This window comes from Streptomyces sp. NPDC004752, assembly GCF_053601275.1.
Map to the genome: position 1 here is coordinate 1 of NZ_JBSGBN010000046.1, position 57,671 is coordinate 57,671.

Consider the following 57,671-nt stretch of genomic DNA (forward strand, 5'->3'; position numbering starts at 1 on the left):
CCTTCCTGGTGCTCGGCCTGGGCGACGACGACAACAGCCGCACGGTCAACACGGCACCCATCGGCGGGACAACACTCGACCCCGGCATGTCCGACGACAAACCGACCGCCGACTACACGGCAGAATCCCCGTCGCCCTCCGCGTCGCCCACGGCCTCGTCGCGCCCGTCCAAGTCCGCCTCGCCGAGCGCGTCGGCCGCCGAGACGAAGACCGCGCCCGCGCCCGTCGCCAAGGAGACGGCCGCCGCGAAGCCCACGGCCCAGCCGAAGATCGAGGTGAAGGCGAAGAAGGCCCCCGCGCCCACCACCCGGCAACTGGTCAACGCCCTCTCCAACCGAGCCAACGTGCTGGTGCGGAACGTCGCGACCGACATGTGCGCAGACATCCCCGGCTGGGGGGAGGGCAGGAAGGCCGGCCCGGTGAACCAGGAGCACTGCCAGCACGACTACACGGACAACATGCTCTGGGACCTGAAGGTGACGTACCCCGGCAGCGGGCCCGAGGGATCGAGCCTGTTCGTCATCAAGAACCGTACGGACGGGCTGTGCATGGACCTGCCCTACTACGGCAGCGTCTCACCTGGAACGAAGGTCGCCGAGTACTACTGCGACGGCACGAACGCCGACAACCAGCTCTGGTGGCTGGACCCACGGCCGGAGGGGTACTGGATCCGCAACGTCGCGAGCAACCTGTGCCTGAGCGTGACCGGCGGCAGTGCCGCCGGATCAGACGCCAGGCTCCTGGCGATGAGGTGCGGCGACACGTCGACCAGTGCGCAGCGTTGGATGATCGCCCAGTTCGTCAAACCCTGAGCAGGACCCCGTGAAACGGGTACGCAGCCGACGGCAATCACAGTGGCCGACTCGCCCTTCAACCGTCGGCTGCGTCCCCGTCGGCTGCGTGCCGCCGACCGATATGGACCCCAACGCCCCGGCACGGCTTGGAAACGATCCGGCCATAATGTCATGGCCATGCAGAATTCACGGAATCTCCACCGCGTCGCCCACCCTGTTTCGTGAGCGTGCCGCGCGAGTGAATCCACCGGGTACCTTGGCGGGCCTGTCGCGTGGTCCGTCCTGTGGGCGAGACCCGAGTCGCACAGCAACTCACGGTGAATCGCTCGATATTTCGGCTTCTGGGCCTGGGGCCGGGAGCTGACCGGATCGAAGCGATGGGATACGGCCGTCCCCCTGCCGCGTTGACCCGTGAGTAACCGGGGCGCTAGCTTCCCGGTGGTTTCGCGCAAACAGTTCGCGGCGGCATTCGAGGCGACAGCCTGCCCACACATCGACGGGTCGTGCCTGCCGTGTTCCCCCCACCGTGCAATCTCCCTGATGAGGCGGAGAACCATGACGCATGCCGTGCGCGACGTGGATGTGTTCACCGGAGCAACCCCGTGCGGCGAACCCGCCCCCGCACCCACCGCCGCGGTCAGTCGCGCCGACGGCGCCCCCGCAGCCGATTCCCCCCTCGACCAACCGGCCGTCGGCCCGCCCACGGAGGAGCCCCGATGAGCGACCATCCCCAGCCGCACCCCCACCCCCAGCCTCCGGCGTCCCCGCGCAGCCACCAGGTTGCCTCAGCGCGCCTTCGCTACCGCGCCGACCTCGAGCACGGCGTGGACCGGTTCTTCGAACCCCGCCGCACCACCTGCCCCTGGTGTGGCTCAGACCGGCTGACGACCCGGCTGCGCACCACCGACCTGATCCAGCACAAGCCGGGCCGCTTCGTCCTCGACCGTTGCCGGGACTGCCGGCACATCTTCCAGAACCCGCGACTGAACGAGGCGGGCCTGGAGTTCTACTACAGCGACTTCTACGACGGTCTGGGCGAGAAGGACCGCGGCACACTCTTCGCCGGGCGCATGGGGATGTACCGGCGGCGCGCCCAGTCCTTGCTGCCGTACGCCCCGGACCCCAAGAACTGGCTGGACGTCGGCACCGGCCACGGTCACTTCTGCGAGGCGGCGCGCACCGTTATGCCCCGTACGACCTTCGACGGGCTGGACTTCACGGACGGCGCCGAACTCGCCGAGCGGGCCGGGCGGGTGGAGCGCGGCTACCGGGGCAGCTTCCCCGACCTCGCCCCGGAACTCCCCGGCCACTACGACGTCGTCAGCATGTTCCACTACCTGGAGCACAGCACGGAACCTGACCGCGAACTCGCCGCCGCACACCAGGCGTTGCGCCCCGGCGGTCATCTGCTGATCGAGGTTCCCGACCCCGACAGCCGCTTTGCCCGCCTCCTCGGCCGCTGGTGGCTGCCCTGGCTCCAGCCGCAGCACCTCCACTTCGTCCCGGTCGTGAACCTGCGGCGGCGACTGACGGAGCGTGGCTTCACGGTGGTGGCGGAACAGCACGCCGATCCCCACGACCCGATCGACCTGCTCGCCGCCGTCTGGCTGGCGTTCGACGCCGCGGCCCCGCGCGAAGACCTCCCCTGGCTGCCCCGGCCCCCGGGCGCCTTCCGCCGCGGGCTCCGCTCGGCGCTTGTGCTGGCCGGTATCCCGTTCTTCCTGCTGACCACCCTGCTGGACCGGCTGGCGATCAAGCCGCTCGCCCACCGACTGGGCCTGTCCAACGCCTACCGCATCGTGGCCCGCCGCAACTGACGTACCCGGCCGCGCTGTTCGTGACGGGTAGAGGCAGCACCTTCAACCGGCGTCGCGACCGTTGCGAGGAGCCTTGCCCGGCGCGGGACCCCGTGCCGCTTCCGACGCCTGATTCTCAGGCCTGGCCATGACGACCAGACCCGGCCCGCTCTGCTCATCTGCGGGGAGCCGAAGTTCGGCGACCGGGCGTAGTCCAGCCTGCTCGATCAGGTCCACGAGTTGTTCCGGCCGCCACCTGTCCGTTGTCCGCGCCGCGGAAAGCGAACGGGCGAGTGCCACTGGCCAGCGACAGCACCTGGCCGATGACACCGCCATGGGTGAACACCGCCAGGCGCTGGCCGGGATGCTCGTCGGCGAGCGTTGGATCGCCTTGCGGACGAGATCCTGCGACGGGGGCTGGGTCCCGACCGTCGCCCGATCACTGACGGGGGATCGTCCTCCCCTCGTCCTGTGGGCCGCGAACCCGGGTCAGCAGGTGATCGATGGCGGGGCGAAGGGGCGCCGGTTGCCCGGTCGACGCCCAGGTCGCGATGCCCACCGGCCGGCCGCCGTCCCGCTGAATGCCCTCGGCGAGGCGCCCAAGGCTCTCCTGGTGGAGCGTGCCGTTGACGAAGAGGTAAGCGGCGCAGTCCACCTCCCGTGCCCGCCGGACAAAGCTGTTCGAGGCCGCCGTCTCGATGCGGCCGGACTCGGTCAGGGCATACGCGGCGAAAACACCGATCCTGATGCCGCCCGGCTGCGCCACCAGCACGGCGAGCGGCTCACCCAGGTCGGCGCTGGGCTTGCGTTCCACCTGCTCGCCATCCGCGCATGCAGCCTCGACAGCCTCCACGACCCGGTTCTCGAAGACCGCCATCTCCACGGCATGGACCTCTGGATCCCGGTCTGCCGCCGGGTTGAGTTTCTTGAGGACGTTCAGCGTGGCCTGAGCCTCCTCCGTCAGCCCGGAACGGGCTTGTTCGTCGGCCTGCCTGCGCAATTCCGCCATCGTGAACTCCCAGTCGCCGATTCGTACGCTCTCGATGGTGCGGCCGCTCAAAGCCATCAGCAGAAACAGCCCACCGATCACTACCAGGGTGGAGCTGCCCGCTTGGTTCGCCGAGACAAAGACCGCTACCACCCCGGCCCCAGCGAGCACGCTCCCGGCCACCCCGGCCGCCGGCCGCTCCCACCTCTCCAACCGTCCCAAGCGAACGAATGGTGACCCGCCCTGCGCCCCCGTCATCCTTCCGATCCCTCCCGACATGCGTGAATCCTATGATCAGGCGACCTGAATCGGCCCCAAGTTCCAACGCATTCAGCGGAGTTACCACCCGCCATGAGGTCGTGAGAACGCCGTGGGCGAAGCCGGCCGCATGGCGTTCCGGTCATGTTGTTGTGGTCAGACGCCAGAGGGACGTGGTCTCGGCGCTTCGTGCGGCGTGGAGCGGGTCGGTGGTGTCCTTGGACCGTGGGTGCCGGGGCCTGGTGTCGATCTTGTCCGCGACCTGGAGGTGTGCTGCCCGGACGGCGGCCAGCAACTGTCGGCGACTCCTAAGACCGAGGTGTTCTGCCAGGTCCGACAGGATGAGCCAGCCCTCTCCGCCGGGACGGAGGTGGGCGGACAGTCCGGCGAGGAAGCCGTGGAGCATGGTGCTGTCCGGGTCGTAGACGCCCTGCTCGATGGGGCCGGTCGGATGAGCGGGAAGCCAGGGTGGGTTGCATACGACGAGGTCGGCGCGGCCTTCGGGGAACAGACAGGGGCCCGACACGTCGATACGGTCGGTCAGTGCGAGCCGGTGGACGTTCTCCTTGGCACAGGCCAGAGCGCGTGAGCTGATGTCGGTGGCCACGACGCGGTTGATTCCTCGGCGGGCCAGGACCGCGGCGAGGACGCCGGTTCCCGTGCCCAGATCGAATGCGGTGCTGGTGGCCGGGCTGTGCCAGGTCACCGGTGGCAGCGGCGTGTGGGCGACCAGGTTGACGTATTCGCCTCTGACGGGTGCGAACACGCCGTAGTGCGGGTGGACGCGAGTGCCGAGCGTCGGCACTTTCACCCCCTTCAAACGCCACTGGTGAGCGCCGATGACTCCCAGAAGCTCCCTGAGAGAGACCGCCATGGGCCCCTTCGGCGGGCCATAGGCTTCCCGACACGCCTGGCGAACGTCGGGGGCCCGGCGCAACGCCAGGGTGTAGTCGTCGTCCAGCAGTACCAGGAGCTTGCCGAGGACACGGGCGCGATGGCTGGCGGCGCGTCGGTGCTGGTGGAAGGACTCGCTGCAGGAGGCGCCGGACCTGGGCGGCTTGCGATCGAGGCGGCGGCTCATTGCCTGCAGCAGCTGCCGGGCGCCCTGGAAGTCGCCTCTCCAGAGCAACGCCGTTCCTTCGCATGCCTGACGGTAGCCGTCGTCGGCCTTCATCCGGTCGTCGGCGACGACGGCTCGTCGCGGGCAAGGGGTGCTGTTCTCGGAATGCCAGCGGGCGGACTGGCGGGTGGGGCCTTCTGCCCAGTGGAGCGTGGACACGCATACTCCTCGTGATCGAACGTGCAGGACACGAAGAGCGCTTCGAGGAGGGCAGAGTGGACCGACGCCTGTCCACCGGACAGGCGTGCGTTGAGGCAGGTGGCCGCTACCGCCCTCGCGTCGAAGCGCGAGAGCGGACGTCCCAGAGAACCATGCCAAGCGTCACGGTCAGCCCCTTCGGTGTGAGAGGTAGAGCAGGTTCGCACAGGTGTCGCTCGGCTGCCAAAACACGCCGGCGACCGGGAGTCGACGACCAGCGTCACGGGGTGGGGGCGGCGGCCCCTGCCGGTACGGATCCGGCGGTGGAGCCGTTCGCGTGGGTCGTTCGCAGCTCAGGGTGTGGCGGGGTCCGGCTTCGGTTCGTGTGGTTTGTCGCGTCTGAGTTGGGCCTGTAGTACCAGGGTCATGGCCAGTCGCTGCTCGGGGTCCGACAGGTCCACTCTGTGGAGGGACTCGATCCGGCGCATGCGTTGCCGGACCGTATTGGGGTGGAGCCGCAGGACTCGCGCGGCGCGGTTGTAGTCGCCCCAGTTCATCAGCCAGGTCAGCAAGGTGTCGGCGAGTGCGTCCCGGTCGCGGCGCTTGCCGTCTGGTTCGCCGAGGCCCTGGAGCATGTCAGCGGAGACGAGGGAGTGCGTACGGCGGATGACGACTTGGGCCCATACCTCTTCATAGCTGACGGCCACGCGGTCCAGAGCTACGCCGGTTCGCAGCACCTCAAGGGCCTCCCGCTTCCTGGCCGGCAGGACGGTCACCGAGGAGGCAGGGCGACTTGCGCCCACCGGTCCGATGCGCCCGTTCAAGCTCAAGGAGCGAGCCCAGTTCCAGCTCCCGGGTCCGTCGCCGTCCGTGAGGATCGCGAACACCAGCCCCTCCACGTCGGCGAGGATCGGATCGGCCCAGGCATGGCGTCGAAAGACGGTGCGCAGCAGCCCGAGGTCATCCTGTGCGGTCGCGTCACCGAGGCGGCCCATGGCCGCCACCCGGACCTGTCGCGCCGGCAGGACCAGGGTCTCGCTCAAGGAGCGGTCAACGGGGCTGCGCAGCACCTCACGAACCCGGCCCGCCGTGTAGCGGCCGGACAGATCATCGTGCGCACGCAGCCGAACGAGCAGCAATCCCAAGGAACGGGAAAGGTCATGCAGGTGCTGCCGCGTCTGCGGTGTCAACTCCCCGGTGTGGATCGCCCAGATGGAGCCTACGAGTTCCGGGCCGACTCTCAGCGGAACGACCAAGCGGGTCAGGAAGCTCGGATCCTCGATGCTCACGGTGAACGGTTCGCGGCTCGTCGCAAGGCGGCGGAAGGTGCCCGCCGCGCGCAGCTGCGTCACGATCTTGTCGGGTACCGCGCGCCCCAGGATGCTGTCCATCCGCGCGTCGTCGGCGGTCTCCCCGAAGGCCGAGTAGGCCAGGACCTGATGACGGACGTCTTCGACGGTGACCGGAGCCGCCAGCCGCTCGGCGACGGCGTCGGCGAGCCGGAAGATCCGTTGATGTGTGTCGTTGACGTTCTCCAGTGGCATGTGGACTTGTTGGAGCACGGCATCGGCCATCGAGATGAACTGGACCCAGCCGACCTCATCGGCCAACTCCCCCAGGGTGACCCGGGCATCGCCCGCCAACTGCTCCGCCTGATCATCGACAGGGCCGCGGAGCACCACGCCCGCCGCCCGCCGTTCGACGGCGTCGGCGATCACTTCGCGCTGGGACTTCGCCCCAAGGGCCCCGGTGGCGAGAACGATCACACCATCAGGTGCCGTGTCGGTCAGGTCGCCGTGCACATGGAGCCCGGTCACCTCTTCCGGTCGGCCGACGACCAGCGTCGTAGCCACACCCGGGCCAAGAGTCTCCAGGATGCGATGCGCGGTTGCCATACGTCGGGAGTGTACTCATCGGACAGTTCAGAACCGCGGAAATGTCGAACCGTGACATTCTCGTGTGATGGGTTTCACTTCACCATGGGGCCCATGACAAATCTGGTGCGTGGCCGAACTCCTCGACGTGTCGCCGTCGTTGGGGCAGGCATGGTGGGGCTGTCCACTGCTTGGTATCTCCAGGAGTACGGCGTGGAGGTCACAGTCCTCGACCGTGAGCGAGTGGCAGCGGGATCCAGTTGGGGCAACGCCGGTTGGCTGACCCCCAGCATCGCGACCCCGCTGCCCGGACCCGCGGTGCTCAAGTACGGTTTGCGCGCCGTGCTCAAGCCCTCTTCGCCGGTCTATGTGCCACCGTCGGCACGTCCGCGTCTGCTCGCATTCCTGGCCGGTTTCGTCGGCAACAGCACGCAGCGGCGTTGGGATCGCGCGATGGCGGCGCTCGCCCCGCTGAACAGTACGGCGCTGGATGCCTTCGCGGAGATGGAGGCCACGGGTCTCAAGGTGACGTCGAGGTCGGCCGGGCCCTTCACCGTCGCCTATCGCGAAAAGCGGGGGCGACAGGCTCTCCTGGACGAGTTCGAGCACATTCAAAGACTCGGGCAGGCCGTGGACTTCGATCTGCTCGACGCCGACGAAGCGGTGGCGGCGGTGCCCGCCCTTTCGCGCAACATCAGCTGCGCTCTGGCGCTCAAAGGCCAGCGCTTCATCGACTCGGCGGCCTTCGTGGGGACCCTTGCAGAAGCGGTGGTGTCGCGCGGCGGAGTGCTGCGCGAGGGCTCCGGGGTTGCGCGAGTCGCCGCGGACGGAGCCGGGGCCTGGGTCGGCGGGGCGAGGTATGACGCCGTCATCCTGGCGACGGGTACGCACTTGAACGAGCTGGCCCGGCCGTTCGGTGTGAAGCGAATCGTCCAGCCCGGCCGCGGATACAGCTTCTCGGTCAAGGCCGAGGCGCTTCCCGACGGCCCGGTCTACTTTCCGGCCGAGCGACTCGCGTGCACTCCCCTCGGGGGTCGACTCCGCGTCGCCGGAATGATGGAGTTCCGGCCGGCCGAAGCGCCATTGGACCGACGGCGCATCGCCGTCATGACCTCGGCGGTCGGGCAGCTTCTCGACGGGCTTCAGCTCGACGACCGAAGCGATGAGTGGGTGGGCTCGCGACCGTGCACCACGGATGGGCTTCCGCTCATCGGGCGGACCCACAGCCCGCGTGTGTTCGTGGCAGGGGGCCACGGCATGTGGGGAGTCACGCTCGGCCCCGTCACCGGCAAGCTCCTGGCGCAGCAGATCGTCGCCGGTGGAACCCCCGGTGCGCTGCGCGCCGTGGACCATGGAGTTCTGGTTCTCGATGGTCAAGGTCACCGCGATCATCGGCATGATCGTCATCGGCGTCGGCGTGCTCACACTCGGCTTCTCCGACGCCGGCGACACCGCCACCGTCACCAACCTCTGGAGCCACGGCGGCTTCTTCCCCAACGGTGTCGGGGACAGCCTGATGACCTTGCAGGGCGTGATGTTCGCCTACCTCGCCGTGGAACTCGTCGGCGTCACCGCGGGTGAGAGCGCCGACCCGGAGAAGACCCTGCCCAAGGCGATCAACACGCTGCCCTGGCGCATCGTCATCTTCTACGTCGGCTCCCTCATCGTCATCCTGTCCGTGGTCAAGTGGACCGAGTTCAGTGACGGCGTGAGCCCGTTCGTGGCCGCCTTCGGCAAGATCGGCATCCCGCTGGCCGCCGGCATCGTCAACTTCGTCGTCCTCACCGCGGCGCTGTCCTCGTGCAACTCCGGCGTGTACTCCACCGGCCGCATGCTGCGCGACCTGGCCACCAACTCCGAGGCGCCGGACTTCTTCGGCAGGCTGAGCACCCGGCGGGTGCCGGCCGCGGGCATCGCGATCTCCGTCGTCGTCATGTCCATCGGCGTGGTGCTCAACTACCTCGTTCCGGACAAGGCGTTCGGCTACGTCATGTCCGTCGCCACCGCGGCCGCCATCTGGACCTGGGCGATGATCCTCGTCAGTCACATCCGCTACCGCGCCAAGGTGGTCAAGGGCCTGCTGCCCGTGTCCTCCTTCCCGGCCCCGGGCGGCACGGTGTGCAGCTGGATCGCGTTGGCCTTCCTCGTCTTCGTCACCGTGCTCACCGCCCTGGACCCCGACACCCGTGTCTCGCTCTACGTCGGTCTCGGCTGGGCCGCGCTGCTCACCGTCGGCTGGGCAGCCGCCAAGCGCGCCACGGAACATACCGACGAACTGGAGCCGGAGTACGCCGACTAGGCGCTCCGCTGGAAGCGCCGCGATGTGCCGTCGGTCGTCTGCGACACCATCGTGGCCGGTCGCGCAGTTCCCCGCGCCCCTTCAGGGCGCTGTCGAACCGCAACGGACTTCGCCGAGCCGCAGGCCCCGACGAGGACGCGGACGGCGGCACCACCGGACGAACCTGGTGGTGCCGCCTTGTTCCGGCCGGACGGCCCGCGTCAAAGACCCTTGCCTCCCCGCGCGTCCGCCGTTTCGGGAACGCGCCCTACCAGATGGGCCATGGACCCGTAGGTGTCGACGAAGCGGAGGTACTCGGCTTCGTCGTGGAACTGGAGGGCGCCCCGGCCGAACCGGCGAGCCGCCTCGACCGCGAATCGCGCTGCGTGCTCCAGGTTCTCGGGCCGGTTCGCACCCGTGGTGGAGCCATGGATCGGATGACGGGAGACCGATGCGAGGCCGATGACAGGGCCGTCGAAGTAGTTGCCGGGCTGCATGATGCTGTTGATCCGGAAGAGTCCGGAGGACAGGGGCGTGATGTCCTGCATGGTGATCGGCAGCGCGACGGGTGGCTCGCTCGTCACCTCGCCGAGCAGCTTCATGACATCGGGGCTGATGCGGAGGAGCACACCGTTCTTCAGCGTCGCGGTCGCCGCGATTCCGGTGTGGTTGATGAGGTAGTGGCTCCGGGTGGTGTCGATGGAGATCAGCGCGTCGGCTTCGGCCGGGCTTTCATGCAGCCGCAGCAGCTCGTCGATGGGAACGGGGCTGTCCATCTGTCCCGGCACGGGATGGTCCCTCGTGGGTGCCGCGGGACATATGTGGGTCACGACGATGACGTCGCCCTTGGTCGGCTCTCCGCGCTGATGGGCTCGCGCGAGCTTCAGCGCGACGGCGGTGGCGACGATCGCCCCGTCGGCGTCGGAAACCGTCCCCTCCTTGCCCGGGCGTACTCCGATGCCGCCGAGACGTCCGATGACGGCGAGGGTCGGAGCGGCGTTGCCCGCCGAGCCGGGGATGGTCCAGCGCAGGACGTCCGTGCCCGCGTGTTCGCCGTCGATCCGGGTGACGGTCGGCCACAGGGACGCGTCGGCGAACTCGTCGGCGAAGTGGTTTCGGATGCTTGCCCCGCCGGCGCTCGGGAGGTCGATGAGGTCCCAGGCGTCGAGGATCTCGCGTGTCAGCACGGGTGGTCCTTATGTGTGCTCGGTTGCGGAGTTGATGGGTGAAGCAGTGTGGAGAGGTCGGCACCGTCCCCCAGTTCGCGCGTTCCTGACGTGTGGAAGAGGGCGCCGCCGCGTCCGTGGACGGTGAGCCGGTCGTCCGTGCGCTGAACCCAGGAGCCCTCGTGCAGTGCGAGGACGGGACGGTGGTGCAGGTCGATGTATTCGCGGATGCGGTCGTGGCGGCTTTCGCCGGCGTGGGTCGGATCCGGAGTCCGGGTGGGGAGATGCACGTTCAACTGGAACGGCAGGAGGCCGAGGGCGTGCGGTGAGGCGATATGCACGATGGGCATCGAGTTGGTCGTTGCGATCGTGGGGCTGAGAACGTTGGTGCCGGCGCTGATACCGATGTAGGTCATCCCGTCCGCGACGCGGCTGCGGATCAGTTCGGTCAGCCCGTGGGACTGCAGGGTCCGCAGGAGCAGGAAGGTGTTTCCGCCCGAGACGAGAACCACATCCGCCCGGCTGATCGCCGAGGCTGCTTGCTCGGGATCGGTGAGGGTGTGTGTCGTGGCGCCGATCGTGCCGAGTGCGCCGCGGAGGGCGCTGTGGTCGTGGTCGCCGTGTACTTGCGCGTAGGGCAGGTGCGCGATGCGGCTACCGCCCACGAACGGTTCGAGCGCGTCGAGGGCGTAGGCCAAGGGGGGTTCTCCGACCAGCGCGGCGTTCGACAGGCCGAAGACGGGGCCGGGCACGGGACACCTCACTGGTGGGGGATCGTGGTGAGCAGACGCGTGAACTCCCCTACGTCGGCGAGCAGATGGGTCGGGTGCGCGGTGGCGAGACGGGCGGCATCGTGCGCACCTGTCGTGACGGCGGCGCGGATACCGGCACCTGCCCTGCGGGCGGCGAGAACATCGTTCACGGTGTCGCCGACGACGGCGATCGCGCTCATGCTCGACGCGTGTGTGCGCAGAGCCGCTTCGAGGACGAGGTCGGGGTGGGGCCGCCCGCGCAGTCGCGCGTCAGGGGTGAGCGCCGCATCGATGACGTTGTTCCACCCGAGGTGCGTGAGCAGCGCGCTTTGCACGGTTGCGGAGAAACCGGTGATGAGGACCACCTGGATACCGGCGTCGCGGAGGGCAGCGAAGTGTTCTTCGACCCGTGGCATCGCGGTGACCCGGTCGGCGCGGACACCGGCGATGAGCGCGTCGTCGAACCGCTCCAGTGCGGCGTCGGCGCGGTCCTCGCCGAGCATGCCGACGAGCATGTCACGCTTGGAGCCGCCTCGGGACCGTGCGAAGAGCGCTGCGTCGAAGTGGTCGCCGGTGACCGAACGGACCGCGGTTTCCACGAGCCCGTCCTCTCGGACGGTGGTGCCGGCGAGGTCGAAGACCGCGGTTTCGATGGGGCTGTCAGACATGTATCGGGTTGCTCCATGCGCGTTGTCCGGAACTGTTCCGGACGGTGATTCGGACATAGCCGCCCCGGAAAGGGGCGAGGGGGATCTCGGCTTCGGCGAGGTCCTCGCCGAAGACGTTGGTGACGGTCTGGCCCCGACCGGCCGCGAAGACGGCCTCGACGGGTGTGCAGCGCAGCCGGAGCGTGTCCGCGGTGAGGGAGAGCGCCTCGATGCGCGGGCCCTGGCTCGCGTAGTAACGACCGTCCTTCAGCGCGCCGATGACGGCGTCGACGCTGCGGTCCGTGGCTTCGACCATGACCCAGCCGTGTCCATGGTCGGGGCGACCGTCGAAGTGTGCGTCGTCGACCGCGACACCGCCGATGCGATGGCCGCGGGCGGCGAGGGCGTCGGCAAGGTACCAGCCGTCGACGCGCTCGTCCCACCAGCGGCTTCGCTCGTTGTAGATCTCGACGGCGTGCACCGGCCCGAGTTGTTCGGCATCAGTGGCATCGATGCCCTGCCCGCTGGGGTGAGCGAGGGACACCCAGGCATCGGCGGCGCGCAGCTGAGCGACGAGGCCGGCCGGATCGTCGTCGAACGCGCCCGCGTCAAAGCCCGCCGGGACACCGGCTGCGATGATGTGCCACCGGTCGCCGTGGCGCGTGGACTGCGGATGGAACTCACCGCCCGGTAGGAGCAGGATGCCCTCGACCGGGCTGCTGGTGGTGATGGTGGGCCGCGGCCCGAGCTGGTGATCGGTGATCGCCAGGAAGTCATACCCTGCGTCCCGGTACCAGGTGAGGAGATCGTCCGGGCAGAGGCGGCCGTCGGAGCGGGTGGAGTGCGTGTGCAGGTTGCCGCGGAGCGGGGGGTGCACACCGAGCAGGTGGCGGGTCATCGTATGGCTCCTTCGAGGGTGACGGCCAGGAGTCGGCGCCGGAAGATCAGGAACAGGATGACTGTGGGGAGGGCGGTCATCGTCGCCGAAGCCATCAAAGGGCCGTAGCTCACTCCGCCTTCGAGGGAGGCGAACTGCGCGAGGCCCGCGGCCAGCACCTGCGATCCAGGTTTGTTCGCCACCAGTTGGGGCCAGACGAGTTCGTTCCAGGTCGAGATGAAGACGGACAGCGATATCGCGAGGATCGGTGCCCGCACGGCGGGGAGCACGATCTTGGTCAGGGTCGTCCATGAGCCGGCGCCGTCCAGCTGGGCCGCCTCGATGACCGAGGTGGGAAACGCACGGAAGTGCTGCATCAGCAGAAGTACCCCGAACGCGTTGGCGATGTGCGGGACGATGAGCCCGGGGTAGGTGTTGAGCAGGTGGAGGCGCGACAGAAGCAGGAAGTTCGGAATGTAGGTGACCACGAAGGGTACGGACATTCCGACGAGCATCGCGGCGACGAAGGCGCCCTGTCCGCGGAACCGCCATCGGGACAGTGCGTAGGCCGCGGGGATCGACACACAGAGCAGTCCGAGCGTGACACCTCCGGCGAAGATGACGCTGTTGCCCAGCTGGAGCGGGATGTCGCTGTCGGAGAGCGCGGTCCGGTAGTTCTCCAGTGTGGGGCTGCCCGGGATGGGCCGCAGTGCGGCGCCGCCGATGTCGCGTGGCGTGGTGAGACTGATGCCGAGCATCCACACCAAGGGGGCGAGGGTGAGCGCAGTGGCGAGCGCGAGCGCGAGGTGTGCCGGGAGTGTGCGGAGTCGCCGCAGGCGTTCAGACGAGGTCATAGGTGGTCCGGCGGTCCATGAGGCGGTACTGGAGGATTGCTGCTGCCGAGAGCAGTGCGATGAGTACGACGGAGCCCGCGGCGCTCTGTCCGACCTGGAAGAACTGGAATGCCGTCCGGTACACGTCGAAGAAGAGGTTGTTGCTGGCATTGTCCGGGCCGCCGCCGGTCATGATCTGGAGCGGGACAAAGGCGTGCGGGAGCGCCTGTAGGAGGGCGGCGGTCGCAACGAAGATCAGCGTCGGACGAGCCATGGGGAGGGTGATGCGGGTGAGCATCACCCAGCCCCGGGCGCCGTCGAGGCGTGCGGCCTCCCGGACACTGGCCGGGATCCCGCTGAGCCCGCCGAGGGCGACGATGTAGTTGAAGCCGAAGCTGTTCCAGCTGGCGGCGGCGCCGACCGCGGGAATGACCGTGCTGGGATCGTTGAGCCAGTTCGCGCCGTGCCATCCGAGTACGTCGAGCGCGGCATTGATCGGTCCGCCGGTGGGAAGGTAGAGGTACTGCCAGACAATGGCGCCTACAGCTGATGAGACGACCGCGGGAAGGAACAGCGCGGTTCGGTAGAACCCGAGGAGCTTCGGGCCGACACCGAGGGTGAGCACGGCGAGGACGACCGGCACCAGGAAGTTGCCGATGAACGCCAGTCCCAGGTAATAGGCCGTCTGCAGGAGTGTCTGTCCGAAGTCCGCGGACGTCAGCAGCTCCGCGTAGTTGTTCAGACCCACGAAGCGCGGCAGTGGACTGATCAGGTTCCAGTCGGTGAAGCTCAGCGCTATCACGGCCAGGAGCGGGAAGAACAGGAACACTCCGAAGACGACCGCCGTGGGAAGGACATACGGCAGCGCCCGCCGCCCGTCCTGGGTGTGACGCGCTCTGGGGGTAGGCTCAGCCACATGTGCTCCCGGCGAGGTCGGAGTCGATCCGGCCGGCGGCGTCATCGAGCGCCTTCTGCGTCGACTGCGTGCCACCCATGATCGCCTGGGTCGCGTCATACATCACCTGCGACGCCTGCAGACCCTTCGGACCCGGGAAGGACACCCAAGGAACGATGGCGGGCAGGGTCTTGGAGGCTTCCTGCTGCAGCACGTTCGACTTCGTGTACGTTGCCGCGGCACCCTTCAGCGCCGGGAGGTATCCGGTGCCCTTGACATAGGTGGTGACACTGGAGTCCTTCGTCGCGAGGTAGTCGATGAACTCGCGTGCGGCGATCTTCTCGTCGTCGCTCTGGGCGAAGGAGAACAGCGCGTTTCCGCCCGCCGGTATCTTCAGGGACTGGTTGCCGAAGGTGGGGAACTGAGTGGCCCCGAGAGTGAACTTGGACTGTGCCTCAAGGTTGGCACGCGAGGAACTCGCCGTGATGAGCGTCGCGGTCTTTCCGCCGAGGAACGCCTGGAGCGCCTGGTCGGAGCTGAGGTTGGTGGCGAGACCGTTCTTCGCCAGGTTCCCCATGAGGCCGATCGCCTGCACGCCCTTCTCGCTGTTGAACGTGGCCTTCGGTGATCCGTTGACGCAGCTCAGCACGGTTCCGCCATTGCCCCCGACCATCGCCATCGGGATGTAGTTGTCGCCCGTGAACTGTTGGAAGTTGACCAGCGGCACATTCAGCTCGGACTTCATCTGCTTGGCCGCCGCCTGCCAGCCGTCCCAGGTCGTGGGGAGCTTGGCCGGGTCGAGGCCCGCCTTCTTGAGGAGGTCCGCGTTGTAGTAGACCTCAAGGGCGGACAGTCCGTAGGGCATTCCGGCCTGCTTGCCGTCGACCTGGCCGAGCTGGAGGGTCGGCTTGCCGTAGCCGGAGGTGTCGATGCCGAGGTCGGTCATCGACACATAGGGGAACGTGGATGCCACGTACTTGATACGCGAGTAGCCGATCTGTGCCACGGCCGGTGCGTCTCCTGCCGCGACGGACGTCTGCAGCGCGGTGAGCAGGTTCGAGTAACCGTCGTAGAACCTGCCTTCAACGGTGATGTCCTTGTGGGTCTTGTTGAAGTCGGAGATCAGCTTGTTGACCGCGTCCGCGCCGAATGCCTTGGTGTTGATGTGCCAGTACTGGATCGTGGTCGGCTTTGAGGGGGAGGTCGCGGACGGGGTGCTGGAATGGCTGGATGACGACGCCACACAGGCGCCGGCGCCGAGGGCGATGGCCAGCGCGAGCGCGGCGGCGACGGTACCGCGAACACGGATGTGCTTCACGAGGGCTCCTTCTGCGGCAAGAGTTCAGTGACGAGGAGGTGTCGGCAAGTTGGTGGGGAGATGGCGAGGGGATTGCGGGGGAGGGGGTGGCAATGAACTGCGGGAACAGCGGGTCAGAGAAAGAGGTCGGAGGTCGCCGCGCTCGTGGCGTCCAGGGCCGCATCGGCGCGGTCCCGGTCTTGCAGTGCGACGGCCACATAGATGGCGTCGAGCACGGTGAGATGAGCTATCCGGGACGAGAGCGCTTCGAGGCGGAAGCTCAGTTCCGGCCCCCCGGCGACCAGTTCGACCGTCGCGCATTCGGTCAGCGGCGACTTGGCGAAGCAGGTGACGGCGATGACCGGGACGTCACGGCCGATGGCCTGGCGGGCGAGGGCGATCGTCTCGGTGGTGCTGCCGCTGTAACTCAGGGCGATCACCACATCGGCCGACCCGAGCCGCGTGATGGCGAGCCGCCGGGCCGTCTGCTCTACGGGGGCTGCCGCGTCCAGGCCGATCGTCAGGAAGCGGTGCGCGGCATCCTGTGCGGGCGCGGCCGAGGTCCCGGTGCCCAGGACAACGATCCGGCGGGCGCCTTGGACGAGGTCGACGGCCGCCCGGAACCGCTGGGAGTCGATGGTGGTGAGCACCGCGCGGATCGACCGGATGTGCAGCTCGCTGATGCGCTGCAACACCTCACCGGGTTCCGTGATCGGAGCCGTGAGCGCCTCGTCTCCGGAGCGCAGTTGTGCGCCGAGAGCGGCGTCCTTCGCGGCGGCGACCTTGAGTTCCTGGTAGCTGCTGAATCCAAGGTTCCGGCACGCGCGCGAGACCGTCGAGGGGCTGGTACCGGACTCGCGCGCGAGGTCGGAGATCGACCACGTCGCGAGGACCGCGCCGGCTTCGAGGATGGTGTTCGCGACGCGTCGGTCGCTCGGGCTGAGTGAGGGCAGCGCCACATGGACACGTGCCGCCACTTCGGAGTCGTTTCTGATCTCGTCCACGGCGTCAGGCTAGGTCGGGCGAGACTGGTGCGAGTGACGCCCCCATGAATCATTGGTAAACAATTTCATGAACTGAACTGTGGTTTGGAAATCCTTTCCAGCGCCGGTATAACGACTGCGTGCCTACTCTTCCCCTTCCCCTTCCCCTTCGCCGAGTCCCGCCGTCCATGACCAGCGGGATCCGCGACCAGATCAAACAGTTCGTCCAGCAGGGCCGCTCGATCCACCGGCTGGACGCCGGCGAGGTCGCGTTCCCGCCGCCGGCCATCGACGACGTCTTCCTGCGACGTGATCCTCAAGCCCAGGACCCCTACGGCCCTCCGCTCGGGCTGGCCGCACTGCGCTCCCGCATTGCCGACCAGCGTGGCAGCGCGTTCCCGCGGGGACTGTCCGCCGACGACATCCTCATCACCAGCGGCGCCAAGCAGGCCGTCTTCCTCGCCGCCAGCGTCCTCGGCGGCCCCGGCTGCGATGTGCTGGTGCCGGCGCCCTACTGGGTGAGCTACCCGCCCATGCTCCAGCTGACCGGCGGCAAAGCCATCGTCGTACCGACGAGACGGGATGACGGCTTCAAAGTCAACCCCGACCTCCTCGACCGCCATGTCACAGACAGCACCACCGCGATCCTCCTGAACTCGCCGGCGAACCCCACGGGGGCGCTCTACACACTCGATGAACTCGAAGCCATCGCCATGTGGGCGCACCAACGGCACATCTGGATCATCAGCGACGAGATCTACCGACAGATCACGTTCAACGACGGGGGCCCGGCGCCCTCCCTCGCGGACGTGAGCACCGATGTGAACTACGTCATCGTCGACGGCCTGTCCAAGGCGTACGCACTGGCAGGATGGCGCGTCGGATGGCTGATCGCGCCGAGCGAGGTCCTGAGCGCCGCGAAGTCCGTCATGTCCCACACGACGTCGCACGCGTCCAACTTTCCGCAACACATAGCCGAGCATGCGCTCGCAGACGACGCATACGTTTCCGATGTCCGGCGGGAGCTACGACGTCGCCGCGACATCCTGCTTCCGGCGATTCACCGCGCGGGGCTCCCGGTACTCCAGCCGGAAGGATCGATCTACGCGTTCCCCTCGATCGAACCGCTTCTGGGCCGGACCATCGGCGGTATCGAGGTCCTCGACGACACGAGCGCGGCCGCCGCTCTGCTCGCAGGGGCGGACATCGCGAGCGTCCCGGGTTCCGCCTTCGGCATCGCGAACCACCTTCGGCTCGGATTCGGCCGGCCCGCCGAAGAACTTGAGGCGGCGGGTGAGGCGCTTGCCTGGATAGCGTGACGGTTGCGCTCCGCTGGGTGCGCCGTGGTGTGTCGTCGGTTGTCTGCGGCGTCGTTGTGGTTGGTTGCGCAGTTCCCCGCGCCCCTTTTGGGGTGTTGTCGGACCGTGAGGCGTGGTGCTCGGCGGGGTGTGTCGTGGGGTGTTGTCGGTTGTCTGCGGCGTCGTTGTGGTTGGTTGCGCAGTTCCCCGCGCCCCTATAGGGACGTTGTCGAACCGCGAGGCCGGACAGACCGGGCTCGCGGTTCTGGGGCAGATTTCAGGCGACGGTGACGCGGAACTTTCGGTTTGCCAGGCTGGGGTTCTTGGTTCGGACGGCGTCCACCCGCGCCGCGTCCAGGACGGCGGACGCCACCCCGGGAGCCTCGCCCGCCGACGCCGCCACATGGCCCATCGGGTCCACGATGAGGCTCTGGCCCGTGCAGACGGGGCCGGTCTGACCGCAGGCCAGGACATACGCGGTGTTCTCGATCGCCCGGGCGCGGACCAGCGTGGTCCAGTGGTCCTCCTTGGCCGGGCCGACCACCCAGGCGGCGGGGACAACGAGGGCCGTGGCACCCGCGTCGACCAGGAACCGGGCCATCTCCGGGAACCGAAGGTCGTAGCAGGTCATGACGCCGAAGGTGAGCCCCTCCAGGGTGAAGAGCAGGGGCGCGGGCGCATGGGCCTGGACGCGGTCCGACTCGCGGTATCCGAAGGCGTCGTAGAGGTGGACCTTGCGGTACACCCCGAGCGGATCGCCCTTCCGGTCCACCGCGAGGACGGCGTTGCTGGGCCGCTCGCCCTCGGTGGCCGGTGCCTCGGTCATGCCCGCCACGACCGCGATGCCGTGCCGCTCGGCCAGCGTGCCGATCGCGGTGGCGAACGGGCCGTCGATCCGCTCGGCGTGCGCGGCGGTGTCCGCCTCGGGGTCGGGGTTGGAGTACATGGCATTCTCGGGCAGCACGACGAGTTGCGATCCCTGCGCGGCGGCCTGCCCGATCAGGGCTGTGGCGGCCTTGAGGTTGGCGGCCTTGTCGGGGGTGGCGTTGAACTGGGCGACGGTGGTGAGCATGGGCTGTCTCCTAGCGGTGCTGTAGGGGGCGGCGGTGCGGGTGGTGGTCTCGGTGCGGGCGGTGGTCTTGGCGGGGGCCGCCTCGAAGCCTGTCATGAGGGCGCCGTGCTCCATGGTGAGGACCAGTTGGTCGGCCCCATGCGTCGGCGCGAGTTCCTTCTCCGTCGCGGACCGGGCCGGCGTGACCCATGGCTGGTCCGACCCATGGCTGGTCCTGCTCGGGCACTGCGGACTCCCTCGGGATTCTGGTATACGTTGGGTATACATGACAAAGGGGCGAGATGGACTGGTCATTCGACGAGAACCGGCCTGCGACGGCCAATGAGCGGGCCTATCGGTGGGCGAAGGAGGCGATCCTCGACGGGCGGTTCCCCGAGGGGTCGTTCCTGGAGGAGAAGGTGGTCTCCGACGAGGCGGGGGTGTCGCGGACCCCGGTGCGCGAGGCATTCCACCGGCTGGCGGCGGAGGGATTCATCGACCTGCTTCCCCGGCGCGGCGCCCAGGTGCGGAGAGTGACGGCCGAAGAGCTTGTCGAGACCTATGAGATGCGGCAGGTCCTTGAGATCCACGGCTTCAGGATTCTCTGTGAGAAGCACATCGAGATTCCGGCCGAAATTTTCGCGTATCTGGATCAGATGGAGGATCCGGACCGTTTGGCGCGCTGCCGGGCCGGAGATCGCGAGGTCATCGCCGAACAGACGAAGATGGACTTCCTCTTCCACTATTCATTTGTGAAGGCGACCGGAAACAGCGTCCTGACCGACCTCTTCGCGAGCCTTCAACCGAGGCAGCAGAGGATCGGGGTCAGAGCCGTGTCGGTCGGCCCCAAGCGGCTGACGGTCATCGGTCCCGAACACCGAGCGCTGCTGGAGGCGTTGACCGTGCACGACTTCGACGCCGCCCAGCGCGTACTGCGCCGCCATCTGCAACCGGACGAGCGAGTGGTCTCGCACCTGCACTGACCCGGGGCCGGCCGCGGTGGATGACGGCGCGTCACTTCGCCATCGCCTGCCAGAGCCTGCGGCGCTCGGCCTGCTCCGCGGGGTCGGGCACCGGCGCGGCCGCCACCAGCCTGCGCGTGTAGTTCGTCTGCGGGTTGTTCAGCACCTCGCGGGCGGGGCCCTGCTCGACCAGCCGCCCGTGCCGCAGTACGGCGACCTCGTGGGCCAGCAGCTCGACAACGCCCAGGTCGTGGCTGATGAACAGGCAGGAGAAGCCGAGCCTGTCCTGCAGTTCCTGGAACAGCCGTAGCACGGTGGCCTGGACGGAGACGTCGAGGGCCGAGGTCGGCTCGTCGGCGATGAGCAGCTCCGGTTCGAGGGCCAGCGCGCGGGCGATGCCGACCCGTTGTCGCTGCCCGCCGGAGAGCTCGTGCGGGAACCGGCCGGCCCAGCCGGCGGGCAGCTCGACCTGGTCGAGGAGGTCCTGCACACGCCTGTGGACGGCGGGGCGGTCCGCGAAACGGTTGGCGATCATCGGGGCGGCGATGGAGTCCCCGATCGACAGCCGGGGGTTCAGCGAGGATCCCGGGTCCTGGAAGACCATCGAGTACGTTCTGCGAAAGCCCCGCAGCGCCCGGCCCTTGAGGCGCGTCACCTCGGTACCACAGATCTCCACCGAGCCGGCCGAGGCCCGCGCCAGGCCGACGATCGCCCGGCCGATGGTGGATTTGCCCGAGCCCGACTCGCCCACCAGGCCGAGGACTTGGCCCTTGTCGATGGCCAGGCTCACGCCGTGCACGGCCTTGACGCCCTTGCGGCCCAGCCGTCCGGGATACTCGACCTCCAGATCGGTGACCCGGAGCGTCGCCGTCCCACCGGGGCCGGTGGCGGCGTCGGCCGGGGCCGGTTCCGTCCACCGGCCGACCTGCCGCCGCGGCACCGCGGCGAGCAGCCGGCGCGTGTACTCGTGCTGCGGATGGGAGAAGAGCCGGGCGACCGGGGCCTCTTCGACGACCTCGCCCCGCCGCATGACCACCACCCGGTCGGCGAGGTCGGCGACGACCCCCATGTCATGGGTGATGATGACGACCGCCGAACCGAGGTCCTTCTGCAGTCGGCGGAGGAGTTCGAGAATCTCCGCCTGCACCGTGACGTCGAGCGCCGTGGTCGGCTCGTCGGCGATGATGACCTCCGGCGAGCCGGAGACGGCCATGGCGATCATCGCGCGCTGCCGCTGGCCGCCGGAGAGCTGGTGCGGGTAGCTGTCGATGCGGCGCTCCGGCTCGGGGATGCCGACCGTGGTCAGCAACTCCAGCGTCCGCGACCGGGCCTCGGCGGTCGGCAACGGCTTATGGCACCGGATCGCCTCGATGATCTGCTCGCCGATGGTGTAGACGGGGTTGAGCGCCGTCATCGGCTCCTGGAAGATCATCGCGATTCGCTTGCCCCGGATGGCGCGCAGCGCCTCGGCATCGAGATCGAGCAACTCGGTGCCGTCGAACCGGATGCTGCCGCGGCGCCGGGAGCCGGGCCCCAGCAGTCCGAGCACGGACATCGAGCTGACGGACTTGCCGGAACCCGACTCCCCGACCAGCGCGACCACCTCGCCTCTGGCCACCGAGAAGCTGACCTGCCTCACGGCCGGTGTCCAGGCACCGGCGATCCGGAAGTCCACCGAGAGCCCCTCGACCGAGAGGATCGGGTCGGAAGACTCGGAAGAATCGGAAGACTCGGAAAAAGCCTTACCGGTTGTCATGGCGTCTCCTCGGAGGGTCACGCAGGACGGAACGGAACGGGTCAGGGGGCTACTTGGCCGAGGTGTTCCGGTCGTACTCCCGCAGATAGGCGGAGCAGAACCCGATCACCCGCTCGATCCAGATCTCACCGGTCTGCGCGTTGCCCAGACTCACATCGCCGGTGCACCCGGTCGGGCTGACCTCGGAGAAGTCCCACAGAACGGTGCCGGGGACGTCGTATCCGGGGATCGCCGCCTCGTTGTAGCTGGTCGGCGTCCAGCCGTCGGCGGACTCCAGGCCGCCGGCGACGACCAGGTCGCTCTGCACCTGGTCGGGGAAGAGCGCGAGCATCGCGGAGTGCTCGGGCTCCGCCCCGTGGCCGTACGCCGTCCCCGGGTCCTTGTACACGTCCCGCATCAGCGCATAGCCCAGCTGCCACGGATAGAGATGCCCGATCAGGACCCCGAAGTCGCGCCGCGCGTCCAGACTCGCACCGGTGACAGGACCGACGTTGCCGCCGTTGTTGTCGATGATGACGATGCGTCGGAAACCGGACTGGACCAGCGCCTCGATGAGTTCGTAGGTGACCGTGCGCAGCGTCGCCTGGCTCAGCGACAGGTTGCCGGGGTAGCCGCGGAAGATACCGGAGTGCCCGTAGTGGAGCGCCGGTGCGACATAGCATCCGTTCTCCTTCGCCAGCCGGTCCGCCACCCACTCGGCGACGATGGAGTCCTCGTGGATCGGCAGATGCGGCCCGTGCTGCTCGACCGCGCCTATGGGCAGCAGGATGATCGGGTCCTGTTCGGCCAGCCGCTTCACCTGGGTCCAGGAGAACTCGCCGAGCCGGTGGGTGGTGGGGAGGGTCGCGGTCATGTGATTCCTTTCGAGAGGGGTGGCGCCGTCGGGCGAGCCACCGGGTTCAGGAGGTGCTGCCGCGGCGGCGCGGGTCGAGCAGATCGCGCATGCCGTCGCCGAAGACGTTGAGCGCGAGGACGACGAGGATGATCAGTACGGAGGGGTAGATCAGCAGGGTGGGCTGGACCTCAAGGAAGTCGCGCCCGGAACCGACCATCGTGCCCAGGGACGGCAGCGGCGGCTGCGCCCCGAGGCCGAGGAAGCTGAGACCGGCCTCCATCTGGATGGCGAAGCTCACCGAGAGGCTGAGCTGCACGATCACGGGGGCGGCCACATTCGGCAGGATCGTCCGCAGGACGATGCCGGCCGGCCGCGTGCCCATGATCTCCGCGGCCTCGACGTACTCCACATGCCGGATCGCGAGCACCTGGCTGTAGACGATCCTGGTGAACCGGGGGATGTAGAGCACGCCGATCACCAGCACCACGTTGACCAGTGCCGGGCCGAGCACCGCCACCACCGCGATCGCCAGCACGATCGGCGGGAAGCTGAGCAGGATGTCGATGCCACGCATGATGACGACGGAGACCCGGCGGCCGACGTATCCGGCCACCAACCCCAGTGCCACGCCCAGCACTCCGGCCACCAGGACCGCCGACAGGGCCACCCCCAGGGACGTACGGAGACCGATGAGCAGCCGGGACAGGACATCGCGGCCGAAGTCGTCGATCCCGAGTACCCCGCCCGAGGAGAGCGGCTTGCCGACGATGTCCCGGTAGTCGTGCGGGGCGAGCAGCGGCGCGAAGACCGCGAGGACGGCGATCAGCAGCAGGAAGGCGCCGGCCACGGAGGTCCTGCGGTTCGCCACCAGCCTGCTGAGAAAGGACTTCCGGCCGATACCGCCGCTCGTCGGTGTATCCGGTGGGGCCTGCACCAGAGGGTGCGGAACACTGGTCATGATCAGTTGTCCTCCGCCCGGGGGTCGAGGGCCCGGACCACCAGGTCTCCGACCAGGTTGACCAGGATGACGATGGTCGCGACGGCCAGCACCACGGCCTGTATGACGGGGTAGTCGCGTTGCCCCACGGCGGCCATCAGCAGCGAACTCATGCCGGGCCAGCCGAAGATGGCCTCCACCAGGACCGTGCTGCCGATCAGCGTGGTCAGCTCGACCGTGGTCGCGGAGACCACGGGCAGCATGGCGGTGCGCAGGGCATGGCGGTTGATCACACGCCGTTCGGCCAGTCCCTTGGAGCGCGCGGTGCGGACGTAGTCCGCGGTGAGTGTTTCGAGCATGGCCGCCCTGGTCATTCTGGTGATCACGGCGCACGATGCCGCGGTCAGCGTGATCACCGGAAGGACCAGTGTCTGCAGATGTGTGACGGGGTCCTCCAGCGGCGAGGTGAAGCGGCGCGGCGGCAGGATGGGGAGGAAGAACGCGAACACGAGCAGCAGCAGCGTGCCGACGACGAAGACGGGCAGGGAGATCCCGAAGATCGACCCCGCGACCAGCGCGTGGTCCGTCGGTCGGTCGGCACGGGTGGCGGCCAGTCGGCCGAGGGCGATACCGAGCACCAGCGAGACGGCCAGGGCGATGAGGACCAGTTCGAGGGAGTTGCCGATCCGGGACGGCAGATCCTGCATCACCTCCCGACCGCTGATCAGTGAGGTGCCCAGGTCGCCGTGGAGGAGTCGCCCCCAGAAGCCGAGGTACTGCGTCAGGAAGGGCTCGTCGAGGTGCATCGCCCGCCGCGTCTGGGCGACCTGCTCTTCTGTGGCGGAGTCGCCGAGGGCGGCCCTGGCGGGATCGCCGGGTATGAGCCGGACCAGGAAGAAGACGATGCTGCCGACGACGAACAGTTGCACGGCCGCCTGGGCGAACCGTCTGAAAAGGAAACGCCTCACGCTGCCTTCTCCATCCAGGTCCGACGCAGGGCCACGGCGGTCCACGCGCCTTTCGGCGGGTGCTGGTAGCCCTTGACGTAGTGGTAGTGGGCCTCGCCCTGCTCACGGCGGACGGTGTAGGTCATCGGGACCAGCTCCAGCGCCCGCCGCTCCGCTTCCAGGTAGATCTCGTCCCGCAGGCCGGGGGCGGCCGTCTGCCGTCCCTGGGTGAGGAGTTCGTCGATCCGGTCGTCCTGGAAGTCGAGGTTCCTCGTGAAGATGCCGGTGCCGCCGATGAAGTCGCCGAGGGCGGCGGGATCGCCGAACATCGGCGCCGTCCCCCACGAGTGGACCGGGAACGTCTTGGCGGCCACGTCGGCCCGGAAGGTCAGCCACTCCTGCTGGGTGAGTTCCACCTTCAGACCGGCCGCGCGCAGCCCGGGCAGCATGGCCTGGGCCGGGCGCGCGATCACCGAGTACGAGCTGGTGGTGACGACCGGCACCGCGAGCCCTTCGTGCCCCGCCTGTTTGAGCAGGAACCGCGCCTGCTCCGGGTCGTACGGCATCGAGCCGTCGAGGTGTTGCGCATAGCGGGCGAAGGCGCCGGACATCAGCGCCCCGTCCATGGGCCGTCCGTGTCCCAGCAGCGCGGTGTCGAGGACGGATGGCCGGTTGATCGAGAGGGCGATCGCCTTGCGGACCCGTACGTCGTCGAAGGGCGGTTTGCTGGTGACGAACCCGACGAAGCCGAAGCCGAAGGTCCGGTCGGAGGCGAACCGCAGCCGGGGGTTGCGGGTGATGACGCCGACGTGGGTGGCCGGGACGTAGTCGATCATGTCCACGGTGGCCGTGCGCAGCGCTGTCACCCGGGCGTAGTCGTCGCCCATGGGCTGGAAGACGATCCCGTTGAGATACGGCAGTTCGGGCTCGAAGTAGTGCTCGAACCGGACGAAGGTGGTGCTGACGCCGGGGACGCGCGCCACGAACCGGAACGGGCCGGTGCCCATCATCTGGGTCTTGGGTTCGGCGCCGGACTCGATCCACCGCTTCGAGACGATGCTGGACGTCGGTGCCGCCAAGGCGAACGGGAAGGCCACGTCGGGCCGCGCCAGACGGAACACCACCGTGGTGACGTCGACCGCCTCGACGGATTCGACCGCGTCGAGCAGCGGACCGGAGGTGGCCGTGGTCTCCTTGTCCATCATCCGGCGGAAGGAGAAGACCACGTCCTCGGCGGTCATCGCGGACCCGTCGTGGAAGGCGACCTTCGGCCGCAGCCTGACCTTGTAGGTGTGCCGGTCGGCCCAGCCGAACTCGGACGCGAGATCGGCGACGATCTCCCCGGCGCCGTCGTACTGGACCAGACCGTTGTAGACGAGCTGCCGCAGATAGTCGGAGGCGGCCCCGGTGGTGATATGCGGATCCAGGTTGGCCGGGTCGGTGGAGAGCCCGAAGTGGAGCACCCCGCCCCGGCTCGGACCGCCGGCCCCCGGCCGGACGGCCTCCATGGATTCGGGCAGAGTCGCCGGATTGCCGCAGGCGGCCAAGGTGGCGGTCCCCAACGCGGCGGCGCCTCCCCTGAGGAGGCTCCGCCTGTTCATCACTCCCATGACATCTCCACCCGCCGGGCCCGAAGAGGGGCCGTTCCGAAGAGGATTCACCGCGTATGGCGCATGTATACATGGGGTCCACGTGAGGGTCAACGGGTTGCGCTGCACAATTGCCCGGGGGTTTGCCGACGTTCTCGGGGAGCGGCCGGTCCCGTCCGAGAGGGGTGCCGACCCCCGTTGGGGGCGATGAACCGGCGCCGGTCGAGGCCGATCTCGGCCAGGTGTCGGCTGACGGTTCAACGGTTTCACGGCGGCGGGTGTCGGCTGACGGTTCGACGGCAGCGGGTGTCGGCTGGCGGTTCGACAGCTTGACGGCAGCAGAACCTGTCAGCGGCGGCGGGGTAGGGAGAACCGGAAGAGCAGGTCTCGACCTACCTGTCATGACCTTGATGGTGCCGTGGGACTGCAATGGCCGGGTGATGGTTCACCGGTTGAAGAAGACGGCCGTGGGTCGGGCACTTACGGGCAGTTCCCGCCTTCGGGGCCCCAGAAGCCCCGGACCGCTATGGGCCGCCGGATGGTGCCTGGCCGCAGTGTGGGCACTGGGATTCCCGTTGGTCTCCCACCTCCCGACGCACCGTGTCTGGGGTCTGAGCGCGGCGACCGGGTATGGGTGCGCGGCCATCTCCGTCCACCGGCTGCCGTGGCCGCGCGCCCGTACGGCCGCGCTGGTGTGCGCACTCGCGGGAGCCGTCATCGTGCCCCTGACCTACCTCGTGCTGACGGGAGCCCAGCAGAGCGAGGTCGGCGTGATCGAGCGCTCCGGCGCCCTGATGCTGCATCAGGGCACGCCCTACCTGGCGCATCCGCACACGGCCGCCGACTACACGCCGTATCTGCCGGGCATGGCCCTGTTCGGGGTGGCTCGGGCCCTGCTCGGCGCGGACCACTGGGCGCTGCGGGTCCTGAGCGACGCACGCCTGTGCTGCGCCCTGGTCCTCCTGATCTGTCTGGAGGCCGGCCGTCGAATGCTCGACGCGCCGAGTGCGGCCCGGCCGGCCCGGGGCGGCCGCCTGCCGTACGGGACCGCGCTCGCGGCGCTGATCGCGTCACCCCCGGTCGCGCTGCCGTTGAGCGTCAGCGGCGTGGACCTTCCGCTGACCGGGCTGTGCTGTCTCGCGCTGGCCTGTGCCACGCGCGGGCGACCGGTGGCCACGGGACTGGCGCTGGCCGCCGCCTGCTCGCTGAAATGGACCGCGTTGCCCGCGGTCGCCGTCGCCGTCGCGCTCCTCGGGCGGACCCGCGGCAGCCGGGTGGCGGTGCGCTGTGTGGCCACGGCCATGGCCGGGACGGTGCTGCTGGTCCTGCCCAGTTTCCTGCTGTCGCCACAGGCGATGGTCGAGCAGGCGCTCGCCTTCCCCACCGGACGGGGCGGCGTACCGACTCCGGCGGACAGCCCCCTTCCCGGCCGCCTGCTCGCGGATCTGGGACCGGTCGGTTGGTACGCGGCCGTCGGGCTGCTGCTGCTCGGCGCGCTCGCCGTGGGCGCCTCGCTGCTGCTGTGGCCGCCGCTCGGGCTGGCCTCCGCCGCGCAGCGCCTCGCCGTCGGACTGTGCGTCGGCTTCCTGCTGGCTCCCGTCGGCCGGTTCGGTTATCTCGGGTTTCCGGTCGTCCTCGTGGCGTGGTCCCGGCAGGTTGCGCCGGAGCGCCCCGCGAGGACGGTCCGGCGGGATGCCGCCCGCCCGTGCTCCGGAACGGACGATGCTCCCACGGACCGCGGGCGCCTTTCCGGCGGCGTCGGCCCGACGGCCGTCGCCGGACCGGTCATCGAGGAAAGCCGACCGTGCACCGGTTCGGCCCGGGACAGGGCGCTCGCGGGGGAGGCGCATCGGCGCCCCCCACCCGGCGCGCCGCATGCGCGGCCGCCGCGTCCACCTGGGCGGCACCTCTTATGGCCCCCGCGCGTATGGCCCCCGCGCGTATGGCCCCTGCGTGTATGGCCCCTGCGTGTATGGCCCCCGCGCGTATGGCCCCTGCGTGTATGGCCTCTGCGTGGCAGCGCTCGGTAGGGACCGACGACGTGGGCCTGGGCGGCGGTGCCGAGTACCGGCCTTCTCCCTGTACCGGCTTTCTCCCCGAGCCCGGTCCGCGCTCGCGGGCCCCCGGGACGGGCGCACGGCGTTGAGCCGCTGCCCGGACCGGCCCGCCGGCTCCGTACCGCCTCACACGTCCTCGGCCGCGGACCGCTGGCGGGTCGGCCGCCGGACCGATGCCGCGCGTGTGTCACGACGGCTGCCGTAGCCGCCTGTTCACGAGTGGGTCGGCCGTCCGATCGACGTCGTGCCTGTCACCGACGACCGCCGCAGCCACCTGCTCACCACCCGCTCACCACCTGCACCCCAACTGACCACCCACGACCGAAGGCTGTGCCGATACCCATGGGGACCACCCTGGTCATCACCAACGACTTCCCGCCCCGGCAGGGAGGCATCGAGACGTTCGTCCACGCGATGGCGACGCGCGTGCCGGACGACGACGTCGTCGTCTACACGTCGAGCGAGCCGGGCCACCGGCAGTTCGACGCGACCTTGCCGTTCCCGGTGATACGGGACCGCGGCCGTACGCTGCTGCCGACCCGCTCCGTCGGCAGGCGCGCCGTCGAGATCATGCGGGCCCACGGTTGCGACCGGGTCTGGTTCGGCGCGGCCGCCCCGCTCGCGGCCATGGCCCCCACCCTGCGGCGGGCCGGTGCCCGGCGCATCGTCGCCACCACCCACGGCCATGAGATCTGGTGGGCGCACACCCCCGGAGCCCGGCAGGTGCTGCGCAGGGTGGGCAGCGGCGTGGACGTCGTCACCTACCTCGGCCCCTACACCCGGGACCGCATCGCCCCGGCCCTGGGGCCGCGGGCACACCTGAGCCGCCTGGTGCCAGGGGTGAACACCCAGGTGTTCCGGCCGGACAGCGATCCGGCGGCCGCGCGGCACCTGCGGTCCCGCCTCGGTGTCGAGGACCGGAACGTCGTGCTGTGCGTGTCCCGGCTCGTCGCCCGCAAAGGGCAGGACGTCCTCATCCGCGCCCTGCCCCTGATCCAGCGGACGGTGCCCGACGCGGCACTGGTGCTGGTCGGCAAGGGACCCCAGGAACCACGGCTGCGCACGCTGGCCCGCCGGTATGCCGACGGCTCGGTCGTCTTCGCCGGCGGCGTGAGCCACGCCGACACGGCGGCCCACTACGCGGCGGCCGACGTCTTCGCCATGCCCTGCCGCACCCGCAGAGCCGGGCTTGAGGCGGAGGGCCTCGGCATCGTGTTCCTGGAGGCCCAGGCGAGCGGGCTCCCGGTGATCGTGGGCGACTCCGGCGGCGCTCCCGATACCGTGCTCGACGGCGAGACGGGACGGGTGGTCGACGGGCGGGACGTGGCGCCCGTCGCCGAGGCCATCTCCCTGACCCTGCTGTCCCCGGACCGCGTCGGCATGGGCAGGGCCGGGCGGCGTTGGGTGGAGAAGGAGTGGACCTGGGACGCCTCCGCCCGGCATCTGACAGCTTTGCTCACTCCCACGCCGGAACCCGGTTCGGAACCCAGTTCCGGGCCGAACGCATCCGGGGCCGGACAGTCCTCCTGATCCGGCCGCCGAGCGGGGCGGGCCGCGGCGCCGCTCCGTCAGGCTGAGTCCGTGGGCAGCCCCGTGCCGCCGATCCCCTGTCATGACGACGCCGTACGCGCCGACTTCAGGACCCGGCGTTCTCCCGCAGATGCGCGAGTACCGCCAGCACCCTGCGGTTGCCCTCGGTGGGATCCAGGTCCAGCTTCATGAAGATGTTGCTGGAGTGCTTGACCACCGATGCCTCCGTGATGACCAGCCGCTGGGCGATCGTCTGGTTGTTCAGCCCTTCCGCCATCAGCGTCAGCACCTCCCGCTCCCGGGGAGTCAGCCGTCCCAGCGGCCGGTCCGCCGACTGCTGCAGCAGCAGGACGCGGACCACCTCGGGGTCGATGACGGTCCGGCCCGCCGCGACCCGGGTCAGCGCGTCCAGGAACTCGGCGACCTCGCCGACCCGGTCCTTGAGGAGGTAGCCGAGTCCTCCAACGCCGTCTCCGCTCCCGCCGAGCAACTGCGTCGCATACGCGGTGGCCACATACTGCGACAGCACGAGAACGGGCAGCCGGTCATGGCGTGCCCGCAGGGCGAGCGCGGCTTTCAGGCCCTCGTCACGGTAATCAGGTGGCATACGCACATCCGTGATCACGACGTCGGGCCGGTCCGCGTCCACCGCGTGGGCCAGGGACTCGGCGTCCCCGACGGCGGCGACCACCTCGTGCCCGCTCCTGGTCAGCAACTCCACCAGCCCGGCCCGCAGCAACACGGCGTCCTCTGCCAGCACTACGCGGAGCACGGCACCTCCACCCGCAGCTCGGTCGGGCCGCCGAGGGGACTGCTCACGATGAGCCTGCCTTTCTGTATCGCCAGTCGGTCCGCCAGCCCGCGCAGGCCGGCCCCGGCCGCGGGATCCGCCCCGCCCCTGCCGTCATCGGTGATCAGCAGGATGAACCGGTCCGAGTCGATCCGGCCGACCACGCCGATCCGGGACGCACCGCTGTGCTTGGAGGCGTTGGTCAGCGCTTCGGTGACGCTGAAGTACGCCATCGACTCCACGGCGGCCGGCAGCCTGCGCGGCAGATCGATGTCGACCGTGACCGGGATCGGATTGCGCAGCGCCACCTCCGCCACCGCCGCGGTCAGACCGTGGTCGGTCAGTACCTGGGGATGGATGCCCCGCACGAGATCGCGCAGTTGGTCGAGTGCGCGGCGTGCCTCGCCCCGGGCCCGGATAACGAGTTCGGCCGCAGACGAGTCAGCACCGCGCAACTCCAGCTCCGCGAGTCCCAGTGTCATGGTGAGCGCGACCAGTTGCTGTTGGGCCCCGTCGTGCAGGTCACGCTCGATACGGCGGCGTTCGGCCTCGAAGGCGTCGGCCAGCCGGGCCCGGGACCGGGTCAGCTCGATCACCCGGCCGCGGAGATCCTCGTCACGGGCCGACAGCAGAAACCGGGCCGCGCGCACCTGTGCGCCGGTGAACAGACCTCCCGCGTACGCACATACCGTCAAGCCCGCCAGCCCCACCGCCGTCCCCGGCAGCGCGGCCACGGGATTCGGGGTCGGCACCCCCGGAACGAGCATCACCGTGTCAGGGCTGACGGCCCACACGAAGACGGGAGCGGCGGTGAGCAGGATGGACAGGCCCAGCAGGGCGACGAGGCCGACGCCGACCGCGGTGCCGACCGTCGCGAGCAGCACCGTGTAGCCGAGTTCTCGCCAGGTCGCGCGTTCCCGCAGCCGGGTGCGGAACCAGGCCACTGTGCCGACCCCGGCCAGGGAGCCGTGCGGGTCGGGCAGCGGCGTGGGGTCGACCCAGCGCAGACGTCGCCGCTCCACCGCGCCGACGGGGACACCGAGGACCGCGGCGGTCGCGAGAAGGAAGACACCGACACCGACGACGGAGAGGCCGAGTCCCAGGAGGAGCATGGCCACCAGGACAAGCAGGAGAACGAAGCCGAAGAGCATGCCGCTGAGCAGATGGGCCCAACAACGCCAGGGCCACCAGGAGAAGAGGAAACGCAGCGGACGCCTGAGTGCCTGTCGGACGGCCGGGTCCGGATTGCCTCCATGGCCGTCGGCGGGTGAGTTCACGGTACGGGCCGCGTCAGGCATCACCAGGCCGGAGGATTCTTCCCGCACGCGCTCTCCTCCCTGCCGGTCACCGCCGCACGGTCTGCGTAGCACCCTAATACGAACATTCCCACCCTGCCTGCTGTTTCCGCAGCTCAGGCGGCCATGACCGGCTGAAGACCTACTCGGTGGACGAGTTTCGACAGCGGACACCTCAGCGAGGCGCTGAGCAGGCTGAACCGATGCGTCCAGCGGCTGCGCGAGGAACCACTGAAGGCCGAACTGCCCATAGCGCTCAACTACTTGGCTCAGGTGCAGATGGGCCTTGGCGCTTACCAGGACGCCGAGGAGGTCTTGCGGGAGGCCCGTGACTTTGAGGCCGGTCGCGGGGGTGACAGTGGCTGACACGCCTACAACACGGCCCTGCTCGCCCAGCTCCTCGGCCAACACCCGGCACGCCGCGATCAGGCCATGGAACTGATCAGCGCGGCATGGGCGGAGACGGAGCGGACGTGGTTGGCCAACCTTGTCCCGATTGTTCGGGCTGACGTGTTCTCCCGCACGATCGTCGGCCTACAGGCCGTGAACCGGCTGCCGCGGCAACCACCGCTCGCCGGCCACGACTTCACGTCGACAACGTCGGCAACGTCGGCAACCGCCGATCAGCCCTTGGCGTCGACTCCCACCTCGACGGTCGTCCGCACCACGTCCGGCCGCATCCAGGACTCACCCGTGAGCAGCGGCACGCCGGTTTCGGCATCCTCGACTATGGAAGCCGTGTGCAGCACGGCCGGCTGTCCCTCAAGTTCCAGGAGCCTGGCGATCTCTCCTGGAACGGGCACAAGATCCGTACGGACCCAGGTCTTGCGAGGCCGGTAGCCGAAGGATTCGAGCAGGACGGTCTGCGATCCTCCGCGGCCGAGCAGGTCGTCCAGGCGTGGCACCAACTCCTTCGGGAACCACGTACGCGTCACTTCGGCGATCAGCCCGTCCACGTAGCACAGGCGGTCGACTTGGAAAGCCGTGGTCTGGTCGTCAAGGCGCAGGATTCGGCGCACCTCATCGGAAATGGCCACTTCTGCCACGTTCAGCACGCGAAGGCTTGGCTGTCCGCCGGCCTGCCGCACCGCCTCCGACCAGCTCGGTGAGGACCCGACCCGGGTCAGGATCTCAAGGCGTCGTGCCACAAAGGAGCCGCGACCGCGTACCCGTGTCACCACGAAGCGGCGCTCCAGCTCCTGCATCGCGGCGCGAGCGGTGAGCCGGCTCACCCCGTAGCGGCTCGCCAACTCGTTCTCCGAAGGCAGCTGATGCCCGGCCGGCAGATCGCGGATCTCCTCGGCGAGTTCGTTCGCCACACGGAGGTACGTCGACATCTTCGCGGTCGCCGACCTGAGCCCGAGGTCGGGAGAGCTCTGCATGTTCATCAGGGAGACGATAGGGCACCCGCGTCACCGGCTGGTCGTGCGACGGTGAACAGCAGACGAACTTGTCTATGCAGGTGACAGACCCGCTGCGCCCTGCATAGACAAGCTGCTCACTCATCTATGCCACACCATTTGCGATCTGTTCAACCTGTGTTTGCTCTGGGGCGCCACGCTCCTCTGCGTCACCCCCCCGACCCCACATCGCGAAGATCGACATCCGGAGCAACGTGCAGACCGAACACCTCACCGTCCCCGCGGCTGTCACGGCGACCGAGCCTGGCCGGCGGCTGAAGAAACCTCACACGGCGGTCCGCGGTCGCCGTGGCGTGCCCGCAGGCGTCCTCGTCGTTCCGGCCGTCGCGTTCCTCGGCGTTTTCGTGGTACTGCCGACGGTGCTGGCGCTGATCAGCTCGCTGTTCGAGATCCGCCTCGGTTCTGAAAACCAGGCGACCTGGGTCGGATTGCGCAACTACCAAAAGATCTTCGACGATCCCGTCGTGATCCAGTCCTTTGGAAACACCGCCCTCTACTGCGCGATGACCATCGTTCCGAGTATCGCCCTCGGTCTCGGCCTGGCGCTGCTTGCCAACACCATCCGGCGGTTTCGTGTCCTTGTCGAGGCGCTGCTGTTCCTGCCGTTCACCGCGAATCTCGTCGCCATGGCCGTCGTTTTCCGCTACGTTTTCGACCTGCGCGGCGGGTTTGTCAATCAACTGATGGCCATGATCGGCCTCGCCCCTCTCAACTTCCTCGGCGATACGCATCTGGCACTGCCGACCCTCGCTGCGATCGGCGTATGGCGCGGGTCCTCACTGGCGATGCTGATGTATCTCGCCGGCCTCACCACCATTCCGACTGCGATTGCCGAGTCCGCAACGGTCGATGGAATCACCGGGTTGAGACGTCTTCGCTGGGTGACGCTTCCGCTGCTGCGTCCCGTGACGCTTTTCGTCGCCGTGCTGATGACACTCCAGTCGGTGCAGGTGTTCGACACGGTCAATGTGCTGACGCAAGGCGGTCCTTTGAACTCCACCCAGACCGTACTCACCGAGATCTGGCAACTCGGCTTCTCCTACTACGACCTCGGCCAAGGTGCGGCGCTCTCAGCGGTCCTTCTGATCATCCTCGTCATCATCGGCGCCGTACGCCGATCCGCCTTCACCAAGAGCGAGCGCTGACATGACACGTCGCCGGCTGACCAGGAGCCTGACCGCTACCGCCGTCATCATCGCCTGCCTGTGCGCGGTCTTCCCCTTCGCATGGATGCTGCGCACCTCGGTCGCGTCCGCCGACGCCATCGTCGGCGACGGACTCTCGCCGATTCCGCGAGGGTTCGACTTCTCCAATTACGTTCGCGCCTGGAACGAGGCGCATCTCGGCCAGGCGATGGTGACCGGCGTCATCGTCACGATCGGTATCCTGGCGATCCAGCTCATCACCTGTATCCCGGCTGCTTATGCATTCGCCAAGCTCCGCTTTCGTGGTAAGCGCCTCGCTTACTATCTGGTCCTCGCGGCGCTGCTTGTGCCGGCCCAGGCGACCGCCCTTCCGCTGTACATCGGTGTCAGTCGTCTCGACATGGTGAACACGCTCGCCGCGCTCATCGTGCCGTTCGGCACGAGCGCATTCGGCCTGTTTCTCCTTCGGCAGCACATGCTGACCATCCCGGACGCGCTCATCGACGCCGCACGGTCCGACGGACTGGGCACGTTCCAGACGATCTGGCGGGTGATCATTCCGTCGAGCCGACCCGCGATCGCCACGTTCTCGCTCTTCTCGATCTTTTTCCACTGGAACGACTATCTGTGGCCCCTGCTGGTGGCCCGGAGCCAGGAGAAGCGCACCCCACCGCTTGCGCTGGCAACATTCGCACAGTCGGACATCGGAAACGACTTCGGCGCCCTGTCGGCCGGCGCCGTGATCATCACCGTCCCGATCCTCATTCTCTTCCTCGCCGCACGACGACGATTCGTTGCCGGCATCGCCGGCGGGGAACTTCCCGGTTGATCGCGACCCGTTTCGCACCCTCGACACTCACCTACATATCTTCTGCAGAGGACTGCCACCCCATGTCCATGAGCATCTCCAAGCGCGCCGCGCTCGGCGCCTCACTCGCTCTCGTCGCGTCCGTCGCCCTCGTCGGTTGCGGCTCCAGCGGCGCGACCACCTCGGGTTCCGGCGTCGCCACCGCGACAGCCCTCGACCAGTGCAAACCCTCGGGCCGCACCATCACCGTCGCCTACGCCCAGCAGGGGGAGACCGCGGCGAGGCGGGCCAAGGCCCAGATGGAGAAGAAGTTCCCAAAGCTCTCGGTGGAGCTCAGGGAGACGAACGTCACCACCTACGACCAGCTCACGCAGGCGGTCACCGCGGACATCGCCGCTGGTCGGCGACCCGACGTCGCCATGGTCGGTCTGTCGCAGGTGAGTTACTACGTCGACCAGTACAAGCCGCAGCCCATCGACACCAGCTCCCTGCGGTCGACCTACATCACGAGATACCTCGCGGCGGGCACCATCGGCGGGAAGGCGTATGTCGCGCCGTTCCAGCTGTCGGTTCCCGTGCTGTACATGAACAAGACCCTCGCGGCGAAAGCCGGTGTCACCTCAGCGCCGACGACCACCGGCCAACTCATCGAGGCTGCGAAGAAGATCAAGGCGGCCACCGGCACCGCCCCGGTGCAGGTGCCGCAGGACAGCTTCTCGGACTGGATCGTCCAGGCTCTGGTGCAGAGCGCCGGCGGCGCGTACATCAAGGGGGATGGCACCGCGGGATTCGACACCGCGGCCGGGCGCGAGGCGATCTCGCTCTACCAGACCCTGGGCAAGGACGGCCTCCAGGACCCGATCAGCGTCAACGACGCACGGACGGCCTTCCAGGGCGGCCGCATCGCATTCATGATCGACAGCCCGTCGATCGCCGCGTCGACCAAGGCCGCCGTCGGCGGCAAGTTCGCCTGGGACGTGTCGGCGATGCCCGTGCCGTCCGTGCAGAAGACCTCGCTGCCTGCCGGCGGAAACGGGTGGATGGTTCTCTCGCAGGACCCCTGCCAGGCCGCGTACGCGAACGAAATGATCTCGCTCATGCTCGATCCCGACGTCATCGCCGCGAGCGCGAAGCAGTTCAGCTATATCCCGGTCGACCGTGCGGCCGCCAAGACCCTCGCGGCCGACCCTGCCGCCCACACACCGGTCGGCTACAGCTGGAAGTACGAAGGCACGCCGACAACCTGGGACGCGTGGCCCGGGACCGCGACCGGCCGGGTCAACCAGATCGTGCAGCAAATGGTGCAGCACATCATCCGGGGCGGCGACACGAACTCCGAGGTGTCCACGACGGTGCGGCAGATCAACGCGGCGGTGAAGTAGTGGCATCGGTCGAACTGCGGCACGTCGCCAAACGATTCGGGTCCGTCACCGCGGTCGCGGACACCTCCTTCAGCCTCGATGACGGCGAAAGCCTGGTCATTCTCGGCCCCTCCGGTTCCGGCAAGAGCACACTGCTTCGGATCATCGCCGGACTTGAGGCGGCGGACGACGGCGAGATCGTCATCTGTGGCGTCCCCCAGAGCACCCTCCCCGCGCACAAGCGGGACATCGCGATCGTGTTCCAGCACTTCGCGCTGTACCCACACCTCTCCGCGCGAGACAACATCACGCTCGGGCTGCGGCACGGCATCGGCCTGTCCAAGCAGGAGGCGAACGACCGCGCGCACGACATCGCGGCGCGGCTCGGCATCAGCGAACTGCTCGGGCGCCTGCCCCGGCAGATGTCCGGTGGTCAACGGCAGCGGGTCGCGCTCGCTCGGGCCCTGGCACGCCAGGCCGCGGTCGTACTCCTCGACGAGCCGCTTTCGGGCTTGGACGCCCAACTGCGCATCAGTCTCCGAGCCGAGATCGCCGAGATCATGCGATCGACGGCGGCCACGACCATTCATGTGACGCACGATCAGACGGACGCCATGGCGATGGCCGATCGAGTGGCGGTGGTCCGAGCCGGCCGTATCGAGCAGCTCGGGACGCCTCAACAGGTGTACGACCAGCCGGCATCGCTGTTCGTCGCGACGTTCGTGGGAACGCCGCCCATGAACACGATTCAGGCGTCGGTGATCGACGCGGGAGTCTGGGAGACACCGTTCACCCAGCTGCGTCTCCCCGACGTGCGCCAGGACACCGACCTCACACTCGGCATCCGTTCCGAAGCGATGGCGGTGAACGACGACTCGAAGGAATACACCGTGAGCGCCGAGGTGGTGCTGCGCGAGCACGAAGGATCATCCGCCGTGCTCCATCTGCGTACCGCCGCGTCCGGGCTGCCCGCAGTGACACTCCGGGCGCGGATCGCGGCAACCAGGGCGGTGACGCCGGGCGAGACCGTCCGGCTCGGGTTTGACGCGGTCGATGTGCATGTGTTCGGCGCGGACGAACTCCGCCTTGGCACGCTCAGCGAACTGAAGGAGCAGGTGCGCTCGTGACATCCGAGGAACTCATCAGCGGCGACGTCATCGACGATGCCGGCCGACCTGTCGCGAACGTACTCGTCAGCAACCTCACCGATGTCGTGCACACGGACAGCGATGGTGCCTTCTCCCTCCCGGTGGCCGAATTCATCACGCTCTGCCTGCCCACCGGGTGGACAAGTGACCGATGGTGGGCCCGACCGGAACGCGATCGTCGGCTTCTTTTCCGGCTACGACCCGAAGCACAGTCGCTGCCCGTCCGATTTCTGCACACCACCGATTTTCACCTCACTGACTCGTCCGGCGAAGTCCGTTCCGGTGGCTCGGACTGGAACATGGAGAGCCCGAAAGCCGCGCACGCCCGCGAAGTTCTCGGGCGTCTGGCCGAGACGCATGGTCCGTTCGCGGCGGCGTTCCTCACCGGCGACCTCGTCGATGTCGGGGCAAGCGCCGAGTACGACGCGCTGCACGGCCTCATCGACGAGCCGCCACTGCCGATCCTCGCCCTGCCGGGAAACGCGGATCACAAGGCGGGCATCCGTTACGCGATGAGCCTGACGGACACCGACTACCTCATCAACGGCAGCAGCTCCGACCTCTGGGAACGGCACGTCGGCCCCCGCTGGTACTCCCATGACATCGCCGGATTGCACATCGTGGCGATCGACTGGAACACCTGGGAGCGCGGCATCGACCGAGTTCGGCAGGATCGGTGGATCCGCAACGACATCGACGCGACCGGTGACAGACCCTGGATCCTCCTCGCACACGACAACCCGCACGCATCGTTCTTCCGAAACCTCCCCACCAAGCCGCTCGCCGTCCTCACCGGCCACTGGCACACAGATCGCGTCACCACGCATCAGGGGATCCGACTCATCAACACGCCGACGGCGCTGTTCGCCGGGCTCGACCACTCCGCCCCCAGCTCACGCATCATCACCTGGGACGGCATCGAGGTGAAGCCTTCGGCGCCGATCGGAGCTCCCCCCACCCCGGTGAGCGGCGGCGCCCTGTGGAGCCGCGGCCTGCAGGCGAGCGGTCGGACGGCGGGCGGTCCCGTGCTCTGCGGCGACGCCGTCATCGTGGCCGGCACCGGCGATGAGCCCGAGAGCGGCCGTGTGACGGCACTCGGACTCACCGACGGGGAACAGCGATGGAGCACCGCGTTCGACCATCCGATCGCGGCACGACCAGCGGTCGTCGGCAACATGATCATCGTCCATGACATCGCGGGCAACGCGGCAGGGTTCGATGTCACCGACGGCACGAGAGTGTGGACCGACTTCTCGGCGGACCCCCTTCGGGACTGGTGCCTCACTGCTCCAGCGGTCAGCTCCGATGATGTGGTCGTGGTCGGCTATCCCGGAACACTCCGCGCTCTCGATCCCGTCACCGGTGAGCGGCGATGGACGTTCCCGCGCCCGTGGCCGCACTTCAACAACGTGCCGCATGCGGGAGTTGTGCCGGCCGGTGACGAACTCCTCCTCGGAGCGGCGCCGCTGCGGCCCGCGCTCGTGGCGATCGAGCCGCGAACCGGTGAGCCGATATGGCAGCTCGACTCGCCGCGCGCCGAGGGCACCGACCGGTCGGCCGCCGTCGCGGCCACGCCCCGGTCCGTCGCCGTGCGAGACGATGCGATGAACCACCTCGACTGGTTCGGCTGGAGCCCGGTGGGCCCAGGCAATCGGCACCGATCGGGAGTTACGGTGTTTCCCGCGTCGGGTCACCTCTGGGCGATCGACGACGGAAAGATCCTCTGGGATCGCGAGACGAGTACGGTGTACGCACCGGGGCAGCCCGCATTCCATGGCGATCTCGTCATCGCCGTCACCTCCGATCGCCGGATGAGCGCTTACCACGTCCACACCGGTGCTGCTGCTTGGAGCCTGGAACTGGAAGGTGACGCGCTCCTTGCGCACATCCCGTTCCGACGAACGGCACACGGCCCTCTCATGGGCTCGCCGACGGTCGAGGGAAACCTCGTGTACGCCCCCGGGATGGACGGCCGTATCCATGCGATCAACGCTGCGACGGGACGGTATGAGCGTTCCTACGAGATCGGTCAGAGCCTGCTCGCGCCGCCTCTGGTCACCGATGACCGGCTCATAGTCGTCACAACGGACGGAACGGTCGTCGCCGTCTGCCGCGACTGAAAGAACAGCGCGGACGTGCGAAATGTGGTCCAGAACCGTGTCAGGCGGCCAGGGAGCCGACCGGTGCCCGGCCGGCCCCTTGCACGCCGCGGCGGCAACTGAGGCATTCATGCCGCCTCAGCCCCACAAAGGACAGGAAGCGAACACTGAAAGCAGTACAAGCCCAGGCTGCGGTCTTCGACTGCGACGGACTTCTCCTCGACAGCGCGCCCGCATGGGCACAGTCCTTCAGCACGATCGCCGCCGAACTCGGTCATGAAATGACGGCAGCCGAACATGCCCGCACGGTCGGCAGTCCCGTGCGGACCGGTGCGGCGATCCTGTCCCGCATCACCGGCGCTCCGGTGAACGAAGTGCAGGCGAGAGTGGTCAAGCGATTCGCCGAGATCGCGGACGTCGAGCCGCCGCGTATGCTCCCCGGCGCAGCGAGCCTCGTGCACATACTTCACGGGAGGCTGCCGCTCGCCGTCGCGTCCAACGGTCCGACGGACATCGTCACCTCCCTGCTGAGGCGCTCGGGCCTCCTCGATGCCTTCGATGTTGTGTGCACGAGCGAGACGGCAGGAGCAGCGAAGCCCGACCCGGCCGTGTACCTCACCGCCTGCGACCGTGTGCACGCGGACCCCGCGTTGTCCTATGGGTTCGAGGACTCCGAGGTCGGCGCGCGCGCCGTGCGGGCAGCGGGGATGCATCTCGTCTTCATCGGCGAGCCGACCTTCGACCTCACATCAAGGGCCGTCACAGCACCTCGACTTGATGACCACCGTGTGATCGCGCTCTTCGACAACAGACAGTGCCAACCGATCGGCCATCGTCACGGCCCCTGAGCCTTGATCTGTGGGGGGAACGTGTCCCACTCGCGTCCCGGCCACGGAAAGGCAAGGGACATGCGTCGCGGGAGGTCGGTGAAGTCCGTGGTCACAGCCGGTTCTTCACGGGGCGGCCGGCCTGCATGACGAGCAGGATGTTGTCCGGGTCGGCGAGGCCGGCGATGTCGTGGAGCGGGTCGGTCCGACACACGACAAGATCGGCGAGCTTCCCCGGTTCGATGGTGCCGAGGTCGGCGTCGAGGCCGAGGAGCCGGGCCGCGACACGGGTGCCGGCCTCGATCGCGCCCATGGGGGAGAGGCCGAGGTCGACGAGGTGCGCCAGTTCGCGCAGGTTGTGTCCATGCGAGGTCACCCCGGAGTCGGTGCCGAGCGCTATGGGTACGCCTCGACGGATCGCCTCCGCGACTCGTTCCATCGCGAGTGCGGACCACCGGATCTTCTTCTGGTAGAGGAAGTCGGGCACTGAGCCCTGCTCCGGGATGGTGGCCGCGGTGGTGAGCGTCGGCACGAGTGTGGTGCCGTGTTCGAGCATGAGGTCGATGGTCTCGTCATCGATGCCGTAGCCGTGTTCGATGCTGGTGACGCCGGCGAGGACGGCGTTGCGGATGCCGGCGGTGCCTTGGGCGTGCGCGGCGACCCGTCGCCCGCGGTGTCGAAGTGCTTCGTCGACGATGGCGGCCATCTCGTCGGTTGCGAGCCCTTCGTCGTCGGGCTGGTCCGTCGGGCTGCTGACGCCGCCGGTGGCGCACACCTTGATCACGTCGGCGCCGGCCCGGATGACACGGCGTGTGGCGATGCGGGCTTCGCCGACGGTGTCGGCGATCTCCGTCCAGGGCTGCGGGCGGAACGCGTCGACGTCGACCCCGCTGGGTTGTGTGAAGTCGGCGTGCCCGCCGGTGTGGCTGATCATCCGGACCGCCACCTGTAGGCGCGGTCCCTCCACCAGGCCGGCCGTCACTGCCTCTCGGTATCCGGCGTCGAGGCCGCCGAGGTCACGCGCGGTGGTGACGCCGGCCGCGAGGGTGCGACCCAGGCGCTCCGCGGCCTGGAAGGTGGCGAGTGATGCCCAGTGCCGGGGTGGCTCCAGCAGTTCGCTGACGTAACCAAGACCGAAATGCACATGGCAGTCGATGAAGCCCGGCGTCACGGTGCGGCCACCGAGATCGATGACGGTCTCGTCCGGGGCGGGCGTCGGCCCGGGCCCGGTACCGGCGTGGGCGATACGGCCGAAGGCGTCGATGGCGATGGTCGCACCGTCAACCGGCGTTGCGCCGGTGCCGTCGATGAGCAGTGCGTTGATCAGCTGAGTCACGTAGAACTCCGTCCAGCGGGAAGGAAGACAGGACGCGGAATTCTATTCCATTCCCTAGGTCAATTGAAGCACTAGCGTTGCATGTGAGACGTTGTTCCCTGCGGTACACTGGCGCCGCAACGATATTCCCTGGACGGAGGAAGGGGCGGGGATGACGGTTAAGGCAGCCCGACGTCAGGGGGGCGACGGGGACGGCGCACCGGGTCCGGGTCCTCAGAACCTCCCGGCCGGGCAGTCGACCGGCCCGCTGACCAGCGGTGCGGTGCTTGCGCAGATCCAGGCCGCGGCGCCGTCGCTCGTGCCCAGTGCGCGTCGGGCCATGGAGGTGATCATCGCCGACCCCGAGGCAGCCACCAGATACTCCGCCGCGGACCTTGCCGCGCGCGCTGACACGGCGGCATCAACCGTGGTCAGAGCCTGTCAGCAAGCCGGGTTCAAGGGTTTCCAGGACCTGAAGCTGGCCCTGGTCCGTGACCTGGCCCTGCGCGGCGCCGACCAACTGGTGTTCGCCAACGAACTGGACACCGACTCGCCTCCGGACGCGGTGTTGCACACCATCCTCGCGGCCAGCAGCCGTGCGCTGTCCGATGCGATCAGCACGGTCGACCCGGTCGCGTTCGCCGGTGCGTTGAACGCCCTGCGCACCCGCCAGAAGGTGTTCTTCGTCGGTAACGGCCAGTCGACCACACCCGTCCGAGACGCGGCACACCGCATGCGGATGCTGGGGCTGGCCACGGCAGCGCCGATGGACGCGATCACACAGCACATCGCCGCCCGGCAGTTGGGCGAAAGCGGCGTCTGCCTGGCGATGAGCCACAGCGGCGCGACACGCGAGACCGTGCTGGCCGCGGAGACCGCGAAGGCGGGCGGCGCCTACGTCATCGCGGTGACCAGCTTTCACGGCTCGCCGCTGGCCGACATCGCGGACGCGCCGCTCATCGCGGGCAGCCCGGGGCAGGGTTTCCGACTGGAGGCCACGGCCAGCCGATTGGCACATCTGGCGATCACCGACGCGCTGTTCGTCGGACTCGCCCTGCGCGATCCGGAGCGGTCCAGGGCGTATCTGAACGCGATCGCGGACGTCCACGCGGAGCACATGCTGTGAGGGACGACCGGGTCCATGGTGAGTCCCTCCAGCACGCCGGTGAGTCCCTCCAGTACAGCGGTGAATCCCTTCATTACAACGGTGAGTCCCTTCAGTACAGCGAAGGGCTCCCGCTCCTGACCTATCTGCGGGTGGGCGATCCCGGTCGGCCCCTCGTCGTGTTCCTGCCGGGCGGCGGCCACCTGGCTCGCATCAGTTACGGGCACCCGGACGGTCGCCCGGACGACTTTCTCGCGCACTGGCTGGCGGCACGTGGGTTCACGGTACTCGCGCTGTCGTATCCGTCGGACCATCCGGCCCTTCCGGCGGCGCACCCGGAGTTGACCGTCGACCGGTGGGGTGCGGCGGCAGCGGTGCTCACCCAACGGATCGTCGCCGAGCACCAGCTCGGGGCCGGGGTCATCCTGTGCGGCTGGAGCATGGCCGGCCGATCCGTCCTACCGTTCGCCCGGACCGCCCGGCGGGTCGGCCTCGATCTGCGGTGCTTCGTGTCGCTCGCGGCTTCGGCTCCGCTGCCCGGCCTCGTACCGGTCCCTCCGGCAGGCCAGCCATTGACCCCCGAGGGTCTGTGGGAAGCCGCCCTGGGGCAGTCGTCGACACGGCTGGACAACTGGTACGGGCAGATCTCTGCTCAGGCGGAACAGGGCAGGCCGATCATGTCGCGGGAGGAGTACGTACGGCACTACCTGTGCCGGCACTCGGTCGGTCTGCGTGGCGAGGCGCAGCACTGGGACGGGCAGGCCGACGTCCATGACACCGAGGCCGCGATCCGGGAGACCGGGGTGGGACAGTGGGCGGAGTTCCCCATATGCGCGGCCGTAGTCCCGGAGGGCGCACAGGACGCTCGGCACGCCCTGTGCGATCACCTCACCTGGCCGGCGATCACCGCCTACTCACTGGGATGGCGCCTGTCGGATGCGACGGCGCTGCCGACCGACACCTGGGCCGGTCTGACCGCGACCAGTCGGCGACTGTCCATGGACCTGATCCGTTTCATGCCCGGCAACCACTTCTTCTTCCTCGGTGCCGCCGGTGCCCGCCGCGCGGCACACCACATCGAGGAGCTCTGGCAGGCCGCCGAGGAACTCCACCTCGTCGTCGCCGACGCTCTGACGCCCCATAAGGTCCCATAAGGCCATAAGGCCCCATAAGGTCCCATGACGCCTCATGAGGTTCCATGAGGCGTCATGAAGGGAGAAGGGGGTCAGACCTGGGTGCCGGACAGACGCTCCACGCCCCGCAGCAGGGCCGAATGGTCCAGGCCGCCGTCGCCCTGCCCGCGCAAGGACGCGACGAGTTGGGCAACCACGGAACCGACGGGCAGCGGCGCGCCGACAGCGCGCGCCGCGTCTGTGATGATGCCCATGTCCTTGTGGTGCAGCTCGATACGGAAGCCAGGCTTGAAGTCGCGGCTGAGGAAGTTGTCCTTCTTGCGGGTCAGTACGGTCGAACCAGCCAGCCCGCCGTTGAGGACATCCAAGGACGCCTTCAGGTCCACGCCTGACCTTTCCAGGAAGACCACGGCCTCCGCGCACGCCTGGATGTTCACGGCGACGATGAGCTGGTTGGCCGCCTTCACGGTCTGGCCGGAACCGTGCGGGCCGCACAGCACGATCGTCCTGCCCAGCGCCTCGAAGATCGGCCTCGCGTAGGTGAAGTCGGCCTGCTCGCCGCCGACCATGACCGACAGCACGGCCTCGACGGCACCGGCCTCGCCGCCGGACACCGGTGCGTCGAGGACCCGGATGTCCTTGTGCTTCGCGGCCGTGGCCAGGTCGATCGAGGTCTGCGGGGTGATGGAGGACATGTCGATCAGCAGGGCGCCGGGCCGTGCGTTCTCCAGGATGCCCTCGGGGCCGTATGCCACCTCTTCGACCTGTGGGGATGCCGGCACCATCGTGATGATCACGTCCGCGTTCCGCACGGCCTCGGCCACGGACCCGGCCGCGGTGCCTCCGGCGGCGGTCAGGCGGTCGAGTTTCTCCTGCTTCCGGGCGTAGCCGGTGACGTCGTACCCGGCCTTGATCAGGTTCTCGGACATGGGGGAGCCCATGATGCCGAGGCCGACCCAGGCGATCGCCGGGCGCAGTGGGTGGGAAGAAGTCGCCAGATTGTCGTTCATGGTCAGTGCCTCTCTGACTGCAACTGCGGTGCTGCCTCTGTGGTGTGGTGTTCAGCGGGCGGCGCGCCACTGGACCGGCAGCCAGCCGAAGGTCTCCGCGCTCGGGTGGTTCCCCGGCTTGTACTCCAGGCCGACCCGGCCGTCGTAACCCGCCTTCGTCAGTTCTTCGAGCAGGTCCTCCAGCGGGAGTACGCCCGTGCCGGGCGCACCCCGGCCCGGGTTGTCGGCGATCTGCACATGGCCGGTCCTCGCCGCGTACCGCACGATGATCTGCGGCAGGTCCTCCCCGTTCATGGACAGGTGGTAAAGGTCCATCAGGAACCGCGCGTTACCGAGCCCCGTGGCCGCGTTGACCTTGTCGACGATCTCGATGGCGGCCGGGGCCGACACCAGGGGGTAGCGGGGCGACTCGGGCCTGTTCAGCGCCTCGATCAAGAGGATCGCGCCGATCCGGTCGGCGGCCCGGGCCGCGAGAACCAGGTTCTCCAGCGCGAGGGCGTCCTGTTCCGCCGGGTCGACGCCGTCGACGCGGTTGCCGTACAGCGCGTTGAGCGCCGTGCAGCCCAGCGACTCGGCGAAGTCCGCGACCACATCGATGTTGACGCGGAACTTGTCCGACTCCTCGCCCGGGATCGACAGCGCGCCGCGGTCGGGGCCCGGCAGTTGGCCGGCGTAGAAGTTCAGGCCGGTGAGCCGCACGCCCGTGTCCTCGATCGCGTTCTTCAGGGAGTCGAGCTGCGATTGCTCCGGAATGGGTGAGTCGGCCCAAGGCCACCACAACTCGATCGCGGTGAATCCCGCCGCGGCGGCAGCCGCCGGCCGCTGAAGGAGCGGGAGTTCCGTGAAGAGGATCGACAGGTTGACGGTGTAGCGCTGGTTTGCGAATCCCATCCGGATAACGCTCCTGAGTTCTGAATACGGAAACTATGTTGTGTGACGGCGGCGCTCCGGTCTCAGTGGAAGCGGGGCAGGTAGCCCTCGAAGTCGATCGGCGCGTCGGTGTTGGGCTCGCGGTACGGCAGCGGCTTGGGGTCCAGCAGCGCAACCAACGAGTCCTTGATCGCGTACGCGAACAGGTGGTTGCCGCGCGGGCTGTAGTGCCCGCCGCGGACTCGGTACAGGCCGAGGTAGTCGGTGTAGGACAGGCCCTTCGGCGCCATCCGCTCGTACTCCAGCCGATGCACCTCGTTCATGTCGAAGTAGTCGAAGCCTCCGCCCGCCAGGTGGTCCACGATCAGCTGGTCGGTGCGCTCACCGTCGCCGATCGGGGTCCCCAGCTCCCGGGCCGGGCCGCCGACACCGATACGCGCGGTGAAGTTGAGCGCGACCAGCAGTTTCTTGCCGTTGGCAACGGCATATGCGCGGGCCAGGTCGAGGATGTGGTTGGTCGCCCGTTGGCCGTACACATGCAGCAGCCGGCTGGCCTGCTCCCGCGGGTCCGTCGCGCCGTGGAAGTCGAAGCCGAGGCAGCCGGCCAGCGCATCGGCCTTCTCACGGTCGAACTCGGTGGTCAGGCCGGCGCCGTACGCGTACAACTGCACCGCGAGGTCGTCACCCAGATGTTCCCACAGCCAGTCCGGATCACACAGCGAGTACACCGACTCCGGTGTGGTCAGCAAGCTCTCGTGCTCGGTGAACCGGCCGGTGGACAGGTCCAGTTCGATGTGCGCCCACGGGTTTCCGTGGAACTGGAGGTTGCGCTGCGACAGGTCGGCGAACCACGGGTAGCGCTGCAACCAGCGGGCTCGCATCAGGCTGCGGACCGGGTCATCACCCCAGACGTAGAGGATCACATACTCCGCGCCGTGCCCGGCGCTCTCCTGTCGGACCATCCGCCGGTACGCCTGGTAGACGCCGTACCCGCCGACGCCATAGTTGCCGATCGGCTCGCCCAGATGCCCGGCCAGGTACTCCTGCCAGGTCTCGCCGTCGCTCACCTGGTTGCCCTCGGTGAAGCTGTCGCCGTAGGTGTTGATCCGCGGCGCCCGGTCCGTGTACAGGAACGCCGACCGCGCGCCGGTCGGGCCGAACGTCTCGATCGTCCGGCTGTCGTCGATCCCCCACGGCACCAGCGAGTTCTGCGACACATAGCCCAGTTCAGGGTCGAACGCCGCCCACCCCGGACCGGTCAGGAAGCCATCGATCACCTCACGCGACGCCGCGCCGTTGCGGACGTACTGCTCCCAGGTCACCGCAGGTTTTTCCATCATCGCTGACCCTTGGTGGCCTGGGCGATGAGGTCGGCGTCTTCCTGCTGACGTCGACGAGCCGCGAGGAGGACCTGTTCTTCCCGGTCGCGGGGGACTACGACGACTCCGTCGGTGTCGGCCACCACCAGGTCGCCCGGGTTGACGACGACGCCCGCGCACTGGATCTGGCCGCCGACATCGCCGTCCCATCCCTTGTTCGGCCCGGCGGCGCAGATGCCGCGCGCGTAGACGGTGAAGCCGCGCTCGCGGATCGCGTCGACGTCGCGGACCGCGCCGTCGACGACCAGGCCGATCAGACCGGCCCGGATGGCCTCCATGGTGCGGACCTCGCCCCAGACGGCCCGGTCCACGAAGCCGCCGGCGTCGACGACGAGGACGCTGCCGGCCGGTGCCGTCTCGATGGCGCGCAGCAGGGTGTTGTTCTCGCCCGGCATGCTGCGGGCGGTCCATGCGCGTCCCAGCAGTGTGCCGCCGACGACCGGCCGGATGGCCGCGTGCATGGCCTGGAATCGGTTGAGGCAGTCGCAGACGGTGCTGCTGGCCAGCCCTTGCCAGCGGTCGAGGTGGTCGGCGTGGGGTGTAGTCATGGGAACTCCCTATGAAAGGTCGGGCTATGAAGGGTCGGGTTATGAAGGGTCGGGTGCGTCGGAGGGTTCGAAGCGTTTGAAGAGGTGTCGCGCGTTGCGGTGCCGGATCAGGTCGCGGTCGTCGTCGGACAGCAGACGAGTGTGCGCGATGCGCCGAGCGGACTCGGTGATCTGGGGTTGGGGAGTGAACGGCCAGTCGGTCCCGTACAGCAGTCGGCTCGGCTCCACCAGCCGCAGCAACGAGGCCAGTTGCGTGTCGAATGGGAACCCCGCCAGGTCGTAGTGGAGTCGGCGCAGGACGGCCGGCACGTCGACGGCGTCGGCACCGCGCCGCTCGGCTGCCAGCTGGCCGAGCGTGTGGATCCGGTCGGCGAGTGAGGGGAGCGCGCCACCGCCGTGGGGGAGGATGATGCGCAGCCGCGGATACCTGTCCAGCGCACCGGTCAGCAGCAGACCGGTGACCGCCCGGGTGGTCTCGAAGGGAAACTCGATCAGGCTGCGTGGCTGTCCGAACGCGGTCTGCTCCCAGCACGGTGGCGATGAGGAAGACCACGGCGCCCCGGCGGTCGAGCTCGTCGAGGACCGGACGGAACCTCGGATCGAAGAGGTACATCCCGTGGTAGTTGCTCAGCAGGACCACGCCGTCAGCGCCGAGTTGGTCGAGTGCGTAGGCGATCTCGTCCAGCGCGCTGTCCACGTCGGGCAGCGGCAGGGAGGCGAAGAACCCGAACCGGTCCGGGTGCCGGGCGGCCGGCGTCGCCCCGTCCTCGTTGACGCCACGAGCGAGCACCGTCGCCGCGCGGTCGTCGCCGAAGTGGACGCCCGGCGATGAGATGGACAGGACGGCGAGTTCGACACCGAGTTCGTCCATCGTGTCGAGGGCCTGGCCGACAGACCACTTCGGCCATGCGGCCAGGCCGGGCGTACCGAGGTGTTGGTACGCCGTCCGGTACCGCTTCGGCAGGAAGTGTGCGTGAACGTCGATGCCGTCGTGTCGGTTCGCTGGGGGCTCTTGTTCACCAGGCGAATGCGAAGCCGTCGCGTCGTGGGTCGGCTCCGCCCCACATGGTGGAGGTGTCCGGGTCGAAGGCCACGCCGTGTCCGCCGCCGACCACGCGGCTCCAGGCGCCCAGGTCGTGCACCTGGTGTCCGCGGCCACGGAGCCGGGCCAGGGTTTCCGTGCTGATCCTGCTCTCGGTGCCCAGGAGGGTGCCGTGCCCGACCCGGATCCGAGGCGCCTCGATCGCCTCCTGGATGCCCATGCCATGGTCGACCACGTTGATGATCATCTGGGGTGTGGTCTGCAGGATGCCGTACGATCCGGGGGTGCCGACGGCCAGGAACGGCCGGCCGTCCGACCAGATCTGTGAGGGAGCGAGGCAGACCTCCACTCTCTTGCCGGGGCCGATCGCGTTGGGACTCGCGGGATCGGTGTCGAACCAGGAGGCGAAGCTGTTCAGCAGCAGTCCGGTGGTGCCGGCCACCACGCCTGATCCGAAGGCGCCTCCCAAAGTCTGGGTGCAGGACACCACATAGCCCTGTGCGTCGGCGGTCACGAAGTGCGTCGTGTTCTCTTTCGCCGGGCCGGCGAACACGGCCCGGGTCCACTCCAGCGCCGGGTTGTACTCATGACGCTCCCCCGGGAACGCGGTTGCCCGCCGCAGGTCCAGCCGTTCTGTCGCCGCCGCGATATGTGCGTCGGACAGCAGGTCGTCGTAGGGGGGCGACGGATCCATCACGTGGGCTTTTCGTTCCTCGATCGCCACCTTGAAGACCTCGGACAGCAGATGCAGGTATGCGTCGCTGTCCGGCGCCATCTCGGAGAGCGGGAACTCGCCGAGCATGCGCAGGCTCACGAGATACTCCAGCGCGGCGCTCGGCGTGGGCGGGCAGTAGACCGTCAGCCCGCGATACGTGCTGGAGATCGCGTCCTGCCAGCGGGGCGCGAAGCCGGCCAGGTCCGGCGCCGCCAGCAGGCCGCCGTGGTCGGCGCAGTACTGGACGATCTCCTCGGCGACGGGTCCCTGGTAGAGCGCTTCGGCACCGGCTTCGGCGATGAGCCGCAGGGTGTCGGCGGCGTTCTTCTGGACCAGGGGTTCGCCCGGGCGCGGGACTCGTCCGTTGGGGAGGAAGATCTCCCTGCTGGTCGCGGCGAGTTCGAGGCGGGGACGGGCCGCCGCGAGGTAGTGGTGGAGGTAGTGGGAGACCGGGAAGCCTTGCTCGGCGTAGCCGATGGCCGGCGCCAGTACCGTCGCGAGGTCCATGGTCCCGTAACGCTCCAGGGCCGCGGACCAGCCTGCGGCCGCGCCGGGAACCATCGCCGAGAGAATCCCGACGTCCTTGCTGCCGGGGGTGGTGAACCGGTCGGGGTGTGCGGCGTCCGGTGCCGGTCCGACGAAGTCGAGGACCGCGGGTGCCGGCTCGTGCGGTGCCCGGATGAGCATGTAGCCGACGCCGGCGGGTCCGCTGCTGCACGGCTCGACCACGCTCAGTGCAGCGGCGACGGCCACCGCCGCGTCGACGGCGTTTCCGCCTGCCCACAGCATCCGCATGCCGGCCTGGGTAGCGAGTTGGTGGGCCGAGGTGACAACGCCGTTGCGCCCGCCGACCGCGGGGCGGTGGGCGGTCATCGGGTGGCCGTCGCGGTCTCGATCCCGGCGAGGGAGTCGAGGAGGTGGGTGTGCGGTGCGGTCTCCAGTGCGGCCCGGGTGTGGGCTCCGGTGGTGACACCGGCGACGATGCCGGCTCCCGAGCGCCAGCCTGCGAGCAGGTCGCTGCGGGTGTCGCCGACGACCGCGACGGCGTGCATGTCGGTGACCTGTAGCCGGAGTGCCGCGGTGAGGATCATGTCGGGGAACGGCCGGCCGCGGCCGGCGTCGCTGGGGCTGAGTGTGAGATCGACGCTGTCCCGCCAGCCCAGTGCGTCGACGAGGGTTTCGCGGGTGCGTGCCGCGAAGCCCGTGATGAGTGCGATCCGTACGCCCGCTGCCCGAAGCCGCACGAACAGGTCCTCGACGCCGGGAAACGCCTTGATGCCGACCTTGGCGACGAATTCCTCGTAACGCCGCTCGAACGCCTCGTTGGCCGACCGTGCCCGCTCCTCGGGCAGCACATCGCGGAAGGCGTCCAGTTTGCTGCGGCCGCGGTTGCCGTCGAACGAGGCCAGGGCGGCCTGGAGTTCGGGGCCGTCGGGAAGTCCCGTGTCCAGCAGCGCGGCGCGGAACGCCTCGATGACCAGGCCGTCATCGCTGAACGCGGTACCGGCCATGTCACAGACCAGCAACTCCCAGTCCGGCGGTGCAACGTGCATGGTGCTTCCCTTCGATCGGTGGAACGCGATGAGGGAACGATAATCCATCATTCACCCTCGATGTGGCAATGAGGTTGCTTGTGCGGCTAGCCTGCCCGGGTCGAGAGGAGACTCCATGCAACGCGACATCGTCGCCGACTTCACCCGATCCATACCGCCGGCCCCGCCCGAGGTGGGCGACGCACTGATCAACACCCTCGGGGCCATCGCCGCCGACCCCGGCGCCCGGATGCTGCTCCACGAGAGCAAGCCCGGCGGCGGGCCGGAAGACCGCCTCGCGGCGACACGATGGATGGCGCGGCGGATGCCCGCGCCGGATCCTCACCGGTTGCTGTTGACCAACGGAACGCAGAGTTCGCTCCTGCTGGTCCTGCGGCATCTGGCCGCCCCGGGGGATGTCGTACTGGCCGAAGGACTCACCTACGGGTCCATCGGCACCCTGGCCGAGCGCGCCAGGGTGCACCTGCACCCCGTCGATCTTGACGACGACGGCATGGTGCCCGAGTCGTTGGCCGCGGCGTGCCGGAAGTTCAAACCCCGGCTGATCTACTGCAATCCCGGCTACCACAACCCGACCACGACAACGATGAGCCTGGAACGACGGCATCAGATCGTCGCCGTCGCACGCCGATACGGGGTGCCGGTGTTCGAGGACGATGTGCTCGGCGCCCTGCACCCGGACACGCCGCCGCCGATCGCGACCCTGGCCCCGGAGCTGACCTGGTACTCAATGGGGCTGACCAAGTCGCTCACTCAGGGACTCCGGGTCGGATACCTCCTCGGCCCCGACGGGCCTGCCGCCGAGGCCATGACGCGGCCCCTCGCGCGGCTGTCGTACTGGGTGGCGAATCCGCTGTCCGCCGAGGTGGTCCGCCGCTGGATCAATGGCGGCCAGGCCACCGCCATCGCCGCCGCCATCCACCGGGAGTCGGCCGCACGACAGCGACTCGCCGCGCAACTGCTGCACGGGCTGCACTACGACACCCAGGACGCGGCCATGCATCTGTGGCTGCGCGTGCCGACTGGGCACACCTCACACAGCTACGCCGCGGCCGCCGCGGAACGCGGTGTGCTGGTCAGACCGGCCGAGATGTTCGCCGTCGACAGCCACCCGGTGCCACCCCGGGTGCGGCTGTCACTGAGCACTCCGCTCGACCGGGCGCAGGTCCGACGGGGACTGGAAATCATCTCCGCCCTGTCACCACATGAACGATAGGCAAACATCGTTCGGCGCCCGTAGCGCACGCAACGCTGTTGCCATACGGTCATCCCCGAAGGGAAAATCACTCCCTGACCGGGGTCCTGGGCCCCGGAATTCCGACTCGACCGGCCACCTCGGATATCGAGGAAGTCAGCACCCGCGACGGAACCTGCACGATGGTGTCGACCATCTTGAGTTGTTCGGCACCAGTCCTGACCGGCCTGGCGATCCCTCCTGTTGAGCGTATTCACGCTGACACCGAGGCCGCTCGCGCTCGCATATGACCGCGTGCGGCTGCGCCCCGTTCACCCATGACCTCCATTTTGACCGCGGCAGGGAAGCAGTATGAAGAAAAACACGATGAAGGAAAAGATCCTCCTCGGTGAAATGGTGTTCGGACTCGGGTTGGACACACCGGACCCGATGATGGTCGAGTACGCCGCCCTGGCCGGGCTGGACTTTGTGCGTTTCGACTGCGAACAGGGGCCCTACACACTGGAGAGCATCGAGCACGCGGTGCGTTCCGCCGAAGCCGCCGACATCGTCCCCACGGCAAGGATCTCTGAGCGCAAGCCCGACTTTGTCGTGCAGCTCCTCAACCGCGGTGTGAGCGGACTCACCTTCGCCCACACCCGAACGGCGAACGATGCGGCCGCTGCCGTACGTTCGGTGAAGTTCGCGCCGGAAGGCGACCGCACGCTCACCTCGCCGAGCGGGCATGGCATGCACGCCCGCTGGGCGCTCGGCCTGGACGCGCACGATGCCTTCGCGTTCGCGAATCGTGAGACGCTGGTCGTCTGCACGATCGAGGATCCGACCGGTCTGGCGAACATCGGAGAGATCGCCGCGGTTCCGGGTGTCGATGTCCTTACCTTCGGCCCCAACGACATCGCGGCGACCCTGGGACACACCGGCGACACGATGCACCCTGAAGTCCGGAAGGCCGTTCGCGAAGGCATCGAGCAAGCCACCGCCGCAGGCAAGGCGGTGGGGATCTCCGTCGGTTCCCGCAGTGCCGAGTGGGCCGCCGACTACGTCGAGGCCGGCGCCACAGTCCTGCAGTTCCTCCCGGCTCCGCTCATGATCGATGCTGTCGCCCGGGCGCGCGCCGATCTCGGCGTCTGACCACAAGAAAAACGGTTCCGTCGCATGGAACCGGTTCCACACCGCAAGGGCGGCCATATGACTCTGTCTCTCCATCAACCAGCGGGTGGTGCACCTGCGGGCACATCGCGGACCGCATCCTTCCGGAAGCGCGTGAGCGCATATGTGCTGTGCGGTCCGTTCCTGCTGTTCCTGGGGGTGTTCTCGGTACTTCCGGCAGCATCGACGCTGGTGCTGTCCCTGCTCGACTGGCCGCTGGCCGGCGGCAACGCCCGGTTCACCGGCCTCGACTCCTTCCGACGGGTGCTGGGCAGTGAGGAACTGCGCCAAGCTCTTGTCAATACTCTGCTGTATTCGCTCTTCACCGTGCCGGCCGTCACGGTACTCGGCCTTCTGATCGCCCTCACCATTCACAGTGTGCGGCGTGGAAAAGTCTTCTGGCGGACGGTGTACTTTCTGCCGTTCGCCAGCACCCTCGCGGCGATGAGCATCGTCTGGAAATGGATGTTCTACCCGGAACGAGGGCTGATCGACTCCACCGTGGGCCAGTTGTTCGGAGTGACGAACTGGTTGAGCGACAGTTCGCTCGCCCTCCCGGCGGTTGCTCTCGTGGGAGTGTGGCACCAACTCGGATACGCGGTCGTGCTGTTTCTTTCGGGGCTGGCCAACGTGCCCACCGCGCATCTGGAGGCGGCCCGTCTCGACGGCGCGAACGCCTGGCACCGGTTCTGGCACGTCCAGTGGCCCGCTCTCGGGCCGACCACGGTGTTCGCCGTCGTCATCAGCACCATCAGCGCGCTGCGCGTCTACGACACCGTGGCGCTGATGACCGAGGGCGGACCCATCGGCAGTACCTCGACCCTGAGCTACGAACTCTACCGGCGAGGGGTTTTCTACCAGGACATCAGCGGAGGGGCCGTGATCAGCATCGTGCTGCTGGCCACCGTCATGCTGGTGACGCTGGTGCAGATGCGGTCATTCGGCCGACGACTCAGCGAGGCGGGCGCCCGATGACCACCGGCACAGAATCGCACCATGCCACCGGCGTTCTGTCGCCGGGCCGAGCAGAGCCCCCGGACGCATCCGGCCGTGGCTGGGGAAGCGTCCTGCGGCGGGCCGTCGCCAGCGACATACCCCGGCACATACTGCTGGCCTTGGGCGCCGTCGTCATGCTCGCGCCGTTCGCCTGGATGGTGTTCAGCTCTTTCAAACCGGACGACGAAATCTACGGCAGCAACCTCCTGCCGCAGCATCCGACCTTCGACGCCTATCAGCGCGTCTTCGACACGGTGCCGATGGGACGGTTCTTCCTCAACAGCGTGGCCGTGACCGGGCTGATCTTCCTCGGTCAGGTGCTTCTCGCCGTTCCGGCCGCCTACGCGCTGGCGTGCATGCGGTTTCGCGGCAGCAAGTTGGCGCTCGGGTTGGTTCTGTTCGCCACCATGCTGCCGATGCAGGTCGTCGCCGTACCCTTGTATCTGCTGTTCGCCAAGGCGGGCCTCCTGGACAATCGCCTCTCGCTGATTTCACCTTTTCTGGCCAGCGCCTTCGGCGTGTTCCTGCTCCGCCAGTTCTTTCTGGGAATCCCGCAGAACGTACTGGATGCCGCGCGGCTCGATGGCGCAAGTAACTGGACAACGGTGTGGCGCATCGTCCTGCCGATGGCCCGGCCGGCGCTCACCGCATTCGCGGTCTTCAGTATCGTCTCCCACTGGAACGACTACTTCTGGCCGAGCCTGGTCCTGTCGAGTGACGATGCGGCGACGGTGCCCTACGGTATTTCGGCATTCGCCAACTCGGAAAGCAATGACTTTGCCGCCCAGATGGCCGCCGCCACGCTGGCCGTGCTTCCGCTCGTGGTGGGATTCCTGCTCGCCCAGCGTCATTTCGTTCGCGGTCTCGTACTGTCGAACACCCCGGACTGAATATCCCCTTCATTCTTATTTTCGAGGAGCAGAACCATGCGTTGGAGAATCACCGCGGCACTGGCATCCGTTGGCCTCCTGGCCGGAGTGACTTCCTGCGGCACATCGGACACCAAGGACGGCGCTGTCAGCGTCTATTACACGCAGGCCAGTCTCTACGCTGATCCGTTGAAAACTGCCATCAAGCCGCTGGAGAAAGAGAAGAACGCCCCTCGGGTGAACCTTGTCCTCGCGGGCAAGAACTACAACGACGTCCAGCAGCGGATCATCCGCGAGGCAGGCACCGGTCGCCTGCCGGATGTGGCGCTGGTCGGGCTGAACAATCTGCGCGGACTGGTCGACCTGGGCATCGCCCAGCCGCTGGACACCGCGATCGCCAAGGGCAGTCTGAACACCAAGGACATCGACCCGAAGTTCCTGAAGCTCACCCAGTACAACGGAAAGCAATACGGGATTCCTTACGGCGTCGCGACGCGGATCCTCTACGCCAACGCGGACATGTTCAAGGACGCCGGGCTGGACCCGACGCATCTGCCAACCACATGGAGTGAGCTGCGCAAGGACGCTGCGAAGCTGGCGGATCCGGCCAAGCACAAGTACGGCATCGTGATGGACTGGAACGGCGGCAGCAACATCGACTTCCAGCAGCAACTGGCAAGTGCCGGCGGCGCGATGCTCAACTCCGGTGAAACCGGCGCCGCGTTCAACAGCGCCCAGGGCAAAGCGGTGGTCAACTACTGGCGCGGTCTGGTCAAGGACAAGACCATGCCGTTGCTCGCCCGTACGTCGGACACCAGCCCCAACGTCCAGGCGTTCATCAACGGCGACGCCGGCATGCTGATCCAGTCCAACGGAAACCTCGGCAACATCAACAAGAGCGCGAAGTTCACCGTCGCCACCGGACCGGTCCCCATCGAGGACGGCGGCACACGCAGCGCACCCGCGTCAGGCGCGGCGATCGTCCTGCTCACCAAGGACGCCAAACGCCAGGCGGCGGCCCTCAAGGCCATTCAGCAACTGGTCAGTCCCACGGCGAGTACGGCACTGACCCTCGCGGCCGGCTACCTGCCCGTCAACTCCGCCGCCCTGAAGAGCCCGGAGTTGAAGAAGTACTTCAGTGAGAAGCCCAACCGGCGGACGCCGCTGGACGCCATCCCCTACCTGAACCAGTGGCAGACCTACCCCGGCGGTCACGACGTCGAGGCCAACGACGCGATCGAGAAGAGCCTCCTCCAGGCTCTGGGCGGCAGCGAGTCCCCTGAGAAGGCGCTCACCGAGTCGCAGAACGCGGTCGACGAGATCCTGAAGAACCATGGCTGAGGGAATCGACTGCGTCGACGTGAGCAAGACGTTCGGGCCGGCGGACCAGGCCCTGCGTCAAGTGACCGTGTCGTGCCAGGCCGGCGAAACACTGACCCTGGTCGGGCCCAGCGGCTGCGGCAAGACCACCCTGCTCCGCTGCATCGCCGGGCTGGACAATCCCACCGGCGGGACGATCCGGATCAACGGCCGTGACATGACGTATGCCGACCCCCAGCGTCGGAGCACGGCCATGGTCTTCCAGAACTACGCCCTGTACCCGGCCAAGACGGTCGCCGCGAACATCGAGTTCCCGCTGGTCATGGGCAAGATGCCGCGAGGCGAGCGCACGGGGCGGGTCGCCGAGATCGCGCGGCTGCTGCGGTTGACCTCGCATCTGGGGAAGAAACCGGCCCAGCTGTCCGGTGGACAGAAGCAGCGCGTCGGCATCGGGCGGGCGCTGGTCCGCCAGCCGTCCGTGCTGCTGATGGACGAGCCGCTGTCGAACCTCGACGCCGCGCTGCGGGTCGATATGCGCACCGAATTGCACGAGCTGTTCCAGAAGCTGGGCGCCACGGTCGTCTACGTCACCCACGACCAGACCGAGGCGCTCACACTTGGCGACCAGGTAGCCGTCCTGAACGAGGGACGGCTGCAGCAACAGGCCACTCCACGCGAGGTCTACTCCCGCCCGGCGAACAGGTTCACCGCTTCGTTCCTCGGAGCCATGAACCTTCTCGACGGCATCGTCCAGGGCGGGTACTTCCGAACGTCCGACGGGTCGCCGATCGTCGAACTCCGGGCGCCGAAGGCCGCCGCGACGGCGTGTATCGGCATCCGGCCCGAGGACCTTCGAGCGGCCGACACCTCGGCGGACCGCCCCCACGTCACGCTCACCGGCCGGGTCAGGCTCCTCGAAC

General features: G+C 68.4%; 48 protein-coding genes and 4 pseudogenes (1 of these 52 running past the window's edge). 22 read left to right on the forward strand and 30 right to left on the reverse strand.

From position 1 onward, the window contains the following. Both ACWEKM_RS20320 and ACWEKM_RS20325 read left to right on the forward strand, forming a co-directional pair. Positions 1–812 (forward strand): RICIN domain-containing protein (locus ACWEKM_RS20320; protein WP_451622578.1); only part of this gene is annotated, 812 nt, incomplete at its 5' end. A gap of 698 nt (positions 813–1,510) precedes the next feature. Then, complete coding sequence (locus tag ACWEKM_RS20325) at positions 1,511–2,611, forward strand: class I SAM-dependent methyltransferase (protein WP_451622579.1); 1,101 nt, start codon at positions 1,511–1,513, stop codon at positions 2,609–2,611. A gap of 120 nt (positions 2,612–2,731) precedes the next feature. On the opposite strand, the pseudogene ACWEKM_RS20330 reads toward ACWEKM_RS20325, so the two are convergent. The 4 genes and pseudogenes from ACWEKM_RS20330 to ACWEKM_RS20345 all read right to left on the reverse strand — a co-directional run. Then, positions 2,732–2,857 (reverse strand): annotated as a pseudogene (locus tag ACWEKM_RS20330) (SAM-dependent methyltransferase); the annotation flags it as partial. A 172-nt stretch (positions 2,858–3,029) separates the two neighbouring features. Then, entirely contained in the window at positions 3,030–3,749 is a 720-nt protein-coding gene (locus ACWEKM_RS20335; protein ID WP_451622580.1) for a hypothetical protein, read from the reverse strand. 229 nt (positions 3,750–3,978) lie between these two features. Next, positions 3,979–5,115, reverse strand: coding sequence for a methyltransferase (locus ACWEKM_RS20340; protein WP_451622581.1), 1,137 nt, complete (start codon positions 5,113–5,115; stop codon positions 3,979–3,981). Between the two features lie 332 nt (positions 5,116–5,447). Further along, a complete protein-coding gene (locus tag ACWEKM_RS20345; RefSeq protein WP_451622582.1) occupies positions 5,448–6,989 on the reverse strand; it encodes a PucR family transcriptional regulator in 1,542 nt (513 codons plus the stop codon). Between the two features lie 93 nt (positions 6,990–7,082). Between ACWEKM_RS20345 and ACWEKM_RS20350 the strand changes: the two are divergent. Both ACWEKM_RS20350 and ACWEKM_RS20355 read left to right on the forward strand, forming a co-directional pair. After that, positions 7,083–8,261, forward strand: a pseudogene (locus ACWEKM_RS20350) (NAD(P)/FAD-dependent oxidoreductase); the annotation flags it as partial. A 58-nt stretch (positions 8,262–8,319) separates the two neighbouring features. Then, positions 8,320–9,267, forward strand: a pseudogene (locus tag ACWEKM_RS20355) (amino acid permease); the annotation flags it as partial. A gap of 200 nt (positions 9,268–9,467) precedes the next feature. Here ACWEKM_RS20355 and ACWEKM_RS20360 read toward each other — a convergent pair. From ACWEKM_RS20360 to ACWEKM_RS20395, 8 genes are all read right to left on the reverse strand, one after another. After that, positions 9,468–10,433, reverse strand: a complete 966-nt coding sequence (locus ACWEKM_RS20360) for a DUF1177 family protein (protein ID WP_451622583.1) — start codon at positions 10,431–10,433, stop codon at positions 9,468–9,470. Then, positions 10,427–11,164: a dipeptidase PepE gene (gene pepE, locus ACWEKM_RS20365; protein WP_451622584.1), complete on the reverse strand. Its 738-nt coding sequence runs from the start codon at positions 11,162–11,164 to the stop codon at positions 10,427–10,429. Before pepE ends, ACWEKM_RS20360 begins: the two co-directional genes overlap by 7 nt. A gap of 8 nt (positions 11,165–11,172) precedes the next feature. Continuing rightward, on the reverse strand, positions 11,173–11,832 hold the full coding sequence (locus ACWEKM_RS20370) for an HAD family hydrolase (protein WP_451622585.1): 660 nt from the start codon (positions 11,830–11,832) through the stop codon (positions 11,173–11,175). After that, positions 11,825–12,709 (reverse strand): CehA/McbA family metallohydrolase, encoded by an 885-nt coding sequence (locus ACWEKM_RS20375; RefSeq protein WP_451622586.1) that lies wholly within the window; start codon positions 12,707–12,709, stop codon positions 11,825–11,827. Before ACWEKM_RS20375 ends, ACWEKM_RS20370 begins: the two co-directional genes overlap by 8 nt. Beyond that, positions 12,706–13,542, reverse strand: a complete 837-nt coding sequence (locus tag ACWEKM_RS20380; RefSeq protein ID WP_451622587.1) for a carbohydrate ABC transporter permease — start codon at positions 13,540–13,542, stop codon at positions 12,706–12,708. The genes ACWEKM_RS20375 and ACWEKM_RS20380 overlap by 4 nt, the downstream gene beginning before the upstream one ends. After that, positions 13,529–14,437 (reverse strand): carbohydrate ABC transporter permease, encoded by a 909-nt coding sequence (locus ACWEKM_RS20385; protein ID WP_451622588.1) that lies wholly within the window; start codon positions 14,435–14,437, stop codon positions 13,529–13,531. The genes ACWEKM_RS20380 and ACWEKM_RS20385 overlap by 14 nt, the downstream gene beginning before the upstream one ends. After that, entirely contained in the window at positions 14,430–15,734 is a 1,305-nt protein-coding gene (locus ACWEKM_RS20390) for an ABC transporter substrate-binding protein (RefSeq protein ID WP_451622589.1), read from the reverse strand. Before ACWEKM_RS20390 ends, ACWEKM_RS20385 begins: the two co-directional genes overlap by 8 nt. Before the next feature lie 113 nt (positions 15,735–15,847). After that, entirely contained in the window at positions 15,848–16,717 is an 870-nt protein-coding gene (locus tag ACWEKM_RS20395; RefSeq protein ID WP_451622590.1) for a MurR/RpiR family transcriptional regulator, read from the reverse strand. 167 nt (positions 16,718–16,884) lie between these two features. Between ACWEKM_RS20395 and ACWEKM_RS20400 the strand changes: the two genes are divergently transcribed. After that, positions 16,885–18,015 carry a pyridoxal phosphate-dependent aminotransferase gene (locus ACWEKM_RS20400; protein ID WP_451622591.1) on the forward strand — a complete coding sequence of 377 codons (1,131 nt, stop codon included), beginning with the start codon at positions 16,885–16,887 and terminating at the stop codon, positions 18,013–18,015. A 256-nt stretch (positions 18,016–18,271) separates the two neighbouring features. On the opposite strand, the gene ACWEKM_RS20405 is transcribed toward ACWEKM_RS20400, so the two are convergent. Next, positions 18,272–19,162: a carbon-nitrogen hydrolase family protein gene (locus ACWEKM_RS20405; RefSeq protein WP_451622592.1), complete on the reverse strand. Its 891-nt coding sequence runs from the start codon at positions 19,160–19,162 to the stop codon at positions 18,272–18,274. 185 nt (positions 19,163–19,347) lie between these two features. Between ACWEKM_RS20405 and ACWEKM_RS20410 the strand changes: the two genes are divergently transcribed. Beyond that, positions 19,348–20,028 (forward strand): GntR family transcriptional regulator, encoded by a 681-nt coding sequence (locus tag ACWEKM_RS20410; protein ID WP_451622593.1) that lies wholly within the window; start codon positions 19,348–19,350, stop codon positions 20,026–20,028. A gap of 31 nt (positions 20,029–20,059) precedes the next feature. On the opposite strand, the gene ACWEKM_RS20415 is transcribed toward ACWEKM_RS20410, so the two are convergent. Genes ACWEKM_RS20415 through ACWEKM_RS20435 form a run of 5 tightly spaced genes read right to left on the reverse strand, consistent with a single transcriptional unit; the run spans position 20,060 to position 26,083 of the window. Then, positions 20,060–21,763, reverse strand: coding sequence for an ABC transporter ATP-binding protein (locus tag ACWEKM_RS20415; protein WP_451622594.1), 1,704 nt, complete (start codon positions 21,761–21,763; stop codon positions 20,060–20,062). A gap of 49 nt (positions 21,764–21,812) precedes the next feature. Further along, complete coding sequence (locus ACWEKM_RS20420) at positions 21,813–22,616, reverse strand: creatininase family protein (protein ID WP_451622595.1); 804 nt, start codon at positions 22,614–22,616, stop codon at positions 21,813–21,815. A 46-nt stretch (positions 22,617–22,662) separates the two neighbouring features. Next, on the reverse strand, positions 22,663–23,556 hold the full coding sequence (locus ACWEKM_RS20425) for an ABC transporter permease (RefSeq protein ID WP_451622596.1): 894 nt from the start codon (positions 23,554–23,556) through the stop codon (positions 22,663–22,665). 2 nt (positions 23,557–23,558) lie between these two features. Then, positions 23,559–24,503: an ABC transporter permease gene (locus ACWEKM_RS20430; RefSeq protein WP_451622597.1), complete on the reverse strand. Its 945-nt coding sequence runs from the start codon at positions 24,501–24,503 to the stop codon at positions 23,559–23,561. Next, complete coding sequence (locus tag ACWEKM_RS20435) at positions 24,500–26,083, reverse strand: ABC transporter substrate-binding protein (protein ID WP_451622598.1); 1,584 nt, start codon at positions 26,081–26,083, stop codon at positions 24,500–24,502. The genes ACWEKM_RS20430 and ACWEKM_RS20435 overlap by 4 nt, the downstream gene beginning before the upstream one ends. 563 nt (positions 26,084–26,646) lie before the next feature. On the opposite strand from ACWEKM_RS20435, the gene ACWEKM_RS20440 reads away from it, so the two are divergent. Both ACWEKM_RS20440 and ACWEKM_RS20445 read left to right on the forward strand, forming a co-directional pair. Then, positions 26,647–28,101: a glycosyltransferase 87 family protein gene (locus ACWEKM_RS20440; protein WP_451622599.1), complete on the forward strand. Its 1,455-nt coding sequence runs from the start codon at positions 26,647–26,649 to the stop codon at positions 28,099–28,101. A gap of 369 nt (positions 28,102–28,470) precedes the next feature. Continuing rightward, a complete protein-coding gene (locus tag ACWEKM_RS20445) occupies positions 28,471–29,658 on the forward strand; it encodes a glycosyltransferase family 4 protein (RefSeq protein ID WP_451622600.1) in 1,188 nt (395 codons plus the stop codon). Between the two features lie 106 nt (positions 29,659–29,764). Here ACWEKM_RS20445 and ACWEKM_RS20450 read toward each other — a convergent pair whose 3' ends face one another. From ACWEKM_RS20450 to ACWEKM_RS20460, 3 genes are all read right to left on the reverse strand, one after another. Further along, positions 29,765–30,430 (reverse strand): response regulator, encoded by a 666-nt coding sequence (locus ACWEKM_RS20450; protein WP_451622601.1) that lies wholly within the window; start codon positions 30,428–30,430, stop codon positions 29,765–29,767. Continuing rightward, entirely contained in the window at positions 30,418–31,773 is a 1,356-nt protein-coding gene (locus tag ACWEKM_RS20455) for a sensor histidine kinase (RefSeq protein WP_451622602.1), read from the reverse strand. The genes ACWEKM_RS20450 and ACWEKM_RS20455 overlap by 13 nt, the downstream gene beginning before the upstream one ends. A 593-nt stretch (positions 31,774–32,366) precedes the next feature. After that, complete coding sequence (locus ACWEKM_RS20460; RefSeq protein WP_451622603.1) at positions 32,367–33,131, reverse strand: GntR family transcriptional regulator; 765 nt, start codon at positions 33,129–33,131, stop codon at positions 32,367–32,369. Positions 33,132–33,358: 227 nt separating this feature from the next. Between ACWEKM_RS20460 and ACWEKM_RS20465 the strand changes: the two genes are divergently transcribed. The 6 genes from ACWEKM_RS20465 (at position 33,359) to ACWEKM_RS20490 (ending at position 40,573) form a co-directional block, all read left to right on the forward strand. Continuing rightward, entirely contained in the window at positions 33,359–34,309 is a 951-nt protein-coding gene (locus ACWEKM_RS20465; RefSeq protein ID WP_451622604.1) for a carbohydrate ABC transporter permease, read from the forward strand. A gap of 1 nt (position 34,310) precedes the next feature. After that, positions 34,311–35,138, forward strand: coding sequence for a carbohydrate ABC transporter permease (locus ACWEKM_RS20470; RefSeq protein ID WP_451622605.1), 828 nt, complete (start codon positions 34,311–34,313; stop codon positions 35,136–35,138). 68 nt (positions 35,139–35,206) lie between these two features. Continuing rightward, entirely contained in the window at positions 35,207–36,499 is a 1,293-nt protein-coding gene (locus ACWEKM_RS20475) for an extracellular solute-binding protein (protein ID WP_451622606.1), read from the forward strand. After that, positions 36,499–37,605 (forward strand): ABC transporter ATP-binding protein, encoded by a 1,107-nt coding sequence (locus ACWEKM_RS20480; RefSeq protein ID WP_451622607.1) that lies wholly within the window; start codon positions 36,499–36,501, stop codon positions 37,603–37,605. Before ACWEKM_RS20475 ends, ACWEKM_RS20480 begins: the two co-directional genes overlap by 1 nt. Further along, complete coding sequence (locus ACWEKM_RS20485) at positions 37,602–39,746, forward strand: outer membrane protein assembly factor BamB family protein (RefSeq protein WP_451622608.1); 2,145 nt, start codon at positions 37,602–37,604, stop codon at positions 39,744–39,746. Before ACWEKM_RS20480 ends, ACWEKM_RS20485 begins: the two co-directional genes overlap by 4 nt. A 146-nt stretch (positions 39,747–39,892) precedes the next feature. After that, on the forward strand, positions 39,893–40,573 hold the full coding sequence (locus tag ACWEKM_RS20490; RefSeq protein WP_451622631.1) for an HAD family hydrolase: 681 nt from the start codon (positions 39,893–39,895) through the stop codon (positions 40,571–40,573). 91 nt (positions 40,574–40,664) lie between these two features. Here the strand turns inward: ACWEKM_RS20490 and ACWEKM_RS20495 are convergent, their stop codons facing one another. Continuing rightward, on the reverse strand, positions 40,665–41,888 hold the full coding sequence (locus ACWEKM_RS20495; protein WP_451622609.1) for an amidohydrolase family protein: 1,224 nt from the start codon (positions 41,886–41,888) through the stop codon (positions 40,665–40,667). Between the two features lie 151 nt (positions 41,889–42,039). Here ACWEKM_RS20495 and ACWEKM_RS20500 point away from each other — a divergent pair, with 151 nt between their 5' ends. Continuing rightward, positions 42,040–42,993, forward strand: coding sequence for a MurR/RpiR family transcriptional regulator (locus ACWEKM_RS20500; RefSeq protein ID WP_451622610.1), 954 nt, complete (start codon positions 42,040–42,042; stop codon positions 42,991–42,993). Next, the gene (locus ACWEKM_RS20505) at positions 42,990–44,126 is read left to right on the forward strand and encodes a hypothetical protein (RefSeq protein ID WP_451622611.1); all 1,137 of its coding nucleotides are present in this window, start codon (positions 42,990–42,992) and stop codon (positions 44,124–44,126) included. Before ACWEKM_RS20500 ends, ACWEKM_RS20505 begins: the two co-directional genes overlap by 4 nt. Positions 44,127–44,197: 71 nt before the next feature. Here the strand turns inward: ACWEKM_RS20505 and ACWEKM_RS20510 are convergent, their stop codons facing one another. The 8 genes and pseudogenes from ACWEKM_RS20510 to ACWEKM_RS20545 all read right to left on the reverse strand — a co-directional run bounded on the left by ACWEKM_RS20510 (position 44,198) and on the right by ACWEKM_RS20545 (position 51,222). Next, the gene (locus ACWEKM_RS20510) at positions 44,198–45,115 is read right to left on the reverse strand and encodes a 2-hydroxy-3-oxopropionate reductase (RefSeq protein WP_451622612.1); all 918 of its coding nucleotides are present in this window, start codon (positions 45,113–45,115) and stop codon (positions 44,198–44,200) included. A gap of 51 nt (positions 45,116–45,166) precedes the next feature. Then, a complete protein-coding gene (locus ACWEKM_RS20515) occupies positions 45,167–46,006 on the reverse strand; it encodes a TIM barrel protein (RefSeq protein ID WP_451622613.1) in 840 nt (279 codons plus the stop codon). Between the two features lie 62 nt (positions 46,007–46,068). After that, positions 46,069–47,325 (reverse strand): hypothetical protein, encoded by a 1,257-nt coding sequence (locus ACWEKM_RS20520; RefSeq protein WP_451622633.1) that lies wholly within the window; start codon positions 47,323–47,325, stop codon positions 46,069–46,071. After that, the gene (locus tag ACWEKM_RS20525) at positions 47,322–47,912 is read right to left on the reverse strand and encodes an RraA family protein (protein WP_451622614.1); all 591 of its coding nucleotides are present in this window, start codon (positions 47,910–47,912) and stop codon (positions 47,322–47,324) included. Before ACWEKM_RS20525 ends, ACWEKM_RS20520 begins: the two co-directional genes overlap by 4 nt. Before the next feature lie 39 nt (positions 47,913–47,951). Further along, positions 47,952–48,512: an amidohydrolase family protein gene (locus ACWEKM_RS20530; protein ID WP_451622632.1), complete on the reverse strand. Its 561-nt coding sequence runs from the start codon at positions 48,510–48,512 to the stop codon at positions 47,952–47,954. Next, positions 48,466–48,897 (reverse strand): annotated as a pseudogene (locus ACWEKM_RS20535) (amidohydrolase family protein); the annotation flags it as partial. The gene ACWEKM_RS20530 and the pseudogene ACWEKM_RS20535, both read right to left, overlap by 47 nt. Positions 48,898–48,928: 31 nt before the next feature. Then, positions 48,929–50,542 carry a gamma-glutamyltransferase family protein gene (locus tag ACWEKM_RS20540; RefSeq protein WP_451622615.1) on the reverse strand — a complete coding sequence of 538 codons (1,614 nt, stop codon included), beginning with the start codon at positions 50,540–50,542 and terminating at the stop codon, positions 48,929–48,931. Next, complete coding sequence (locus ACWEKM_RS20545; RefSeq protein WP_451622616.1) at positions 50,539–51,222, reverse strand: HAD family hydrolase; 684 nt, start codon at positions 51,220–51,222, stop codon at positions 50,539–50,541. Before ACWEKM_RS20545 ends, ACWEKM_RS20540 begins: the two co-directional genes overlap by 4 nt. A gap of 115 nt (positions 51,223–51,337) precedes the next feature. On the opposite strand from ACWEKM_RS20545, the gene ACWEKM_RS20550 reads away from it, so the two are divergent. The 6 genes from ACWEKM_RS20550 to ACWEKM_RS20575 all read left to right on the forward strand — a co-directional run. Further along, positions 51,338–52,438 carry an aminotransferase-like domain-containing protein gene (locus ACWEKM_RS20550; protein WP_451622617.1) on the forward strand — a complete coding sequence of 367 codons (1,101 nt, stop codon included), beginning with the start codon at positions 51,338–51,340 and terminating at the stop codon, positions 52,436–52,438. A gap of 345 nt (positions 52,439–52,783) precedes the next feature. Continuing rightward, positions 52,784–53,548 (forward strand): HpcH/HpaI aldolase family protein, encoded by a 765-nt coding sequence (locus tag ACWEKM_RS20555; RefSeq protein WP_451622618.1) that lies wholly within the window; start codon positions 52,784–52,786, stop codon positions 53,546–53,548. A 132-nt stretch (positions 53,549–53,680) separates the two neighbouring features. Continuing rightward, the gene (locus ACWEKM_RS20560) at positions 53,681–54,541 is read left to right on the forward strand and encodes a carbohydrate ABC transporter permease (RefSeq protein ID WP_451622619.1); all 861 of its coding nucleotides are present in this window, start codon (positions 53,681–53,683) and stop codon (positions 54,539–54,541) included. Then, positions 54,538–55,452 (forward strand): carbohydrate ABC transporter permease, encoded by a 915-nt coding sequence (locus ACWEKM_RS20565; protein WP_451622620.1) that lies wholly within the window; start codon positions 54,538–54,540, stop codon positions 55,450–55,452. Before ACWEKM_RS20560 ends, ACWEKM_RS20565 begins: the two co-directional genes overlap by 4 nt. Positions 55,453–55,488: 36 nt before the next feature. Then, positions 55,489–56,772 (forward strand): ABC transporter substrate-binding protein, encoded by a 1,284-nt coding sequence (locus tag ACWEKM_RS20570; RefSeq protein ID WP_451622621.1) that lies wholly within the window; start codon positions 55,489–55,491, stop codon positions 56,770–56,772. Beyond that, positions 56,765–57,671: the 5' portion of an ABC transporter ATP-binding protein gene (locus ACWEKM_RS20575; RefSeq protein WP_451622622.1), read on the forward strand. 161 nt of this gene lie beyond the right edge of the window; the window shows 907 of its 1,068 coding nt (coding positions 1–907); it begins with the start codon at positions 56,765–56,767; its stop codon lies off the right edge, out of view. Before ACWEKM_RS20570 ends, ACWEKM_RS20575 begins: the two co-directional genes overlap by 8 nt.

Coding starts and splice junctions, on each gene's coding strand:
- ACWEKM_RS20325 (WP_451622579.1), top strand. CDS start 1,511: ATGAGCGACCATCCCCAGCCGCACCCCCACCCCCAGCCTCCGGCGTCC.
- ACWEKM_RS20345 (WP_451622582.1), bottom strand. CDS start 6,989: ATGGCAACCGCGCATCGCATCCTGGAGACTCTTGGCCCGGGTGTGGCT.
- ACWEKM_RS20370 (WP_451622585.1), bottom strand. CDS start 11,832: ATGTCTGACAGCCCCATCGAAACCGCGGTCTTCGACCTCGCCGGCACC.
- ACWEKM_RS20375 (WP_451622586.1), bottom strand. CDS start 12,709: ATGACCCGCCACCTGCTCGGTGTGCACCCCCCGCTCCGCGGCAACCTG.
- ACWEKM_RS20380 (WP_451622587.1), bottom strand. CDS start 13,542: ATGACCTCGTCTGAACGCCTGCGGCGACTCCGCACACTCCCGGCACAC.
- ACWEKM_RS20400 (WP_451622591.1), top strand. CDS start 16,885: ATGACCAGCGGGATCCGCGACCAGATCAAACAGTTCGTCCAGCAGGGC.
- ACWEKM_RS20405 (WP_451622592.1), bottom strand. CDS start 19,162: ATGACAGGCTTCGAGGCGGCCCCCGCCAAGACCACCGCCCGCACCGAG.
- ACWEKM_RS20410 (WP_451622593.1), top strand. CDS start 19,348: ATGGACTGGTCATTCGACGAGAACCGGCCTGCGACGGCCAATGAGCGG.
- ACWEKM_RS20415 (WP_451622594.1), bottom strand. CDS start 21,763: ATGACAACCGGTAAGGCTTTTTCCGAGTCTTCCGATTCTTCCGAGTCT.
- ACWEKM_RS20420 (WP_451622595.1), bottom strand. CDS start 22,616: ATGACCGCGACCCTCCCCACCACCCACCGGCTCGGCGAGTTCTCCTGG.
- ACWEKM_RS20425 (WP_451622596.1), bottom strand. CDS start 23,556: ATGACCAGTGTTCCGCACCCTCTGGTGCAGGCCCCACCGGATACACCG.
- ACWEKM_RS20435 (WP_451622598.1), bottom strand. CDS start 26,083: ATGAACAGGCGGAGCCTCCTCAGGGGAGGCGCCGCCGCGTTGGGGACC.
- ACWEKM_RS20445 (WP_451622600.1), top strand. CDS start 28,471: ATGGGGACCACCCTGGTCATCACCAACGACTTCCCGCCCCGGCAGGGA.
- ACWEKM_RS20460 (WP_451622603.1), bottom strand. CDS start 33,131: ATGAACATGCAGAGCTCTCCCGACCTCGGGCTCAGGTCGGCGACCGCG.
- ACWEKM_RS20470 (WP_451622605.1), top strand. CDS start 34,311: ATGACACGTCGCCGGCTGACCAGGAGCCTGACCGCTACCGCCGTCATC.
- ACWEKM_RS20475 (WP_451622606.1), top strand. CDS start 35,207: ATGAGCATCTCCAAGCGCGCCGCGCTCGGCGCCTCACTCGCTCTCGTC.
- ACWEKM_RS20500 (WP_451622610.1), top strand. CDS start 42,040: ATGACGGTTAAGGCAGCCCGACGTCAGGGGGGCGACGGGGACGGCGCA.
- ACWEKM_RS20510 (WP_451622612.1), bottom strand. CDS start 45,115: ATGAACGACAATCTGGCGACTTCTTCCCACCCACTGCGCCCGGCGATC.
- ACWEKM_RS20515 (WP_451622613.1), bottom strand. CDS start 46,006: ATGGGATTCGCAAACCAGCGCTACACCGTCAACCTGTCGATCCTCTTC.
- ACWEKM_RS20520 (WP_451622633.1), bottom strand. CDS start 47,325: ATGATGGAAAAACCTGCGGTGACCTGGGAGCAGTACGTCCGCAACGGC.
- ACWEKM_RS20525 (WP_451622614.1), bottom strand. CDS start 47,912: ATGACTACACCCCACGCCGACCACCTCGACCGCTGGCAAGGGCTGGCC.
- ACWEKM_RS20540 (WP_451622615.1), bottom strand. CDS start 50,542: ATGACCGCCCACCGCCCCGCGGTCGGCGGGCGCAACGGCGTTGTCACC.
- ACWEKM_RS20545 (WP_451622616.1), bottom strand. CDS start 51,222: ATGCACGTTGCACCGCCGGACTGGGAGTTGCTGGTCTGTGACATGGCC.
- ACWEKM_RS20550 (WP_451622617.1), top strand. CDS start 51,338: ATGCAACGCGACATCGTCGCCGACTTCACCCGATCCATACCGCCGGCC.
- ACWEKM_RS20555 (WP_451622618.1), top strand. CDS start 52,784: ATGAAGGAAAAGATCCTCCTCGGTGAAATGGTGTTCGGACTCGGGTTG.
- ACWEKM_RS20565 (WP_451622620.1), top strand. CDS start 54,538: ATGACCACCGGCACAGAATCGCACCATGCCACCGGCGTTCTGTCGCCG.
- ACWEKM_RS20570 (WP_451622621.1), top strand. CDS start 55,489: ATGCGTTGGAGAATCACCGCGGCACTGGCATCCGTTGGCCTCCTGGCC.